The 57,671-nt window shown below is 61.9% G+C and carries 45 protein-coding genes, 2 tRNA genes and 1 riboswitch (1 of these 48 only partly in view); of the genes, 32 read left to right on the top strand and 15 right to left on the bottom strand.

Features of this window, described 5'->3' with window-relative positions:
* Window positions 1–71: 71 nt before the first annotated feature.
* From ACI2KK_RS13065 to ACI2KK_RS13040, 6 genes are all read left to right on the top strand, one after another.
* On the top strand, window positions 72–1,766 hold the full coding sequence (locus ACI2KK_RS13065) for an FAD-dependent monooxygenase (RefSeq protein WP_400620603.1): 1,695 nt from the start codon (window positions 72–74) through the stop codon (window positions 1,764–1,766).
* Window positions 1,767–1,777: 11 nt separating this feature from the next.
* The gene (locus tag ACI2KK_RS13060; RefSeq protein ID WP_400620600.1) at window positions 1,778–1,960 is read left to right on the top strand and encodes a DUF2783 domain-containing protein; all 183 of its coding nucleotides are present in this window, start codon (window positions 1,778–1,780) and stop codon (window positions 1,958–1,960) included.
* Window positions 1,961–2,040: 80 nt separating this feature from the next.
* Window positions 2,041–2,838: a helix-turn-helix transcriptional regulator gene (locus tag ACI2KK_RS13055; protein WP_400620597.1), complete on the top strand. Its 798-nt coding sequence runs from the start codon at window positions 2,041–2,043 to the stop codon at window positions 2,836–2,838.
* A 185-nt stretch (window positions 2,839–3,023) separates the two neighbouring features.
* Window positions 3,024–3,485, top strand: coding sequence for a PaaI family thioesterase (locus ACI2KK_RS13050; protein ID WP_404669205.1), 462 nt, complete (start codon window positions 3,024–3,026; stop codon window positions 3,483–3,485).
* A 44-nt stretch (window positions 3,486–3,529) separates the two neighbouring features.
* The gene (locus tag ACI2KK_RS13045; RefSeq protein ID WP_404669204.1) at window positions 3,530–5,263 is read left to right on the top strand and encodes a long-chain-fatty-acid--CoA ligase; all 1,734 of its coding nucleotides are present in this window, start codon (window positions 3,530–3,532) and stop codon (window positions 5,261–5,263) included.
* On the top strand, window positions 5,260–7,032 hold the full coding sequence (locus ACI2KK_RS13040; protein ID WP_404669203.1) for an acyl-CoA dehydrogenase: 1,773 nt from the start codon (window positions 5,260–5,262) through the stop codon (window positions 7,030–7,032). The genes ACI2KK_RS13045 and ACI2KK_RS13040 overlap by 4 nt, the downstream gene beginning before the upstream one ends.
* A gap of 77 nt (window positions 7,033–7,109) precedes the next feature.
* Here ACI2KK_RS13040 and ACI2KK_RS13035 read toward each other — a convergent pair whose 3' ends face one another.
* From ACI2KK_RS13035 to ACI2KK_RS13025, 3 genes are all read right to left on the bottom strand, one after another.
* Window positions 7,110–8,369 carry an OprD family outer membrane porin gene (locus ACI2KK_RS13035; RefSeq protein WP_400620585.1) on the bottom strand — a complete coding sequence of 420 codons (1,260 nt, stop codon included), beginning with the start codon at window positions 8,367–8,369 and terminating at the stop codon, window positions 7,110–7,112.
* 89 nt (window positions 8,370–8,458) lie between these two features.
* A complete protein-coding gene (mhpT, locus tag ACI2KK_RS13030) occupies window positions 8,459–9,673 on the bottom strand; it encodes a 3-(3-hydroxy-phenyl)propionate transporter MhpT (RefSeq protein ID WP_400620581.1) in 1,215 nt (404 codons plus the stop codon).
* 186 nt (window positions 9,674–9,859) lie between these two features.
* Window positions 9,860–10,333 (bottom strand): MarR family winged helix-turn-helix transcriptional regulator, encoded by a 474-nt coding sequence (locus ACI2KK_RS13025; protein ID WP_400620579.1) that lies wholly within the window; start codon window positions 10,331–10,333, stop codon window positions 9,860–9,862.
* Window positions 10,334–10,467: 134 nt separating this feature from the next.
* Here ACI2KK_RS13025 and ACI2KK_RS13020 point away from each other — a divergent pair, with 134 nt between their 5' ends.
* The 3 genes from ACI2KK_RS13020 to ACI2KK_RS13010 are packed head-to-tail and all read left to right on the top strand — an operon-like array spanning window position 10,468 to window position 15,497.
* Complete coding sequence (locus ACI2KK_RS13020) at window positions 10,468–12,243, top strand: acyl-CoA dehydrogenase (RefSeq protein ID WP_400620576.1); 1,776 nt, start codon at window positions 10,468–10,470, stop codon at window positions 12,241–12,243.
* Window positions 12,244–12,280: 37 nt separating this feature from the next.
* Window positions 12,281–14,308: a 3-hydroxyacyl-CoA dehydrogenase NAD-binding domain-containing protein gene (locus ACI2KK_RS13015; RefSeq protein WP_400620573.1), complete on the top strand. Its 2,028-nt coding sequence runs from the start codon at window positions 12,281–12,283 to the stop codon at window positions 14,306–14,308.
* 10 nt (window positions 14,309–14,318) lie between these two features.
* Window positions 14,319–15,497 carry an acetyl-CoA C-acyltransferase gene (locus tag ACI2KK_RS13010; protein WP_404669202.1) on the top strand — a complete coding sequence of 393 codons (1,179 nt, stop codon included), beginning with the start codon at window positions 14,319–14,321 and terminating at the stop codon, window positions 15,495–15,497.
* 78 nt (window positions 15,498–15,575) lie between these two features.
* Here the strand turns inward: ACI2KK_RS13010 and ACI2KK_RS13005 are convergent, their stop codons facing one another.
* The gene (locus ACI2KK_RS13005; RefSeq protein WP_212628863.1) at window positions 15,576–16,772 is read right to left on the bottom strand and encodes an IS256 family transposase; all 1,197 of its coding nucleotides are present in this window, start codon (window positions 16,770–16,772) and stop codon (window positions 15,576–15,578) included.
* Window positions 16,773–17,704: 932 nt separating this feature from the next.
* Between ACI2KK_RS13005 and ACI2KK_RS13000 the strand changes: the two genes are divergently transcribed.
* From ACI2KK_RS13000 to ACI2KK_RS12965, 8 genes are all read left to right on the top strand, one after another.
* Window positions 17,705–18,433, top strand: a complete 729-nt coding sequence (locus ACI2KK_RS13000) for a molecular chaperone (protein WP_404669201.1) — start codon at window positions 17,705–17,707, stop codon at window positions 18,431–18,433.
* A gap of 400 nt (window positions 18,434–18,833) precedes the next feature.
* Window positions 18,834–19,319 (top strand): CS1 type fimbrial major subunit, encoded by a 486-nt coding sequence (locus tag ACI2KK_RS12995; protein ID WP_404669200.1) that lies wholly within the window; start codon window positions 18,834–18,836, stop codon window positions 19,317–19,319.
* Between the two features lie 148 nt (window positions 19,320–19,467).
* Complete coding sequence (locus ACI2KK_RS12990) at window positions 19,468–21,981, top strand: CS1-pili formation C-terminal domain-containing protein (protein ID WP_404669199.1); 2,514 nt, start codon at window positions 19,468–19,470, stop codon at window positions 21,979–21,981.
* 643 nt (window positions 21,982–22,624) lie between these two features.
* Window positions 22,625–23,278 (top strand): hypothetical protein, encoded by a 654-nt coding sequence (locus tag ACI2KK_RS12985; RefSeq protein WP_404669198.1) that lies wholly within the window; start codon window positions 22,625–22,627, stop codon window positions 23,276–23,278.
* A 134-nt stretch (window positions 23,279–23,412) separates the two neighbouring features.
* On the top strand, window positions 23,413–24,129 hold the full coding sequence (locus ACI2KK_RS12980) for a molecular chaperone (protein ID WP_404669197.1): 717 nt from the start codon (window positions 23,413–23,415) through the stop codon (window positions 24,127–24,129).
* Between the two features lie 135 nt (window positions 24,130–24,264).
* Window positions 24,265–24,326: riboswitch (Fluoride riboswitch) on the top strand.
* A 70-nt stretch (window positions 24,327–24,396) separates the two neighbouring features.
* Window positions 24,397–24,774, top strand: coding sequence for a fluoride efflux transporter CrcB (crcB, locus tag ACI2KK_RS12975; protein WP_404669196.1), 378 nt, complete (start codon window positions 24,397–24,399; stop codon window positions 24,772–24,774).
* A gap of 74 nt (window positions 24,775–24,848) precedes the next feature.
* Entirely contained in the window at window positions 24,849–28,976 is a 4,128-nt protein-coding gene (locus tag ACI2KK_RS12970; RefSeq protein ID WP_404669195.1) for an NEL-type E3 ubiquitin ligase domain-containing protein, read from the top strand.
* Between the two features lie 59 nt (window positions 28,977–29,035).
* Window positions 29,036–33,382 (top strand): NEL-type E3 ubiquitin ligase domain-containing protein, encoded by a 4,347-nt coding sequence (locus ACI2KK_RS12965; protein ID WP_404669194.1) that lies wholly within the window; start codon window positions 29,036–29,038, stop codon window positions 33,380–33,382.
* 213 nt (window positions 33,383–33,595) lie between these two features.
* On the opposite strand, the gene ACI2KK_RS12960 is transcribed toward ACI2KK_RS12965, so the two are convergent.
* The 3 genes from ACI2KK_RS12960 to dkgB all read right to left on the bottom strand — a co-directional run bounded on the left by ACI2KK_RS12960 (window position 33,596) and on the right by dkgB (window position 36,466).
* Window positions 33,596–34,060 (bottom strand): DUF1348 family protein, encoded by a 465-nt coding sequence (locus ACI2KK_RS12960; protein ID WP_404669193.1) that lies wholly within the window; start codon window positions 34,058–34,060, stop codon window positions 33,596–33,598.
* Between the two features lie 216 nt (window positions 34,061–34,276).
* Window positions 34,277–35,458, bottom strand: coding sequence for an MFS transporter (locus tag ACI2KK_RS12955; RefSeq protein ID WP_404669192.1), 1,182 nt, complete (start codon window positions 35,456–35,458; stop codon window positions 34,277–34,279).
* A gap of 204 nt (window positions 35,459–35,662) precedes the next feature.
* Window positions 35,663–36,466, bottom strand: coding sequence for a 2,5-didehydrogluconate reductase DkgB (dkgB, locus tag ACI2KK_RS12950; RefSeq protein ID WP_404669191.1), 804 nt, complete (start codon window positions 36,464–36,466; stop codon window positions 35,663–35,665).
* Between the two features lie 270 nt (window positions 36,467–36,736).
* On the opposite strand from dkgB, the gene ACI2KK_RS12945 reads away from it, so the two are divergent.
* The 6 genes from ACI2KK_RS12945 to ACI2KK_RS12920 all read left to right on the top strand — a co-directional run bounded on the left by ACI2KK_RS12945 (window position 36,737) and on the right by ACI2KK_RS12920 (window position 43,507).
* Entirely contained in the window at window positions 36,737–38,098 is a 1,362-nt protein-coding gene (locus tag ACI2KK_RS12945) for a UDP-glucose dehydrogenase family protein (RefSeq protein WP_404669190.1), read from the top strand.
* 48 nt (window positions 38,099–38,146) lie between these two features.
* Complete coding sequence (gene galU, locus ACI2KK_RS12940) at window positions 38,147–38,986, top strand: UTP--glucose-1-phosphate uridylyltransferase GalU (RefSeq protein ID WP_404669189.1); 840 nt, start codon at window positions 38,147–38,149, stop codon at window positions 38,984–38,986.
* Window positions 38,987–39,233: 247 nt separating this feature from the next.
* Window positions 39,234–40,589: a glutathione-disulfide reductase gene (gene gorA, locus ACI2KK_RS12935; RefSeq protein ID WP_404669188.1), complete on the top strand. Its 1,356-nt coding sequence runs from the start codon at window positions 39,234–39,236 to the stop codon at window positions 40,587–40,589.
* A 313-nt stretch (window positions 40,590–40,902) separates the two neighbouring features.
* Window positions 40,903–41,466 (top strand): alkyl hydroperoxide reductase subunit C, encoded by a 564-nt coding sequence (ahpC, locus tag ACI2KK_RS12930; protein ID WP_004375926.1) that lies wholly within the window; start codon window positions 40,903–40,905, stop codon window positions 41,464–41,466.
* Between the two features lie 125 nt (window positions 41,467–41,591).
* Complete coding sequence (ahpF, locus tag ACI2KK_RS12925) at window positions 41,592–43,154, top strand: alkyl hydroperoxide reductase subunit F (RefSeq protein WP_404669187.1); 1,563 nt, start codon at window positions 41,592–41,594, stop codon at window positions 43,152–43,154.
* Window positions 43,155–43,321: 167 nt separating this feature from the next.
* Window positions 43,322–43,507: a hypothetical protein gene (locus ACI2KK_RS12920; RefSeq protein ID WP_217839320.1), complete on the top strand. Its 186-nt coding sequence runs from the start codon at window positions 43,322–43,324 to the stop codon at window positions 43,505–43,507.
* A 6-nt stretch (window positions 43,508–43,513) separates the two neighbouring features.
* Here ACI2KK_RS12920 and ACI2KK_RS12915 read toward each other — a convergent pair whose 3' ends face one another.
* The 3 genes from ACI2KK_RS12915 to nhaR all read right to left on the bottom strand — a co-directional run bounded on the left by ACI2KK_RS12915 (window position 43,514) and on the right by nhaR (window position 46,668).
* The gene (locus ACI2KK_RS12915; RefSeq protein ID WP_217839319.1) at window positions 43,514–44,161 is read right to left on the bottom strand and encodes a YceH family protein; all 648 of its coding nucleotides are present in this window, start codon (window positions 44,159–44,161) and stop codon (window positions 43,514–43,516) included.
* A gap of 120 nt (window positions 44,162–44,281) precedes the next feature.
* Entirely contained in the window at window positions 44,282–45,493 is a 1,212-nt protein-coding gene (sstT, locus tag ACI2KK_RS12910) for a serine/threonine transporter SstT (protein ID WP_404669186.1), read from the bottom strand.
* A 281-nt stretch (window positions 45,494–45,774) separates the two neighbouring features.
* Window positions 45,775–46,668 (bottom strand): transcriptional activator NhaR, encoded by an 894-nt coding sequence (gene nhaR, locus ACI2KK_RS12905; RefSeq protein WP_404669185.1) that lies wholly within the window; start codon window positions 46,666–46,668, stop codon window positions 45,775–45,777.
* A gap of 130 nt (window positions 46,669–46,798) precedes the next feature.
* On the opposite strand from nhaR, the gene ACI2KK_RS12900 reads away from it, so the two are divergent.
* Both ACI2KK_RS12900 and ACI2KK_RS12895 read left to right on the top strand, forming a co-directional pair.
* Window positions 46,799–47,035 (top strand): hypothetical protein, encoded by a 237-nt coding sequence (locus ACI2KK_RS12900; protein ID WP_217839316.1) that lies wholly within the window; start codon window positions 46,799–46,801, stop codon window positions 47,033–47,035.
* A gap of 19 nt (window positions 47,036–47,054) precedes the next feature.
* Window positions 47,055–47,807, top strand: coding sequence for a TerC family protein (locus ACI2KK_RS12895; protein ID WP_217885586.1), 753 nt, complete (start codon window positions 47,055–47,057; stop codon window positions 47,805–47,807).
* Window positions 47,808–47,911: 104 nt separating this feature from the next.
* Here ACI2KK_RS12895 and ACI2KK_RS12890 read toward each other — a convergent pair whose 3' ends face one another.
* On the bottom strand, window positions 47,912–48,091 hold the full coding sequence (locus tag ACI2KK_RS12890) for a hypothetical protein (protein ID WP_217839314.1): 180 nt from the start codon (window positions 48,089–48,091) through the stop codon (window positions 47,912–47,914).
* Between the two features lie 154 nt (window positions 48,092–48,245).
* Between ACI2KK_RS12890 and ACI2KK_RS12885 the strand changes: the two genes are divergently transcribed.
* Window positions 48,246–48,974, top strand: a complete 729-nt coding sequence (locus ACI2KK_RS12885) for a peptidase C39 family protein (protein WP_404669184.1) — start codon at window positions 48,246–48,248, stop codon at window positions 48,972–48,974.
* A 133-nt stretch (window positions 48,975–49,107) separates the two neighbouring features.
* On the opposite strand, the gene ACI2KK_RS12880 is transcribed toward ACI2KK_RS12885, so the two are convergent.
* Window positions 49,108–50,391, bottom strand: coding sequence for an FAD-binding oxidoreductase (locus ACI2KK_RS12880; protein WP_217839312.1), 1,284 nt, complete (start codon window positions 50,389–50,391; stop codon window positions 49,108–49,110).
* 203 nt (window positions 50,392–50,594) lie between these two features.
* Here ACI2KK_RS12880 and ACI2KK_RS12875 point away from each other — a divergent pair.
* Together ACI2KK_RS12875 and ACI2KK_RS12870 are read left to right on the top strand one after the other, a co-directional pair.
* Window positions 50,595–50,671, top strand: a tRNA-Val gene (locus ACI2KK_RS12875).
* A 239-nt stretch (window positions 50,672–50,910) separates the two neighbouring features.
* A tRNA-Val gene (locus ACI2KK_RS12870) sits at window positions 50,911–50,987 on the top strand.
* Window positions 50,988–51,180: 193 nt separating this feature from the next.
* Here the strand turns inward: ACI2KK_RS12870 and ACI2KK_RS12865 are convergent.
* On the bottom strand, window positions 51,181–53,244 hold the full coding sequence (locus ACI2KK_RS12865) for a hypothetical protein (protein ID WP_404669183.1): 2,064 nt from the start codon (window positions 53,242–53,244) through the stop codon (window positions 51,181–51,183).
* A gap of 155 nt (window positions 53,245–53,399) precedes the next feature.
* On the opposite strand from ACI2KK_RS12865, the gene ACI2KK_RS12860 reads away from it, so the two are divergent.
* Both ACI2KK_RS12860 and ACI2KK_RS12855 read left to right on the top strand, forming a co-directional pair.
* Window positions 53,400–53,969 (top strand): SPOR domain-containing protein, encoded by a 570-nt coding sequence (locus ACI2KK_RS12860; protein ID WP_404669182.1) that lies wholly within the window; start codon window positions 53,400–53,402, stop codon window positions 53,967–53,969.
* Window positions 53,970–54,166: 197 nt separating this feature from the next.
* Complete coding sequence (locus ACI2KK_RS12855; protein WP_217839310.1) at window positions 54,167–54,592, top strand: GTP pyrophosphokinase; 426 nt, start codon at window positions 54,167–54,169, stop codon at window positions 54,590–54,592.
* A 7-nt stretch (window positions 54,593–54,599) separates the two neighbouring features.
* On the opposite strand, the gene ACI2KK_RS12850 is transcribed toward ACI2KK_RS12855, so the two are convergent.
* Both ACI2KK_RS12850 and ACI2KK_RS12845 read right to left on the bottom strand, forming a co-directional pair.
* Window positions 54,600–54,842 carry a DUF1654 domain-containing protein gene (locus ACI2KK_RS12850; RefSeq protein ID WP_217885584.1) on the bottom strand — a complete coding sequence of 81 codons (243 nt, stop codon included), beginning with the start codon at window positions 54,840–54,842 and terminating at the stop codon, window positions 54,600–54,602.
* Between the two features lie 158 nt (window positions 54,843–55,000).
* Window positions 55,001–56,092, bottom strand: a complete 1,092-nt coding sequence (locus ACI2KK_RS12845; protein ID WP_217839308.1) for an asparaginase — start codon at window positions 56,090–56,092, stop codon at window positions 55,001–55,003.
* A gap of 335 nt (window positions 56,093–56,427) precedes the next feature.
* Here ACI2KK_RS12845 and ACI2KK_RS12840 point away from each other — a divergent pair, with 335 nt between their 5' ends.
* Together ACI2KK_RS12840 and ACI2KK_RS12835 are read left to right on the top strand one after the other, a co-directional pair.
* Window positions 56,428–57,372: a sugar ABC transporter substrate-binding protein gene (locus tag ACI2KK_RS12840; RefSeq protein ID WP_404669181.1), complete on the top strand. Its 945-nt coding sequence runs from the start codon at window positions 56,428–56,430 to the stop codon at window positions 57,370–57,372.
* 135 nt (window positions 57,373–57,507) lie between these two features.
* Window positions 57,508–57,671, top strand: partial view of a sugar ABC transporter ATP-binding protein gene (locus tag ACI2KK_RS12835; RefSeq protein ID WP_404669180.1) — the beginning only. 1,384 nt of this gene lie beyond the right edge of the window; 164 of the gene's 1,548 nt are visible here — the first part of the coding sequence; its start codon is at window positions 57,508–57,510; its stop codon lies off the right edge, out of view.

The raw sequence follows: 57,671 nt of genomic DNA, 5'->3' as shown, positions 1-57,671 counted from the left end.
GATGAGCCTCCATTAGAGTTTTTCTGCAGTTTGAACTGCGGCTCAACAACAATAAAAGTGGAGAATCAACGATGCATTGCCCGGATACCACCCCTCGACGTTCGTTGTATTTTGATTACACGGTCTATCCGGCTTATACCGCGGATGTTGGCGTTCCAGCAGCGCGGCGAAGTGCTGTGGTAATCGTGGGGGGCGGCCCCATAGGTCTGGTGCACTCGCTGTATTTGGCCAGCTTCGGTATCGCATCGATTATCGTCGAAGCCGAGCAGCAGGTTTCAGAAGGGAGTCGCGCAATTGTCTTCACCCGACGCTCACTGGAAATTCTCCAGCAGGTGGGTATTGCTCAGCGTGTTACCGAAGCGGGATTGGAGTGGTGCTCTGGTAACTCGTACTATCGCGAACAACGGGTTTTCCGTATGGAGTCGATACGCGATGAGGATGATCGTTTTGCGCCTATGACCAACTTGCAGCAGCCCTGTCTAGAGCAACTCCTCGTCGATGCTGCCACTGAGCATCCCTTGATCGAAATGCGGTGGGGAAACAAAGTCAGCCAAATTCGGCAACAATCAGACCACGCATGCCTGACACTTGAAACACCGGCCGGAAGCTATGAGCTCGAGGCTCAGTGGGTTATTGCCGCCGATGGGGCACGGTCGGCATTGCGTTCACTCCTTGGACTCAAGCTGGAAGGTGCGGCGTACGAGGGGAAGTTTGTGATTGCCGATATCCGTACGCAATTGGACTTGCCTACAGAGCGCCAAGCATTTTTCGATCCGCCCTGGAATCGAGGCAATACCGTGCTGATGCATCGCGAGCCTAAGGATATCTGGCGCATCGATTATCAGCTCCCTTCGCATGAAACAGTAGAGCAAGCTTTGGCACCGGACTCACTGCGCACAAGAATTGATGCCCAATTGCGTTTGATGGGCGTTGAAGATCCACAGTGGGAGCTGGATTGGTCTTCGGTTTATTCTGCAAGGGCACTGACCCTGCCGAGTTACGTCCATAACCGGGTCATCTTCAGTGGCGATGCCGCTCATCTGCTTCCGATCTTTGGTGTACGTGGTGCCAATACCGGGTTTCAGGACAGCAATTGCCTGTGCTGGAAACTAGCAATGGTGATCAAAGGACTAGCATCCAAGAAATTGCTCGACTCGTATGATCAGGAACGTGTCGCTGCTGCATGGGAGATCATCGCCGAGGCGGGCAAGAGCACACGCTTCATGGCCCCCCAGACACCTGGACAGCGTCTACTGAGAGATGCTGTATTGTCACTGTCGCTAAGCCAGGAGTTCGTCAGACCGCTATACCACTGGCGCACGTCCAAACCACATGATTACCGTGACTCGCCACTGAACAGTCAGGCCGATGACGATAGCTTGTTCCGCACAGGCCCTGGCAATGGATCACCATTGCTTAATATCCGCTTTGGTGCTGATGACTATCTGTTCGACCATCTCGGTGCAGGTTTCCATTTGTTGTACTTCACTGACGAGCCCGCCGTTCCCGAGACCGTCATCGCCGAGGTTGAGGCTATTCGCAAAGAGGGAATTCCCATTCAGATCATCGCTATCGGAGTGCAAAGCGGCGTGAAAGGGGCGCAGCTGTCATTACCAGATGCCGAGGGGCGCATCAGGGCGAAGTACGGTATGGGCGCTGGAGGTGGCTATCTAGCACGACCTGACCAACATACCTGTGCCCGATGGCTGGACCTCGGTCGAGCCGATATACATGGGGCTGTGAATTGCGCTTTGGCTAGGCATTGAGGAGGGCGACAATGAGCACGTTGAGCATCTTGGAGCTGGAAACGGTATACGATCACCTTGCAGCCGTCCTGGACCAAGTCCCCGAGGATAAACGCGAGCTTTTTCTCGTAAAGTTGGCTCTGCTCAGTGCTGAAGCACTGGGGGATCCACAACATACTGCCGCGCTTACCGAAACAGCCTTGATCGATCTTTAGGATAATGACTGGTCGCTGTACGCAGGCTTCTTCACATAGCAACTGGCCTGCCTGCAAGGGCTTGAGGGGAGTTCGGCAAGATGGACTATTGGCAACTGAGGCGATTCGAGGCTGGCCTGAACATCAGCAGTGCCCATGCAGCCAAAATGCTTGCTCGTGTGGGGCCGGCCCACGGCCGCTCACTTGCGATGGACCTTTTGAGGCTGGCGGGCAAAAGTGTGGCGCTGGCTCAATGCACAATTTTCACCTACAGCGACGGACGAAACCCAGAGCTACTTTCATTCGCCGACCATGGACGCAATGTCGAGCTTGCCCGAGTTTCGGATATTTACACACAGCGTTTCTTCAGCCGCGACGGTAATCGACAAGCTATGGCGGCGCTCGGTGCCAGTCAGTGCATCATCGTTCAACGCCAATCGATCGAGGACATCGTTGACCCTCGTTATCGCCGCGTCTGCTACGAGCAGCCGAGGATCAGCGAGCGTTTGGCGCTGCTGTCGACCTGCAGTAGCGAGCGATGGTTATCGGTAAATTTCTACCGCGGGCGAGAGCATGGCTCATTGTCTTCCGGGGAAATCGATCATATCGAGGCTTTGGCACCCTTGGCTATGCAAGTCGTACGCCTCCACCATCAAGCACACCTGCAGGTCCAGGAGATGCCCTCCATTCTGGCAGAGCGGGTTGCACGCTTATGCCCAGATCTTACTGCGAGAGACAAACTGTTGCTGCGGCTGATGCTTGGCGGCAGCGATTCGATAGATATCGCGCATCGGATTGGCGTGCAGCCGTCGAGTGCTGCCACGTATATCAAGCGGCTTTATCGCAAAGTCGGTGTGAGCGGTTTGCGAGAATTACTCGCAGTGGCTACCCAGCCCTAGCCTGGCGCCGTCGGCACATTCTAGTAAGCCGATCGCTTCAAAAACAACGTCAACCAAGGTTGACATTATGCTAAAAATTGAACACGCTGCACATTGTCAATCAGTGTTGACAATGTGGCCAGCCGTGGACACGAAAGTCTGCTATGGCATGGCCATCCCTCAGTCCCATTTGGAGCATGTGGTCGATGCAGGAGCCATCACTTAGCCTGGCGGACAACCCAGACAGGCATTTCATCGAGCGGTTCATCGCAGATGGCGCGCGGGACCTGCCGGTACCGGGCAGCCCGCTCGCACGTCAGTTGTACATGCGTCTGCTGCGCGCATCACACGGTGCGGTGGACGCGTCATTTCAGATCGGCATGGATTTTACTCAAGGTGGAGGGGTCATTCAGGGCGGCATCGTAGCGGCGATGCTGGATTTTGGCCTGGCCTTTGCCGCCTTATCAGTTCTCGACACCGGCCGCACTGCGGTGACTACGTCCCTCAATGTCAACTATCTCAGGCCTGCTTCAACGGGGCTTTACCATGTTCACGCAGTTCTGGAAAAGCAGGGTCGTACGCTGATCTACGCCAGCGCCAAGTTGTTGGATGCCAATGAAAGGCCCATCGCCATAGCCAGTTCTCCCATGGCAATCGTGTCGATGTAGTCGTGTCACTGTCTGGACGGCGGTGGCCGTCACTCGGAGAGCCCATGAATAAAAACAATAGTTTTGTCGTTCCGAAATGCCTATCCCCTGTTTCTGAGTTCGGCCAACCGGAAGCGGTCGACGTGCCCTCGCATCACCTGCTGGCGAGTCACGTTTCCCGCCATCCAAGCCTGCCTGTTACCCCTGTTCAAGATGGGCTGGCAATCAATGCCAAACGATATCCGAATAAGCTTGCCATTGAATTCTACGGGCAGGCGATATCATACCGGAGCCTGCAGGAACGGGTCCTGCGGTTGGCGGGATTCCTGGCGGAAAATCTTGCTGTGAAACCGGGTGATCGGGTGTTGGTGGATATGCAGAATAGTCCATCGTTCGTTGTCGCATTCTACGCGGTCCTGGCTGCGGATGCTGTTGTAGTGCCTGTCAATCCAATGAACCTGGAGGCGGAACTGCGATGGTTGATTGAGGATAGCGGAGCCAGAGTCGTGATTGCCGCGCAGGACATTGCCGGGGCATTCAGCGCACTGCTCGAACAAGACGTTTTCGATCATCTAGTGATGGCATGCTACAGCGATGATTTGCCTGTTACCTGCAAAGAATCAATCGCCGACTTCCTCACCGCGCCACGCCAAGAGTCATTTTCGCCAGCGGTCAGCACCTTGGCTCAGGCCTATGAACACCCTCGACTCAAGCGTGAAGCTTCACGCAGAGGTGAGGACCTGGCAATGCTGGTCTACACATCCGGCACGACAGGCCATCCTAAGGGCTGCATGCTCAGTCATCGTGCGGTCAATGCGCAACTAGTAGCGCTTGAGCACTGGAACCATTGGTCGTGTGACGCCGTGGTATTGGCCACTGCGCCGTTCTTCCACGTGACTGGCCTTTGCGGATCCATGTTGCTGCCATTGTCACTGGGTGCATCAATGGTGATCTTGCCCCGCTGGGATCGAAGCGTTGCAATGGACTGGATTGAGTCCCGTGGCATCACGCACTGGACTGCCATACCTACGATGGTCATCGATTTACTGGGCTTGGATGGCATTGAACAGCGCGACTTTTCCTCACTGCAGCTTATCGGAGGGGGCGGAACCGCAATGCCGAATGCGGTTGCGAAGCGCCTTCAGACTCTGACTGGGCTCTCATATCAGGAGGGCTGGGGCATGTCCGAAGTGTGCGGAGCCATTCATCTGAATCCGCCCGGGGCAGTAAAACCTCAATGCCTGGGTATTGCGATGTTCGATGTGGATACCCGAATCATTGACATCGATCGCGGGGCAGAGCTCTTCGACGGCGAACAAGGCGAGATCGTGACGCGTTGCCCAACCCTGTTCAGCGGTTATTGGAACAATCCTCAAGCGACTCTTGAAGCCCTGATTGAGCTCGACGGCCGTCTGTTCCTGCGAACTGGTGATATCGGCGCCTTTGACCGTCAGGGGTATCTGTTCATGGCCGAGCGTCTTAAACGCATGATCAATGTGAGCGGATACAAGGTATGGCCAAGCGAAGTCGAGAATATACTTTATCAACATCCGGCCATCCAGGAAGCGTGCGTAATTGCCGCACGATCATCCGACGGCCGCGAGACGGTGAAGGCGTTGGTAGTGCTTAGATCTTCGGCTCTCGAACCACTGGATGCCGAACGGCTCATGAACTGGTCACGTCAGCAGATGGCGGCCTACAAAATCCCCCGATTGGTAGAGTTCGTCGATTCGTTACCGAAGTCGGCAACTGGCAAAATTCAATGGCGGGCGTTGCAAAACCAGGAGAATCATCAATGACCCATTACGCTCCGCCTTTGGCAGATCTGCGATTTGTCATGGAAAACCTGCTAGATCTGGATCGCTTGTGCGAGCTCGAAGCCTTCGAAGGGTTAGACGCCAGTCTAATGGCCGCCGTGTGCGAGGAGGCCGGAAAGTTTGCGGCCGGAGTATTGGCCCCGTTGAACCAGGCTGCAGATCGAGAGGGAGTGCATTGGAGCCCGAACGGTGTAAAGACCGCCCAGGGCTTTGCTCAGGCTTACAAGCAGTTTATCGAAGCAGGCTGGAACAATGTTGCGGTACCCACCAAGCATGGTGGTCAGGGTTTACCTTGCATTGCAGCCTCGGCGATTAGCGAGATGTTCATGTCCGCCAATAAAGCCTTCGCCATGTGCCCCGGCCTTACCTTGGGTGCTATCGAAGCACTGACGGCTTGTGCCAGTGAAGAATTGCAAACCCGTTATTTGCCCTTCTTGGTCAGTGGTAGATGGAGCGGTACGATGAATCTGACCGAACCACAAGCGGGCTCAGACGTCGGAGCCATTCGGTGTCGAGCGGCACCGGACGGGAAGGGGGCCTATCGTTTGGTCGGCCAAAAGATCTTCATCTCTTGGGGGGACCAGGATCTTACCGATAATATTCTGCACCTTGTACTGGCGCGCCTGCCGGACGCCCCGGCGGGAGTTAAAGGTATTTCGTTGTTCATGGTTCCCAAGTATCTGGTCAACGATGATGGGAGCCTTGGGCCTCGTAACGACGTGCGCTGTGTGTCGGTGGAACACAAGATGGGAATTCATGCCAGCCCTACCTGCATGATGGCCTATGGTGACGAAGGCGGTGCATTTGGGGTGTTGGTAGGTGAGCCCAACCGTGGGCTGGAAGCGATGTTTGTGATGATGAACATGGCCAGGCTCACGGTGGGAATCGAAGCGGTAGGTCTATCTGAACGCGCCTATCAACAGGCTGTAGCCTATGCACGGCAACGTCATCAAGGTAGCGACCTGCATGGCAATCGTAATGTGCCTATCATTCGACACCCCGATGTCCGTCGCATGCTAATGCGAATGAAGGCCCAGACCGAAGCGATGCGAGCTGTTGCATTGGTGATCGCCCAGGCGCAGGACTTGTCCGAGCACCATCCGGATAGGGACGAGCGCAAGAATCAACTGGCTTTCATCGAGTTGATGACGCCCGTGTTCAAGGGGTGGGCGACCGAGACAAGCCTGGAGGTCACCTCGCTGGCAGTGCAGGTCCATGGCGGCATGGGCTTCGTCGAAGAAACCGGTGTTTCTCAACATTACCGAGACGCACGGATCGGTACCATATACGAGGGTACGACGGCGATCCAAGCCAACGACCTGATTATTCGCAAGCTTATGCGCGATGGAACAGGGCAGTTCGAGTTGCTCATCAACACGATGCGCAAGGTTGCTGAAACCTTAGGGGCGGAAGACGTATTGGGTGGACGGCTTTCAGAATCTGTCGCCCATCTCGAGGAGGCCGCACGGCATGTTCGTCAATTGTTCGGTAGTGATCCGGAGCAAGTACTCGCCATCGCCGTTCCTTTCCTGATGCTTTTTGGTCGAGTGGCCGGTGGCTGGCAGTGGGGACGCATGGTAATTGCTGCCAGGCAGAAGGTTCTGTGCAACGAAGATCCAGCGTTCATGCAAGCCAAATTGCAGGTAGGAGAGTTCTATGCCGAACACATCCTGGTGGAAGTTCATGGCTTGGCGCGTACGGTCTTGATGGCGCGCTGCCCGTCTTTGGCGGTGGATGACGTGTTGTTCTAAGCACCACGGGTGTACTGAATATCGTGCATTGAGAGAAAAGCCCGTCACTCGCCTGAGGCGGGCTTTTCTATTCCGGCTTACCAGAGCTTGATAGCGTATTCGATATTCAGTCGCGTCTGATTGATGTCGCGAGAAAATGTGCTGTGGTAGGAAGAGTTGCGGGCAATGAACCCCAGACCGGCCAGTGGGCCGCTCTGAATCACGTAGCCTAATTGGACAAAGCGCTCGCTCTCATGGCCCCTTTCATCTCCTGTCGCTGGCACGAGTATGTTGTTGCCTCGAAGGTAGCGGAACCGGACATTCAGTCCGGGAATGCCGGCAGCAGCGAAGTCATATTGGTAGTTGAATTGCCAGTTGTGTTCGTCACGGTTAACCATATCGCTGACCAGCGCGCCCTCGCTGTGGACGCTCAGCACTGTGCCGGAAATGCCAGGCATGCCAGTAGCGCCTGATACTTCGTAGTAGCCTAGACCCAGGGTATGGCCGCCTACACGCCAGTTGCTCATCAACCCTAGGTATCGGCTGTCAACCTTGCCTGCAAGTGACTGCCCTGAATCCTTGCTGTCGTAGTATCGAATGTCATGTAACAGTTGCCCTACTGGCAGTGCTTGAGTGATTAAGGCACCCAAGTAGTGTTGCTGGTAGATATCGTCAAGCCTCCCCGTGTAGTAACTCAATTTGACTGCCTTGGTTGGCGCATAATCCACGCCTGCGTAATCGAACCTTTCCGACTCGGCGGCTTTGGCGAAACGGCCAAAGGGCGATGCCATTTTCATTTTCTCGAAGCGATCATCATCGCGCCCCATCACGCGGTCGAACCGCGCAGCGGTTAGTGTCCAGTCGCTCCATTCACGCGAGGTGAGTTCGCTGCCTCTAAATACCGGAGAAAAGAGGCGCACCGGCGGCGTAATCAGCACTGGAACCATGGGGGTATGACCGCCAACTCGCAGTTCGGTCTTCGACAATCGTGCCTTCGCCGTAGCGTAGCCTTTGCTATACCCAGACTGGGCTCTCCCTTCATCAGTGCGTTTAAGCAAACCGGTACCGCTGCGGTCTGGCGCTGAGTCTAGTCGCAGCGCTGTCATGCCTGTGATGTCGACCCCTAAGGCAAATGGCGTATCTGTGTAGCCGGAACGGATATCCAGAATGGCGCCTTGTGCCCATTCACGTTGGTGCGATACCGGTTGCCCAGGTGTACGGGTGTTACGGTAGTCCGAGTCGAAAAAGTAATTGCGCAAGCGCAGGTTAGAAGTGCTGTCCGCGATCACATCCGCGCCGGCAGTCGAGGGAATGATGAGCGCACAAAGAGCAGCGACACAGAAGCCGTGAGATTTCATCGGTGGCCTAATTATCTTTTTTATTGGCGAACGAGCCCCCGCGTCGGGTATGCCGACGCGCGAGGCCAATCAGTGACAAACGATGGTGTTCAGGCGGCGGCGGTGGCCGGCTGTGGTTTGCGCAGCATGAATACGGCGAGCAGAGCGGCTACCAGGGTGCAGGGTATGGCGGCAACTATTACGGCACTACTACCGATACCCTGAAGTAGCATGTAGCCCACCAGCAATGGTCCAACCATGGCTCCCAAGCGTCCCGAAGCCACTGCAAATCCCAGCCCGGTGGAGCGTATTTCGCTTGGATACACCAAGGTGGCAAGGGTGTAGAGCACCAGTTGACCACCAATGGTGAAGAATCCAGCTAGACCGCCTGCGACCAACAGCAGTGGAAAGCTTGCCGCCAGGCACAGGGCCAACAAGGAGAGAATCATTCCTGCATACATGAGGCGCACAACGTGTTCGGCTTTCCAGTGATCCAGCAGGCTGCCTAAAATCACCGATCCCGCAGCAGCGCCGAAGCTAAAGGCGGTTTGCACCCAAGTCGCCTGATCATGCTCAAGCCCTTGCTTGATCAGCAGACTGGGTAGCCAGTTGAGCAGAATGTAGACCACCATCAAGGTGAAGAAAAACACCACCCACATCAAAAGTGTGGTCCCTGAGCGGCGCGGGCCGAAAAGCGACTTGATCAACGAGCCAGTGCTGTCCGCCAAGAGCAGCACACGATTGCGTACGAAGGCGGGTGATTCTGGTAGCAGCGCATACAGAGCTGGCACCAACAGCAGTGGGGCGATACCGCCAACGTAGAAAACTGTCCGCCAGTTTCCTCCAATGCTCTCCATTCCCAATACTGTCGCCAGTGCTCCGCCCAAGGGCATACCGCAAAACATCAAGCTGACGGCGCGACCACGGTATCGCTCGCTGGCTGCTTCTGCTGTGAGTGCGATGACTGTCGGCAACGCGGCACCCAAACCGACACCGGTGAGAAGGCGAGCGATGATCAGGGTCGGCAGATTCCAGGCGTAGGCAGTAAACAATGAGCAGGTCCCGAAAATCGTGATAGCCCCTAGCAGCACGGTACGCCGTCCATAGCGGTCTGCGAGTACCCCACCAAACAATGACCCGGGCATCAGTCCCAGGATGCCGGCGCTGAATATTGCACCTAAATCTTGGGGTGATAGCCCAAGGTCCAGGCGCATTCCAGCTGCTGCAATACCTGCCGATTGTAAATCCAGACCTTCAAATAGAGCGATGCAAAAGCACAATGTAATGGTCAGCCGCGAACGGGCAGACGAAGATGGTTTGCTCATGAAACGATCCTGTTTTTGTGGGAGTTGTAAGGATGTTCATTCAGGGCAGATGGCTGCCTCAGGCGCGATCTGTCAACCTGCGGTGACAAATATCGTTGCGCGGAGCATTTTTGTCAACATAGGTTGACGTGATTTGAATGGCAGGGCGACAGCCGTCCCTCGCCTCGGCCACGGCGAGACTGGCGGTTACCAGCCATCGCTGAGGAGTCGTTTGAGCGTGTCCAAGTTCTCTTGCCCGATTCGTTCGGCTAAATCTTTTTCGATTTTTTCGAGATTACGAGTAGCAGCCGCAGACATGGCAAAACCATGTGACGTGAAGCCTACCAACTTCACGCGTTTATCTTCGGGGCTATCCACCAGTTCGACCAGATCCATGCGCACCGCTTCGTTCACCAGCTTGTGAACTGCCTGGCGAGAAATCGCCAGCTGCCTAGCTAGTACCGAGATACCGATGGGTTGGCGTTTCATCAGACCAAATAACCGACTCATCGCAGGCGTGACGTGTTCATAGCCACTGGCCTCGGCCATGTCGTACAGACGTGTTTCGATCCAATCCTGTTTCGCGCTCAGCAACTGGCGCAGAAATACCTTAGGTGTGGAAGGTTCCGCGTGGGGCAGAGGGACGGCGGTTGCGGTCGAGGTTTTCTTGGGTGGCGACACGATTTCTTCTCAAGCGTGGTTGACAGCCAATCTTAGGTAAGTCTAGTCTTTCCGTCAATGTCAACTAAGGTTGACGAAGTGTGGGTTTTGCAGCTCTCGACTATCGCGATTCATTGAACAATAAAAGGTAGAGCATGACGAGATATGTAGCTCCTTTGCGGGACATGCAGTTTGTCATCCATGAGCTTGTTGGGTTACAGCGCACTGCGAGTCTGATGTTGGGCGGCAATCTATGCAGTGATACTGTTGATATGTTGCTCGACGAAGCAGCTCGCTTTTCTCAAGAGGTCATTGCGCCGCTGAATGCCACTGGCGACAGGGATGGGGCTCATTGGGTAGACGGCGATGTGGTCACGCCGCCAGGTTTCAAGCATGCCTATCAGCAGTATGTGGAGAAAGGCTGGAATGCCCTTCGCTGCGACCCACAGTACGGAGGGCACGGCATTTGCCACTTGGCCGCGATTGCGGTAGAGGAGATGCTGGTTTCAGCCAATCTCTCCTTCGCGTTGATCCAGGCCTTGAACATGGGGGCGGTCGAAGCTTTGCAGTTAAGTGCCAGTGCCCGAATCAAAGACCGCTTCCTGGCGGAGTTGGTCGCAGGCAATTGGACCGGAACCATGAACCTTACCGAGCCTCAGGCAGGTTCGGACCTCGGTGCTATCCGGACTCGGGCAGTAGCGGAGGGTGAGCACTTCCGGCTATACGGTCAGAAGACTTTCATCACCTACGGGGATCACGACCTAGCGGAAAACATCTTGCACTTGGTGCTGGCCAGAACGCCTGGCGCACCGGCGGGAACCCGCGGTCTATCGCTGTTTCTGGTGCCCAAGTATTTGGTCAATGACGATGGCAGCCTGGGTGATCGTAATGACGTCAGTTGCATCTCGATAGAGCACAAACTGGGTCTTCATGCTTGTCCGACCGCAACCCTGTCATTCGGAGATGATCGAGGTGCGATCGGTTATCTGATCGGAGACCTGAACGCCGGTCTGAGGTACATGTTCATCATGATGAACTTGTCGCGACTCAATTCGGCCTTGCAGGGACCGGCACTGGGCGAGCGCGCATATCAACAGGCGTTGAACTACGCCCGCACACGTATCCAGGGCAGCAACTCTGTGGGCCAACCGGTCGCAATAATCGAGCACGCGGATATTAAACGCATGCTGTTGATGATGACTGCGCAGAATGAGGCAATGCGGGCGTTGGTCTATTGCGCAGCGGAACGCCTGGACGCCGCTACCCGAAAGCCCCGGGAAGAGGGGAGCGAGCAAGAGTTGCGCCGTGCCGAGCTACTCACCCCAGTCGCTAAAGGCTGGTGTACTGAAGTGGGACAGGAAGTCGTATCACTTGGCATACAGGTGCATGGCGGGATGGGCTACATCGAAGAAACCGGTGCAGCACAGCACCTGCGGGACATGCGCATTGCCAGTATTTACGAAGGCACCACTGGTATCCAGGCCAGCGACCTGCTGTTACGCAAAGTCGTCAGCGATAGTGGGGCGGTTTTGATGACCCTTCTGAACGAAATGCATGAGGCTGTGGACGCGCTAGAGGAGAAGGGCAACCCGACAGGTGGGGCGATCGCGTTTGCCGCGCGTGCTGCTATTTTGCAGTTCGCCCACAGTATCGAACATCTGCTGAGTCAGGAACGCGCCCCTCAATCTGCACTGGCAGTGCCGTTCTTGATGCAATTCGGTTACCTGTGCGGTAGCTGGATGATGGTACGCAGCGCCGCGATATCTTGCGAAAAGATTATGAGAGAAACGGTGCCTGAGCCGTTCTATGCAGCCAAGCTGCGAACTGCCTTGTTCTATATCGAGCACGTCTTGCCGAGGGCATCGGCATATGCCACCACCGTGAGCAGTAGCGCTCGTTGCGTGCTGGATTTCGAGCCTGGCTTGGTTTGAATGCACTGAAAATCCCTACCTAAAGGACCTATTCAGAATGAACGCACCCTATGAGTTGCGAGGCGATGGCGTGGCCGTCATTTGCCTAGACAACCCTCCAGTCAATAGTTTGGCCTTAAAAATTCGCAAAGCTTTGTTCAAAGCGATTAGCGATGCTCAGGAGGACTCCCGAGTAGTAGCGTTGGTGATCTCGGGCAGCGGTGATGGATTCAGCGCTGGTGGTGATCTGGTTGAGTTTGCAGGTAATGAAACCTTCGCTGCCCCAGAGCTATCGAGCATGTTGATCGGTTGCATTGAGACATCGGCCAAGCCGATCGTAGCAGCCATGCATGGTTTTGCACTGGGTGGAGGACTGGAACTGGCTTTGGCCTGTCATGGTCGAGTGGCAGACCCGACATGCAAAGTGGGGTTGCCGGAAACGACTCTCGGCTTGCTTCCAGGCGCGGGCGGTACTCAGCGCTTGCCGCGGGCAGTAGGGTTGGAGCAGGCGACCAATCTGATTATCAATGGCACGGTATTGGCCGCGTCTGCGCTGGCTGAATCATCACTCTTCGATGCGCTCAGCGAAACGACCGTGGAGCGTGCAGCGCAATTGGCATTGCAGTTGGTTGCTCGGGGTGCTCCGTGGCCTCTGCTGCGTCATCAGAGGGTTAACCATTCCAACCCTGAAGGTTTTCTGGCTTTCGCCAGGCAGCAGGCGAAGGCCAGCCGGCATTCCAATTCCGCAATCCCCCTGGCCCTGGACGCCCTGGGTCTGAGCGTAGGGACGGACTTCGATAGCGCCATTGTTCAAGAGCAAGGGCTTTTTCGTAGGCAATTGGCGGATCCGGCATCGCTGGGCATTCGCCACGCATTCCTGGCTGAGCGACTGGCACCAAGATGCGGTGTTGATATGAGCGGCAGTACCCAGGCTATCGATGAAGTTATCGTGATTGGTGCCGGGTTCATGGGAAAGGGTATCGCGACCTGTTTTGTTCGAGCGGGCTACCTCGTCAAGCTCTTTGACAGCGCGCAAGGTACGGCGCAAAAAGCAGTAAGTGAGCTGATGGCTCAGTTGGGCTGTCCGGCAGCGCAATTGACCGCTATCGATAGCTATACAGCAATGGCCTCCGCAGACTTGGTCGTGGAGGCCGCTGCCGAACGATTGGAAGTCAAACAATCCATTTTTGCGGAGCTAGATCGCCACTGCAAAACCGAGGCGATCCTTGCCAGTAACACCTCCAGTCTCGACCTCGACCAAATCGCACGGGCCAGTAATAGACCGGGGCGCGTGTTGGGCTTGCACTTTTTCGGGCCGGCTCAGGTCATGCGGCTTTTGGAAGTGGTGCGAGGTGCAGAAACGGATCAAAGGGTGTTGTCCACCGCATTGGCTGTCGCTAAACGCCTACGCAAAGTGGCAGTAATTGCCAAAGTATGTCGAGGTTTTATTGGCAACCGGCTGTTCGACAGGTATTTGCTGCAGGCATTAGCGCTGGTGAATGAAGGGGTTTCGCCTTATCGCATCGATCAGGCACTGGAACGCTGGGGCATGAAAATGGGGCCCTTCAAAGTAATAGACCTTGTAGGGGTCGATCTTCTGTATGGCGCATGGCAGGGCGTATACGGCCCGCAAGACATTCAACTCCTAGGGCACTTGTGCAAGGCAGACCGCCTGGGGCTGCGTTGTGGCAGGGGTTGGTATCGTCATGAGCGAGGTCGCAAGGCTCAGCCCGACCCTGCGCTCGCCCAGGTGATCACTGCTGCCGATCCGGCCTGCCAGGTAAGCGACGCCCTTATTGTCGACCGCTGCTTGTTGGCACTGGTCAATGAAGGAGCACGCGTGCTTGAAGAAGGCATTGCGCAACGTGCCTCTGACATTGATGTGGTGTTCGTCCTTGGCTATGGATTCCCGGCTGAACGTGGTGGGCCTATGTACTGGGCCAGTACTCAGGGTCTAGCACGTATCGAGCGAACGTTACGGCAATGGGCCAAGGATACTGGAAACGAATTCTGGAGACCGTCCGCCCTGTTGTCCGACTTGGCTCGTGACTTTAAGGATTTCACTCAATCTGCCACACAGCATTAAGGGCCTGATCATGCAACGTGCCGTCATTGTATCCACTGCAAGAACGCCTTTTGCCAAGTCATGGAAGGGCGGCTTCAACATCACTCATGGCGCCGCTCTGGCAGGGCACGTCGTTGCCTCGGCCGTCCAGCGAGCGGGCATTGACCCTGATCTGATTGAGGACGTTGTGCTGGGGTGTGCCAATCCGGAAGGTGCCACCGGAGGTAACCTTGCACGTCAGAGTGCCATTCGTGCAAATCTGCCAGTGACCGTGGCAGGGGTCACGGTCAACCGATTCTGTGCCAGTGGCTTGCAAGCGATCGCTTGGGCAGGCCAGCGCATCATGACCGGTGAGGCCGAAGTGCTGGTCGCCGGGGGCGCGGAGTCCATTTCTTGCGTGCAGAACGAAATGAACCAACACATGGTGCAAGACCCCTGGATTCTCGAACACAAGCCTGAGCTCTATTGGCCCATGGTACGGACTGCAGAAACCGTGGCTCAGCGCTTTAAGATCAGTCGAGAGGCCCAAGATCTATATGGAGTACAGAGCCAAATGCGGGCGTGGGCGGCTCAACAGCAGGGATTGTTCTCGGCCGAGATCGCCCCTATGCGTACACTGGCGGCAGTTATCGACGCCAATGACGGCATGCTGAAAACGCAGGAGGTAAGCGTTGCGCTGGATGAAGGTATCAGGCCTGAGACCCGGCTCGAGGACGTTTCACGCATTCGATCGGCCATCCCAGGCGGTTGCGTCAGCGCTGGAAACGCCAGCCAATTCTCCGATGGTGCCGGTGCATGCGTGATGATGAGTGATCAGCGAGCCGCCACGCTCGGTCTGACTCCACTGGGAATGTTCATCGACTTCGCGGTGATTGGATGCGAGCCAGATGAAATGGGCATCGGCCCCGTTTTTGCTGTTCCACGACTATTGGCAAGGCATGGACTGACAGTCGCTGACGTGGACCTGTGGGAGCTCAATGAAGCCTTTGCAGTGCAGGTGCTGTATTGCAGAGATCGCCTGGGTATCGATGACTCGAAACTGAATGTCAATGGTGGCTCAATTGCATTGGGTCATCCCTACGGGGCAAGTGGAGCGCGAATGATTGGGCACTTGCTCATCGAAGGGAAGCGTCGCGGTGCTCGCTATGCCGTCGCAACTATGTGTATCGGCGGAGGTCAGGGAGCAGCCGCATTGTTCGAGATTACTTAGGCTGTCATCTGACAATCGCCCGATCGTGTCCCGGGAAGTGGTGTAACTCATCATGGCTTTGGCCATTGAGCTTGCCGTTTAGTTGATTACGGCCGACAGCTTGGCCTGTGGATTATCGCTGACGGCCTCAAAGGCCTCTAGCTGCATATACCGCCGTTGCAGGCACCACTCGTCGTTCTGCTCTAGCAGCATCGCCCCTACCAGCCGTGTGATGGCTGGGTCGTTGGGGAAGATGCCCACGACGTCGGTGCGACGCTTGATCTCGGCATTGAGTCGCTCCAGAGGATTGGTGCTGTGCAGTTGCTGTCGGTGCGCCTTGGGAAACGCCATGTGCGCCAGTACTTCATCCTCGCAGCCGTCCATGAGCGTCGCGATCTTGGGGTACTTCTCGCGCAGTTGGTCAGCAACCAGGCGCCACTGCTGGTGGCATTCGGCACGGCTGTCTTGGGCGAAAACCGTGCGCAAAAGCGCCGCCACCATGGTGCGTTGCCCCTTGCCGACATGGGCCATGGCGTTACGCATGAAATGCACGCGGCAGCGCTGCCAGGTCGCGTTGAAGACCTTGGAAACAGCCGCCTTGAGCCCTTCGTGGGCGTCAGAGATGACCAGCTTCACGCCGCGCAGGCCTCGTCGCATGAGGCTTCGCAGGAAGTCCGTCCAGAACGGTTCTGCTTCCGAGGGGCCAACCCGCATGCCCAACACCTCGCGCCCACCATCGGTGTTCACGGCCACGGCGATTATGACCGCGACCGAGACGATTCTCCCTGCCTCCCGCACCTTGACGTACGTAGCGTCGATCCACAGATAGGGCCAATCGCCTTCCAGTGGGCGGTCGAGGAAAGCGTGGACACGTTCATCAATCTCGGCGGCCAGCCGTGACACCTGGCTCTTGGAAATGCCGGTCATGCCCATGGCCTTGACCAGGTCGTCCACCGAACGCGTTGAAACGCCTTGAATGTAGGCTTCCTGGATCACTGCCGCCATGGCCTTCTCTGCAGTACGTCGAGGCTCAAGAAAGCCAGGAAAGTAGCTGCCTTGGCGCAGCTTGGGGATCTTAAGGTCAACGTCACCCGCGCGGGTTTGCCAGAGGCGATCACGGTAGCCGTTGCGGCTGTTTGTCCGGTCTGGGCTTTTGACATCGAAGCCGGCGCCGCACAGGCCTTCGACATCGAACTCCATCATGCGCTGTGCAACGAACTGGATCATTTGCTTGAGCAGATCAGCATCTGCCCCTTTCTCAACCAACTCGGTCAATGCGATAGTGGGCTTGGTCATCGTGGTTTCTCTGGTGAGTGTTTGGTCTTCGCAAACTCAACGTTAGCCAAGAACCACGATGACCATCCTCTTTCGCCCGCAGGGCGCCTTCGGCTGGTTCAGTTACACCACTTCCCGGGACACGATCAATCGCCCTGTTAAGGAAAGCCTAGGATGATGGCACTATGATTGATTTAGAGGTGCGACTACCACGGAGGGGCTACTCGCCAATCTCCATCGGTGTACGTGCGGGCTGCAGTATGGCGCTCTACGAAATGGCTTTCGCACACGACCAGGTCAATAAATGACACGTGCTTTGGCCTGGGACGTAAGGCGCGTTGTCGTCGAAGTCTCATCGAGAACGAAGCAGTTGGCTCACTGGGTCGAACCAGCTCGTTGAGCCGCGACGCGATCACTATGTGCGCGCCCGTTGAAAGCTTGGCAAAATGAGTCCAGAATTAAGGCTATCCCTGTTTCGGGGATGGCTGAAAACGCTGATTTTTCAACGGCTCGCAGGCCCGATGCGAGTCTCGTTTCCCGCTCCAAATTCGATCCTCGGTGCGTCGCCGGGATCAAAAAAAGAGGCCTTAAAGGCCTCTTTTTTTTTGCCTGATTTTTAACCTTTCGCCGGGCCGGGCACCCGCTCGAGCAGGCCGCCGCAGCGCTCCTGTGGCCGCCACTGCACCGGCCGGGCGCCGTCGTTTTCAGCGTGCCGCCATGTGCCAGTGCATTTGGCATGCTGCAGACCCGCATGTCTGCGAGGGGTAGTGGCGCTCTGCCTGGCATGTGCTGACTGCAACGCGGCATCATTTCAGAAAATTCCCACATAGCGTTGCGTTGCTTCCTACAGGCCGACCATCGAAGGCTCGGGATAATTCTCTTCATTCGCACGTTTTTCCATGGTTGCCGGCCTCTCAGGCGCCAATGCTCGTTATTCGAAGAGATGAACCCCTATGAAGAATTTTCTGATTCTTGCGGCGGCATTGCTGCTGCAACCCTGGGTCGCCCATGCGGCGCCGCGTATCAACATCGGCGCATTCAGCGACTTCCTCGATGCGCCCAGCGCGACCCAGGTCAAGCGCATCTACAACTCCGGCACCTCCACCGCCTTCGTCAAGGTCAGTGTCTGGGAGCTGGTGCGCGCTGCCGATGGCAGCTACCAGGAAGTGCCCATGGACAACCAGGCCGTTGCCCAGCGTGGGCTGATCGTCAGCCCGGCACGTTTGATCGTACCGGCCGGCGGCATGCAGGCGGTACGCCTGCTGTATCGTGGCGAGCGCGAGCAGGAGCGCTACTACCGTTTGCGCTTCAACCCGGTGATGCCGCAAAGCGGTGACGGCTTCGCTGTGAGCGAGCGCGACGGCGAGGACTACAAGGCGTCGCTATCGGCAGGGGTACAGGTAATGGCGGGGTACGGCTCGCTGCTGTATGTGCGGCCGCAGCAGCCGCGCTTTGAAGTCGATGTGCAGGAGAAAGCAGGCCAGATCGTGGTGCGCAACACCGGCAACAGTACGGTTCAGCTCGACCGTTTCAGGGTATGCGAAGGCAAGGGCACCGACTGCAAGGCGCCGGTCGTTCACACGATGCTGCCGGGTGCGGTGCGCAGCTTCGAAAAGACCGCGCAGCGCCATTACAGTTTTGACGTGGTCGGCGGTAGCCACAGCAAACGCTACGAGTTCTGAAGCCGGCAAACCGAAACACCGGGGCTGGTACCGTCGAATCGGCGGTACCAGCCCTTTTTTGCGTGTTCGTCAAAGCCCGGGGCTACCCAGGCGGCCTCAGGCCTGTCGCTTGCCCGCTTGCTTGCACCTCCCGCCGTTTTACCTTGACCTCATACTGCCCCTGTTGCGTGCCTGGCCCGGGTACCCTCTGCGGCACTTCAAAAGGCGCTCGTTGGCTGCGTGTGGCGAGGCAATGGATGGTGTAGAAAATTCCTACAGATAGTGCGGGGTAGTCCTACATGAGGTGGGAAATGATTCCCTAATAATGGGCGCACGAAATGGCTCGAACAGGGCGCAGCATGCACTGCGGCTTGCACTGCCAATCGGTAACTCTTCGTGCAACCCCAACAGGAACAGTCCAATGAAATACCTCGTTATCCCCTTCGCCATGCTGGCCGCCGGCAGCGCCTTCGCCAACCAGACCGTCAGCAAGTCGGTGGACGTCTTCGCCAACATCCCGACTGCAGAGTTCTATGTCGAGCAAGACGGCACCTGGATGACCCAGCCGCAAGAGCTGGTGTACAACGCGGTAACCGGCGCGCTGAGGCCGTTCGACGGTCAGCGCATGGTCGCCCGCAGCACCGCGGGTGCCATCCAGGCACGCCTGGACAGCGCCCCCATCATGACCAGCGGTAGCGACAGCATCGGCCTGACCGTAAGCGTGAACAACGTCACCCTGTCCACCGTCAACGCCGAAATCCTCAGTGAGGACGATGCGAAGAACCGCACCTTCATGCCGTTCAAGATCGAGGCGGTGGCTGCCGGTACTAATGGCTACGCTGCAGGCAACTACCAGGGTACAGTCAACATGACCTTCGAAACCCCGGTGCCTACTGTTGGCCCGTGATCCCCTCATCGCGTTGATTTGACAGCAGCCGAGGGGTACGCCCCTCGGCTGCGCAGTCTCTCGTTTTACTCCGCTCAATACCTCCCCTCCGTTTTCAGTCGCCCATGACCTGGCGCGGCCAGGGAGGCTTATTGCTTGAGAAATACTCATGAAATTGCCCAGCCTTCGCAAACCTCTACTTGCCCTGGCGCTTGCCTGCCTTGCAGGCCCGAGCTTCGGCTCGGCGCAAGAGCAGGGCTCGCTCGGCCTGTTGAGCCAGGCCGAAGGCTTGCCGGCGGGGTTTCGTGAGCATTTCTTCGATGTACCCCTGGCGGTACGCATCGAGCTCGATGGCCGCCCGCTGGGCGAAGCGCTGCTGCTGCTGAGCCGCGACGAGCGCGTGCAGTTGCTCGAGTTCACCGATACCAGCATTGGCGATGCCCCTGCGCACACCCTGCAGCGCTGGCAGGACTTCCTCAGCGAGCCGCGCCCGCTGGGCGCCTGCCTGCAGCAGTGCCCGCACGAGTTGCTGGCCATGCACTACAGCCTGGGTAATTCGCAGTTGTCGATTCTGACCCGCAGTGCCGAGCAGGATGGCGCGAGTGCGCGTTTCCATGCCTTACCCGAGGCTGGCAGCCATGGCTTGCTGCTGCGCAACCAGCTCAACCTGGCCGGCAGCGAGCAGGACCTCTACGGCACTTATATTGCCGAAGGGCTGGGCAGTATCGGCCAGTGGACCACCACCGCGCGCGCGCAGTTCGACCGCAGCCGTGGCAACGGCGTCGAAACCGATCGCCACCGGCTCAGCGGCCTGCATGCCGATCGGGTGGTCGAGGACCGTTTCTACCGCCTCGGCTACTTCACCCCCAGCACCCAGGGCCTCAACCTGCAGCCGCGCAGCCTTGGTAGCCGGCCTGCCGGCACCCTGGGGCTGATGTTCGGCACTAGCGACAGCCTGGCGATCAACGATGGCCAGGCCAGCAGCACGCCGATCTATGTCACGCCCAACCGCCCGGCCGTGGTCGAGCTGTACCGCGAGGGGTCGCTGATCTACAGCCAGGCGGTGCAGCCCGGTTTGCAGACCCTCGACACCCGCAGCCTGCCGGGTGGCATCTATGCCGTGGAGGTGCGCCTGATCGAAGACGGCCAGGTCACCTCGAGCAGCGAGGCGTTCATCTACAAGCCGCGCAACTGGGCTAACACCGACCAGCGTTGGCGCTACAACGCCTACCTGGGCCAGAGCGGCGAGCTGCTGAGCAACTGGGACAGCACCCAGGACAAGCAGTTGAGCGCCGGCGTGATCGCCAACTACCTGCTGCACCCGCGTGCGGTGCTGGGGCTTTCTGCCGAGCACATCAACCAGGGCATGCAATACGGCACCTCGCTGGACTGGGACCTGACCGACAAGCTCAAGCTGTACGGCAACCTGTACCACGCCGACCAGCACGGCACCGGCTTCGAGCTGCAAAGTGTGCATCAGTATGCCAGCGGCAGCCTGGTGTTCAGCCACAGCCGCGCCTGGCAGGACGTCACGGCGTACAGTGGGGCCGGGCAAACCCGGCGCGAGACCCGCGAAACCCGCGAGACGCAGCAGACCGCGTTCAGCGTGCAGCAGCGGCTCGACGACAAGAACACCGCCAACCTGCGTGTAAGCCACAACAGCGGCGCGCTGGCCGGTGCGGCGCTCGACCTGTCCTGGGTACGCCGCAGCCTGCTGCTGGGCTCGGACGCGACCTGGCGTTTCTCGGCCTTCGACCGCCCCGGCAATGCCAGCAGCGGCGGCGCGCGCAACCGCGGCGTGGACGTGAGCCTGACCATGGCCCTCGGCGGTGACGGCAGCCGCGTGTACGGCAGCCTGGGCAGCCGTACCGGCCGCGACGGCAGCCGCGAACACAACGCCTCGCTGAGCTACCAGCAGCAGGTCGAGCGCGGCGGCGTGCGCAGCGTCACCGGCACGCTCAACGCCGACAGCTTTGGCGTCGGCCTCGGCGCCAGCGCCGATCTCGACAGCCGCCTGTTGTCGGGTAACGCCTACCTGCAAAGCTCCTCGTACAACGGCGAGCTCAGTGGCGGGCTGAACCTGGACAACACCCTGGCGGTGGGCGGCGGCGCCGTGGCCCTGGCCGGCGGCAGCCTCAGCCACGAGGCCGCGATGGTGGTGGATGTGGAAACCGACTACGCCAACCTCGAGCTGCAAGCCTATGACAACCGCGGCTACGCCAGCGGCCTCAAGCCCGGGCGCAACCTGGTCCCGGTCACGGCCTACCAGGCCGGCAACCTGCAGTTCGACTTCAACGCCAACGACGCCCCGGCCGCGGTGGTGCAGCCGCAAACCGCCGGTTACCACCTGAACAAGGGCGGGGTGGCGTACCAGAAGATCCGCATCATGCGCACGGTGACCGTGGTCGGGCGCCTGCTCGACAGCCGTGGCGAGCCGCTGCGCGGGGCCATGGTGATCAACCATGCCAGCCGCAGCGTCAGCGAGGCGGACGGTTTCTTCGCGGTGGAGATGAGCGAGTCGACGCCAACCCTGGAGGTGCGCCAGCACGGCAACCAGCAATGCTTCCTGCACCTGGACAAGCAGCGCCATGCCCGCGAGGACAATGTGCTGCTGGTCGGCGACCTGACCTGCACCCCGGGCGGCCTGGCAGCCACCGAGCGCAACCAGGCGCCGGGGGTTTGAACCGGTGCCTGCTTTCGCCTTCATTGCACTGGCTGACTATCGTCGAAAGGGTTGGCCAGGTATTCACACAGACACCCAGGGAGACCTGATGATGAACCTCCTGATCATGGCCCGCCGCGCGTTGCTGGGCCTGGGCTTGATCGGCCTGGCGCAGACAGCCTTGGCCTCCAACGTGACGATTACTGCCAAGTACATTCCGTCGTTGACCAATACGCGGTTTGAGAATACGACGCCGTTGGGTGGGTTTTGTGGGCAATGGTCCAGCAGGCCTGAATGTACGGGGAACAACCATTCGGTAGGTTTGGGGATTACATACAACAAAACCACAATAAGAAACGCGCCTGATATCCGCGACCGCTACTGGGTCAGCTTGCCAGGGCCTCGGACGGTTCAGGTGAGTTCGGCCAGTGGTGACGTACATGAGCTGGCATTTTCGATGTCGAAGTTCAGCGCTCGTGTGGGTGGCGGGCAAAATGGTTACTCCACCCCCATGTTTACATCTTTCGTAAGAGGAGGATGTACCTACATTGTAGCCTTGGGCTATGCTGCTCCGTGGGCCACCGGCCTTTGGAATGTCACTAATCCGCAGTCACCTCAGCCCTGCCATTCGACCTCTGATGCCGGGCCTGTCGATGGCACGGCATTGGAGGTCACTGTCAGGGAGTTCTCCGTCGGCTACATCCTGGAAACCCCCGACCCCCTGGCCATGCGTTCGGGCACCTACCGTGGCAGCCTGACCTACAGCGTGGGCGAGAACGGTGAAATTGGGCTGGGCAACAATGTCTCGGCGCTGAACACCTCCACTGTCACCCTGAACTTCGAACTCGAAGTGCTGCACCCCCTCATACTGGAATTCCCGGCCAACTCCGACCAGGTCCGCTTGGAGCCGCGCGGCGGCTGGCTGCGCTGGTTGAGTGGCGGGCCGCCACCAAGCGTGCTCGAGCGCGACCTGCCGTTTCGCATCTGGTCGTCCGGGCCCCTGTCGATCTATGCAGACTGCGAGTACGCGATGGCCAACCGCTGCGGCATTCGCAACACGCGCACCGGCCATACGGTGCCGCTGGACGTGCTGGTGACGCTGCCAGGTGGCATGCAGCAGGGCGGCATGCCGGTGCGCCGCACCCCGGTGCCCAGCGGGCGCGGGCTACCCCTGGTGCTGGAAAGCGTCAACCCGGTGCTCAACCAGCCCGGCGCGCTGCATTTCGCCACCGCCCCCGGGGTGGTGGCCGAGATGGTCAAGAACCCTGGGGATACCTACCGTGGCAATGTCACGGTGGTGTTCGATGCCGAGCTGTAGGGCGCGCCGGCCGGCGCCATTTGACGGCCTGAAGGCCCCGGCTAGCATTGCAGTTGCCGCCAGCCGTTCGGGGCACCTGACACGATGGAGCCTGAGCTTCGCAAGGGGGGCTGACAATGCTTGAGCGCTGGCTTTTGGCTGTACTTCTCCTGTTGCCGGCCTGGCATGCCCAGGCCGCCCCGGAAATCAACATCGGCACCTTCCACGATTACCTGGGGGCCGGGCAGAGCACGCTGCTGAAGAAGGTGCGCAACGTCGGCAGCAGCACCGCCTTCGTCCGGGTCGATGTGGCTGAAATCCGCTACGGCGCCGATGGCGCTGCGCGCGAGGAGCCCCTGGACAACCCGGACAGCGCCGGCCGTGCGCTGGTGGTGACGCCATCACGGCTGATCGTGCCGGCGGCCGGCTCGCAGAACGTTCGCCTGTTGTTTCGCGGCGCCCGCGACGAAGAGCGTTACTTTCGCGTGCGCTTTCTGCCGGTGGTGCCGGAGGACGACAACGACTTTGCCCTGAGCAAGGAGCACGCCGCCGCCTACCGTGAGGCGCTGGCGGCCGGTGTGCACCTGCTCAAGGGCTTCGGTACGGTGCTGCTGGTGCAGCCGCACAACCCACGTTACGCAAGCGTAGTGGATGAGCTGCCCGGTGCGTTTCGGGTGACCAACCGCGGCAATGCCTCGCTGGTGCTGGAGGCGTTCAAGGACTGTGACAGCAAGGGCCTGCAGTGCGCTGACACCAGCATCTACCATGTGCGCCCTGGCCAGGTGCGCGAGTTTCGCAAGGTGGCGGGGCGCACCTACAGTTTTGACTTGCGTGAAGGTGACAAACGCAAGCGCTATGACTTCAAAGGTTGAGGCACGGGTGGCCGGGCGGTACATCGGGTGCTTATCATGCAGGGCGGTTCATGCACATGGCGCTGGTGATAAACGCCCCCCTGCGCCAGATATTTGCATCTGAATATTGCCGAGCCCCCTGGGGCCACGTAGCATCGCTCGCCAGGAGATGGCATTCCTCCTTGAACCGCCTTAGTGCTGATGATGCCTGCGCAACCCCCATCGAGGGCGCGCAGGCGCTTGCCTGTCTCTCCCTGGGGGCCTTTCGGACCTTTGTGGAGCTTGTCGATGTACCTTTCCTTGCTTTCTGTAGTAGTCGGCGGCAGCGCCGGCTGCGTGTTGCGCTGGTTGCTGGGCCTACGCTTGAACAGCCTGTTTGCCGGCATGCCGCTGGGCACCTTGCTGGTCAACCTGATCGGTGGCCTGGTGATTGGCGCGGCGATGGCGTTCTTTCTGCGCTTTCCCAACCTTGACCCGGCCTGGCGCCTGCTGATCACCACCGGCTTTTGCGGTGGTTTGACCACCTTCTCGACCTTTTCTGCCGAGGTGCTGTCGATGCTGATGCACGGGCGTGCCGGCTGGGCCATGGCCACGGTGCTGGCCCATGTGCTTGGCTCGCTGTTGATGACCTTCGCCGGGTTCGCCCTGGTGCGCTGGCTGGGCTGAGCAGCAGTAACTACCACCTGGCCAGGGCCGTGGCCCGCTTGACTGGCGCTCCCGCATACAGACAGGAGCCTGCCATGGCGACCCTCACGGCCTTCCCGCAAACCTCCATCGACCATTTCATCGCCCGGCAACTGCCAGCCTGGCTAGTGGGCGCAAGCGCTGAGCGACGCGCTTCGCTGCAGGCGGCACTGCTTGCCCAACAGCAGGCCCAGGCTGAGCTTGGCCAGGTGCTTGAGGCGGTTACGCCACTGGACGCATTTGCCGCGCCACTGCTGGCAGAGGCGTTACACAAGGCCACCGGGCGCCAGCTCGACGTGCGCCGCAGCCGCTTGCGCAAGGTGGCCGTGCTGCCGCACCCGCCGGCCTACCCGGGCGGCCCCATCACGCGTGTCGAGCGCCTTGTGGCGGACCAGCACCTGCTGGCCGGCGCGCTGCACAACTTCATGCCTGGCGAGGCGTTCTCTGCGCAGAGTGCGCTGTACGATGAACAGGGTGCGCGTATTGCGCTGAGCCCGGCGGGCTTCGTCGAGCTGTGCCGCACGCTGGATCTGGGCGGCCAATACCAGGGCTATCTGCAATCGCTATTGAGGCCGGGTGGCGGCTTCGAGCAGCAATTGGCAAAGGCCTACCGGGCCAATCTTGAGGCGGCCGCGCACCTTGAGCACCTGCGTGGTTCGCTGCGTGACACAGCCTTCCAGCGTGTGGGCCTGCTGTTCGAGAGCGGCGCAAAAAGCGACAAGCGCATCACCTTGCTGCCCCACGACATACGCCTGCTCGGCAAGCCGGTTATCGGTGTGATCACGCTTGAGGTGCTGGTCGACGGCACGCCGGACGGTGTGCTGACATGGATCCCCGACGACCCGCTCAGCCCATTCAACTGGCACCCGTCCTGGCCCGCGCTCTACACCGCATTTGCCGGCCGCCTGGCGGACAAGGGCTACCAGGCGTTCTTCCAGCGCTTTGTGCACGAGCGAGATCGGGTCGACTTGCGTCGCCGGCTGCAGCGCTTGCTGGCAGAGGCGCCAGTTGCGACACCAGTCGAGCTGGACGGGCGGCATGTCGCTGTCGAAGGGGAGCTGTTCGCCCACCTGGCCAAGGCCCATGCCGACAAGCTGCTGGATGACGCCCGGGTGCTGGCGGTACCCACCGATGATGAAGACCGGGCTGCCCGCGACGCGCGGCTGCGCGGCTACTACGAGGCCGGCCAGACCCTGCTCGGCCTGGCCTCGCTGCTGGTGCCGGCGCTGGGCCTGGTGCTGCTGGGGGTGACTGCCGCCCAGGTGGTCGGGGATATCTACGAAGGCTATGCAGACTGGCAGCTGGGTGACCGCGAGGCAGCGCTCGGGCATGCCTTCGATGTTGCCGGGGTGGTTGCCAGTGGGGTGGTAATGGCGGGCGTTGCCGGGGTGGCGGGCAAATGGTTGCCACGTCGGGCCTTTGTCGATGGCTTGACGCCGTGCGTCGGCGAGGCCGGTGCACTCAGGTTGGCCCAGCGCCCGACCCCGGCCGAGTGGCAAGGCGCCGGCCAGTTGCTGCGTGGGTTGGGCGGGGCGTGGTCTGAGGTCGACGATGTGCAGGCGACGCGTGTGCTGCAAAGCACAGGCTACTCGCAGGACCAGGTACGCCGGTTGTTGCAGGAACAGGCCCCGGCGCCTGCCTTGCTGGAAGATGCCCTGGCGCACCTTGAGCTGCGCCAGGCTCAGCCCATGCTCGGGCCAGAGGCCTTGTTGGCCCTGTTGCGGGAACAAGGGCCCGAGCCAGACGCTAGCGTGCAAGTGATGCTGCGCGACTTCCCTGGCTTGACCCGACGCGGTGCCCAGGAGGTCGTCGCCCAGGCCACCGATGTACAGCGCAGCACCTTGCTGGAGCAGCAGCGGGTGCCGCTGGCGCTGGCGGAGCGGGCGCGCTGGCTGCTGCGCGACGGGCGCCTGAACCGCGCCTGTACCGGTTTGTACGATAGCGGGCCGCTCGGTGAAGACAGCGAGCGCCTGGCCCTGGCCATGCTCGAAGGCCTGGCCCCCTGGCCTGAAGGCGCCAGCCTCGAGCTTCGCGAGGGCAGTGCCCAGGGGCGGGTGCTAGCCAGGGCAGGGGACGAACAGGCCGCGCAGGCTCAATGGGTTGTGCGCACTGGCCAGGGGTATGCCTGTGTCGATGGCCAAGGCCAGCGGTTACCGGGTTCGAACACCACCGACAGCCTCGGCCAGGCGCTCGTGCACGGGCTCTCGACCGAGCATCAGGCGCTGCTTGGGCAGCCCACTGCCGACACCCTGGTCGAGGCGCTGGCCGGGCGGGCTGGCGAGCAGCGCGAACAGGCCGCCCGGGCCATTGGCCTGGCACCGGTCGGTGCAGGTATTCGCCCGCCAGTACGGTTGGGCGATGGCCGCCTGGGCTACCCGTTGAGCGGGCGTGGCCAGGGCAGCCAGCAAGCGCTGTTGCGCGGGCTGCGGCAGGTGTATCCGACCCTGGCCGAGGCTCAGCTGGAGGCTTACCTGAATGGCCTGCGCGAACAAGGCGTCGGGCTGTGGGAGCATGTTCGTGGCCTGCAGGCCCAGCTTACCGCCCTGGACGCAGCCTTGAGCCAATGGGGTGGGGAACCCGTCGGCTTCTCCCGCCTGCTCGGCCGGCAACGGGCGCGCAAGATCATTCGCCGCTGCTGGCGGCGCAAGCCTGGCCACCTCGGCGACTTCGAGCATCGTCTTTCGCTGGATGGCACGCGGGTCGGCAGCCTGCCGTCATTGCCTGCCGGCCTGCAGTTCAACCACATCACCGAACTGACCTTGCGCGACATGGCGCTGGAGGCGATCAACCCCGAGTTCTTCCGGCATTTCCCCAACCTGCGGGTACTCAACCTGCGGCACAACCGGCTGAGCCGTTTTCCCGAAGGCCTGGAGCACCTCACCCAGCTGCAGGACTTGCGCCTGGGTGACAACCGTATCGTGCTGGATGGCGCAGGCCAGGGGCGGCTTGACCGGTTGAGTGCCCTGCAGCGCCTTGACCTTGGCTTCAACCCGTTGGGGCAGCGCCCGGACTTCAGCCGCCTGCGCCGCTTGCGCCAGTTCAACCTGCGGGTTTGCGGGTTGACCGAGGTGCCGGCAGATGTGTTGCATCCACCCTTGCTGGAAAGCGCCGACCTGCGCGGCAACCGTATCCAGCACCTCACCCCACCGTTGCTTGCCGAACCCCAGCAGCGCCTGCAACGCCTGGCCTTGCATGACAACCCGCTGGACCAGGACAGCGCCGAGCGCTTGGCCGCAGCCCTGCCGGATGGCCAAGGTGCTGCCAGCCGCGAGCATGTCGAAGACGACAGCACCACCCTCGAGCACTTACTTGGCGCCGTGCTCGACAGGCGCCGTGGCGCAAGAATGGCCAGCTGGCAGAGCCTGCGCCAGGCGCCGGGAGGCGAGGATTTCTTTCGTTTTCTTGGCGACCTCGGTCAGTCGGCGGAGTTTCGCCAGGCACCGGGCGCCTGGCGCGACCGGGTCTGGCAGGTCATCGAATGCTGCGAGCAGAACGAGCAGATCCGCGATGCCGTGTTCCAGCAGGCGGCCGGGCCGGGCAGTTGCGCCGACCGCCTGTTGTTGGTGTTCAGTGCCCTCGAGTCGCGTACCCGGGTGATCCGCCGCACAGCCGGGCTGTCTGGCCTTGCATTGGAGCGCGAATTGCTGCTCGAGGCGCGCGCGGAGTTTCGTCTGGACCAGGTGCAGCGCCTGGCCAGTGAGCATTACCGGCAGGCCGAGCAAGCCTGGCGCGCCGCCCAGGCCGGTGCGCCCGGGCAGTTCAGCCAACCGGACGACGTGGAGGTGTTCCTGGCCTACCGGGTCAACCTGGCTACGCGGCTGGGCTTGCCCGACCAGCCCGCAAGCATGCGTTACGCCCATGCCAGCGGGGTGACCCAGGCCCATGTCGACGCCGCCCGCCGGGCGGTGCTGGCAGCCGAGACGCCGCAGGCGCTGGTGGCCTCGCTGCCGGGGCGTGATTACTGGCAGGCTTACCTGCGCGAGCGGTATGCCGAGCGCTTCGAACGCCTGGACCTTCCCTATCACGCGCAGTTGGATGCGCTGTATGACAGCGCCGCCAACCTTCAGGACCACGCCTACCTGCAGGCTGGCGAGGCCATTGCCCAGGCCCGCACGGCGGCCCAGGCAGGGTTGCTGCGAACCCTCAGCGAAGAGGCCTTCGCCCGGCACGCAAGCCATATGTAGCGCAGCCAGGACGGCGGGTCGTGGTGTGCTGCGGTTTTCCATGACCGAGGCCGCACACCATGACCATCCCCTCCATCGCGCCCGATTCCATCGACGGGTTGATCGCCCACCGTCTGCCCGCCTGGTTGACGAACGCCAGCGACGATCACCGCAGCGCCCTGCACCAGGCGTTGCTCGAGCAGCAACGAGCCCAGCACACGCTGAGCACCTTGCTGGGCGAGGTAACGCCCCTCGATGACTATGCGCGGGACGCGTTGCACAAGGCCCTGCAAGCGGTCGGGCCGGGCCTGGATGTGCGCAACTCGGTGCTCGAACGCAAATGGTGGGAAGTCAGCCCACCGCTTTCGCCGACCGTGAACAACCCCGCCATACGCCGACAGACGCGGCGCAGCCTGCTGGCATGCGCCCTGCACAATTTCGAGGCGGACGAGGCATGCATCGGGCAATGCCGGGTTCTGGATGCCAGCGGCGTGCCGATGACCTTCGTCGATAGCGAAGGTCATCGGCAATCGCTGACCTACGAGCTGTTCACCAAGGTTTGCCGTGAAACGAATATCGGTGGCCGCTACCAGGCTTATCTGCAAGGGCACTTCGCCCCGGACGACCCGGTGAAGCTCGATGCACTGAACCAGCAGCTGGCAGCGGCCCTGCGCGGCAACCTGGAGGCACGTGCGCGCCTGGCCCGCCTCACCGGTGACCTGGACGAGCAGGGTTACCGGCAGTTGCTGGCGTTGGTCGCCACGGGGGCCACGGTGCCCGCAGGTACGGCGGTGCTCAAGCCGTTCACCTTGCGCCTGCTGGGCAAGGCCGTGGTGGGGCCGGTGGTGTTCGAGGTGCGTCAGAGCAACAAGCCGGACGCCCGTGTGCAGGGGTTGATCGCCTGGTTCCCCGGCGACCCTCACTTGGAGCTGGGCCAGCATGCGTCCTGGGAGCGCTTTTACCAGGGGCTGGGCAAGCGTTTTCGCAAGGCCGGCTACGCCGCGTTCTTCGAGCGTTTCATCGGCGAGGCGGACCGGGCAGATTTCAGCCGTGTGCTGGCTGGGCTGCTGGCTGAGCCCGGTGATACCGCGGTCGTGCTGGATGGCCGCAGCGAAGCGATCAGCGGTGACCTGTTCGTGCAGTTGCGCAAGGCCCAGGTCGACAAGATCCTCGGCGATGCACGGGTGCTGGCGGTGCCCACCGCGCAGGTCGACAGCACGGACCGCGAGGCGCGCCTGCAAGGTTACCTCGACCTCGGCCTGGACCTGCTCAACCTGGCCGGGCTGTTTGTGCCGGGCCTCGGCCTGGCGATGCTCGGGGTCGCTGCGCTGCAGCTCACCCATGAGCTGTACGAAGGCTATGAAGACTGGACGCTGGGTGACCGCGAAGGCGCCCTGGGGCATGTGTTCGCCGTTGCCGCCAATGTGGCAGCCATGGCCGCCCTGCATGTGGGGGTGAAGGCGGCGGGCAAGGTGCTTGAGCGTGTCGGCTTTGTGGATGAACTGGTGCCGGTTGAAGCAAAGGGCGGGCAGATGCGCCTGTGCGATCCACGCTTGACGGGGTATCGGTTGCCTGAAGAGCAGGGGGCACTCGATACCCTTGAAGCAGGGCGCTTGCGTGTGCAAGACGGGCGCTATCGGGTCAGCCGTGAGGGCACTGGCGATGTATGGCACATCGAACACCCCGGCCGCCAAGACGCCTACCGCCCGCAGCTGTTGGGCAACGGTGCCGGTGGCTGGCGGCACACACTGGAGAGCCCGCAGCACTGGCAAGGGGCCGGGCAGTTGATGCGCCGCCTGGGGCCTGAGCTGGCCGCGGTTGACGACGCCAGCGCCGTTGCAGTGGCCGAGGCCACAGGCTTTGATGAGGAGCGCCTGCGCCACCTGCACCTGGAACAGGCCCCGGCGCCTGCGCGTTTGCTCGATGCCATTGAACGCCACCGGCTGCATGGCGCATCGCCAAGCCTGGACGCGGCAACTTTCACGCAACAGCTGGCCGCCTTGCAGCCACCCGCGACGGCGGCAGGGCAGCTGTTGCTGCGTGACTTCCCGGGGTTGACGGTGCGCTGTGCCGAGGAGATCGCCAGCCAGGCCAGCAGCGAGCTGCGCAACCGCCTGCTGGCGACCCGCCGGGTGCCGCTGGCATTGGCCGAAAGCGCCCGCTGGGCATTGCGCGACAGCCGCGTGGACCGTGCCCTTGCCGGGCTGCGCCAACACGCGGCGGGTAACCCTGACACCTGCCGGCTCGCCCTGGCCTTGAGCGACGAGTTGGCGCCGTGGGCCGATGCCGTGCGCGTCGAGGTACGTGACGTAAACGCGGACGGTACCCTGCTGGCCTCGCAGGGCGCCGCCAGTGCCACGGATGTGCGCCGCATCGTCAAGGGCAGCGATGGCTACCAGGCGCTGGATGCACAGGGTAAAGCCCTGGCGCTGGCGAAGCCGAACGACAGCCTGGCCCAGGCATTGCTGCTGCACATGGATCTGGCGCAACGCCTGGGCCTGGGGCTGCCAGACCTTACCGGCCAGCAGTGGGCCGATGCACTCATGGCACGTGCGGTGGGGGACCGTGAGGCGGTGGCGCGGCTCATCGGCCTGGTACCGGTCGGGGGCAATATCCGCCCGCCAGTGCGCCTGGGCGACGGACGCCTGGGTTACCCGCTCAGTGGCCGCAGCCAGCACGGGCTGCGTTCGGCCTACCATGTGCTCAAGCGCATCTACCCGACCTTCAGCGACGACCAGGCCCGCCTGTTCGTGCGCGAGCGCATCCAGGAACAGGTCAATATCTGGAGCCACCTGAGCGTGTTGCAGCAGCAGTTGACCACCTTGAAGAGCAGCCTGCAGGCCTGGCAGCACGCCGCCGGGGAGGGCCTGCAGCGCAGCCGGGTGCGGGTGGCCGGGCAGTTGCTTGCCGGTTGGCGGGCGCAGTCGGTGCGCTCGGCAAGCGCCGACGTGCACCTGCGCATCGAGGGTGAGGTGGTGGGGGCTTTGCCGCCTGTCAAGGCGCCGCTGCGGTTCGACAATGTCACCCACCTGACCCTGCGCGGGCTTGGCCTGACCGAACTGGACCCGGACTTCATCGGCCGCTTCAGCCGCCTGCAGCACCTGGACCTGAGCGGCAACCAGCTACGCGAGGTGCCCCCGGCCCTTGGCCAGTTGCCCCAGTTGCGCAGCCTGGTACTGGCCGACAACCAGATCGTGCTCGATACCCAGGGCAACCGCCTGCTGGCCGGCCTGACCCAGTTGCGGCGCCTGAACCTGAGCCGCAATTCCCTGGTGACAGCGCCACGCCTGACGGGCCTGCGTTACCTGCGCCAGGTGAGTTTGCGCGGCACCGGGCTCAGCGAGGTGCCCCAGGGGTTGACCCAGCAGGCCAACCTTGAGTTCGCCGACTTGCGCGATAACCGTATCACCCACTTGAGTTCGGCCTACTACACGCAGCCGGCTCGCCTGTTGGCGCGTATTCACCTGCACGACAATCCGCTGGATGCCGTCAGCGACGCGCGCTGGCGCAGCTTTGAGGGTGGCGCAGAGGACCGTCCGCGCAGCCTGGCAAAGCATGAGGCGTTCGGCGACGCGCGCCGGGATGCCTGGTTGGCGATGCTTGAGGCCGACCAGCGCCTGGGGCGCCGATTGCTATGGAACGCGTTGAGCGAAGAGCCCGGTTCGGAGGACTTTTTTCGGCTGTTGGCCGATCTGCACGATACCGGGGAATACCAACGTCAGCCCAAAGAGCTTGGGCGACGTGTGTGGGAGGTGATCGAGGCCTGCGAGCAGAACACCGAGCTGCGTGAGCGCCTGTTCGAGCTGGCCGGCGAACCGACCTCCTGCAGCGATAGCGTGGCTTTAGTGTTCAGCCAGCTGGAGGTGCAGTCCTGGGTGCACCTGCGCACCGCAGGGCTGAGCGGCCTGGCGGCGGAAGCGGAGCTGATGCGCCTGGGGCGCGCGCTGTTTCGGCTCGATGAGGTGGACCTGGCGGCCACCGAGGATATCCAGGCGCGTCTGGACGACGGGGATGATGTGGACGAGATCGAGGTGCGCCTGGCGTACCGCGTGCGCCTGGCCGCCACCCTCGGCTTGCCGGGGCAGCCGGGGAGCATGCGCTACGGCGGAGTCGCGGAGTTGTCCGGGGCGCGCTTGCTGCGGGTGCGTGGCCAGGTGTTGATGGCCGAACGTGGTGTTCGCCAGGGGCAGTCGCTGGCACAGCGGCCGTTCTGGCAGGCCTATCTTAAACAGGCGTATGCCGAGCGTTTCGAAGCCTGCGACCAGCCTTTTCATGAGCAGCTCGAAGCGCTTGAGGCCAGCGTTGGCAGCCTTGCCGAAGGCGACTACCTGAAAAAAGTCGACGAGATCGGCGCGGCCCGCGAGGCCGCACGCACGGCGCTGATCGCAACGCTCACCGATGAGGCGTTCGTGCGTTATCCGTTGTAGAGGAGGCTACGACCATGAGTCGCGATGGGAGGGCTGCGGTGCGCTGCCTGTACCGGCCTCATCGCCGGCAAGCCGGCTCCTACAGGGTTATCACCGCCGCCAGGCCGACGCGGCCCCTGTAGGAGCTGGCTTGCCAGCGATAGGGCCCTCACGGGCAACATCGCTGGCATATGCATCAGGCCGTTGCAGCCTGCACCAGTAATATCCTGCGAGTCAGAAGCCGAATTCGCTCAACCCGGGGTGATCGTCGGGCCGGCGGCCCAGCGGCCAGCGGAACTTTCGCTCGGCTTCGCTGATGGGCATTTCGTTGATGCTGGCATGGCGCTCGCGCATCAGGCCGTCCTCGGCGAACTCCCAGTTCTCGTTACCATAGGCGCGGTACCACTGGCCGCTGTCGTCGCGGTATTCGTAGGCGTAGCGCACGGCGATGCGGTTGCCGGCAAAGGCCCACAGTTCCTTGATCAGGCGGTAGTCGTGTTCGCGGTTCCACTTGCGCACCAGAAACGCCTGGGCTTCGTCGCGGTTGCGGCAGAAGTCCACGCGGTTGCGCCAGCGGGTATCGAGGGTGTAGGCCAGGGCTACCTTGGCCGGGTCGCGGCTGTTCCAGCCGTCTTCGGCCAGGCGTACTTTCTCGATGGCGGTTTCGCGGGTGAAGGGGGGCAGCGGTGGGCGGGACATGGGCGGGCTCCTCTGGGCTGTGTTGGCCCGGTGAAGCGTAGCCCTGCGGCACGGGAGGGGGAATGCCCCTTGGCGGCACTTGATAGTTTCGCCGGGCGAAATGATGGCCCCCTGTAGGAGCCGGCTTGCCGGCGATGAGGCCGGGCCTGCATCGATGTGCTCGGGCTGCAGGCCCTATCGCCGGCAAGCCGGCTCCTACAGGGGGCGCGAATGCTGCTACAGCGCGCTGCCGACCGCCTGTTTGGCCACCTTGCCACGCCCGCCCAGCCACACCAGCAGCAGCCCGGCCGCCGCCAGCACGCCACCGGCCATCGGCACTGCGCCATAGCCCAGGTCCAGGCTGATCACCGCACCACCCAGCGCCGCGCCCAGGGCATTGCCCAGGTTGAACGCACCGACGTTGATCGACGAGGCCAGCCCAGGCGCTTCGATGGCAGCGGTCATCACCCGCATCTGCAGCGGCGGTACCACGGCGAAGGTGAACATGCCCCACACCAGCAGGGCGATGGCCGCGCCGATATGGCTGCCCAGTACCAGCGGCATCAGCAGCATGATCACCGCCAGCGCGCCGAGGAAGATCCGCGCTGCACCATCCAACGACCAGTCCGCCAGCTTGCCGCCCAGGCTGTTGCCCAGGGTGAAGCCGACCCCGATTAATACCAGGCCCAGGGTGATGAAGGCATCGGAGGCGCCGGTCAGTTCGGCCAGCACCGGGGCAACGTAGGTGTACAGGGTGAACATGGCGCCGGCACCCAGCACCGTGGTGGCCATGGCCAGCAGTACGCTGGGGCGGGCGATTACCGCCAGTTCCTTGCGCACATGGGGCACCTGGCCGCGTTCACCCTTGGGCAGGGCCAGCCACAGCGCGGCGATGGCCAGTAGGCCGAGCACCGCAGTGCCGGCAAACGCCATGCGCCAGCCTACCTGCTGGCCCAGCCAGGTGGCCGCTGGCACGCCGCCGATGTTGGCGATGGTCAGGCCCATGAACATGGTGGCCACGGCGCTGGCCTGTTTGTCTTTGGGCACCACGCTGGCCGCCACCACCGCGCCCAGGCCGAAGAAGGCGCCGTGGTTGAGGCTGGTGATCAGGCGCGAGGCCAGCAGGGTGTAGTAGTCCGGTGCCAGGGCCGAGAGCAGGTTGCCGACGGTAAAGATGCCCATCAGCATCATCAGCGCGGCCCGTTTGCCGAAGCGGCTGAACAGCAAGGTCATGATCGGTGCGCCGACCATCACGCCGATGGCGTAGGCGGTGATCAGCATGCCGGCGCTGGGGATGCTGGCATCGACGCCTTCGGCGATCACCGGCAACAGGCCCATGGGGGTGAATTCGGTGGTGCCGATGCCGAAGGCGCCGATGGCCAGGGCGAACAGGACCCGTTTGGGGGAAAGCGTGCTCATCGGGAACTCCGCGATGCAAATGTCATGAAAGGTGAGGGCGGTCGTGCAACACCGCAGGGCCTTTGTAGGAGCGGCCTTGTGTCGCGAAAGGGCTGCGCAGCAGCCCCGGCGATCTTGCATGGTGCCGATATTCTGGGGCTGCTGCGCAGCCCATTCGCGACACGAGGCCGCTCCTACACAGAGATCGTGGTGCCTTGCGAGAGGTCAGTCCCAGGCCGGCGCCAGGCCGTCCGGGCTGACTTCACGGCCATTGCGCTCCAGCCCCTCGATACGTGCCATGTCCTCGGCATCCAGGCGCAGGCTTTGGGCAAGCAGGTTGCTGGCCAGGTTCTCGCGCTGGGTCGACGACGGAATCACCGCATAACCCAGTTGCAAGGCCCAGGCCAACGCCACCTGGGCGACAGTGGCCTTGTGCTTGGCAGCGATCTCGGCCAAAACCGGGTCCTTGAGCACCTTGCCGTAGGCCAGGGTCATGTACGAGGTCACGGTGATGCCTTGTTCTTGCAGAAATGCCGCCAGCTTGCGGTTTTGCAGGTAGGGGCTGAGCTCGACCTGGTTGGTGGCGATCTCGCCCTTGCCAACCACTTCGATGGCCTGGCGGGTCAGCTCGATGTTGAAGTTGGACACGCCGATCTGGCGGGTCAGGCCGAGTTTTTTCGCCTCTGCCAGCGCGGCCATGTATTCGCGCAACTCGACACCGTTGCCCGGGGCCGGCCAGTGAATCAGCAGCAGGTCGACAGATTCGGTACGCAGCTTGGCCAGGCTTTCGCGCAGGCTGGGGATGAGCTTGTCGGCGGCGTAGTTGTCGACCCAGATCTTGGTGGTGATGAACAGCTCGTTGCGCGGTACGCCGCTTTCGGCGATGGCCTGGCCGACTTCGGCCTCGTTCTTGTAGATCTGCGCGGTGTCGATGACGCGGTAGCCCAGTTCCAGCGCGGCCTTGACCGAGTCGATGACAGCTTGGCCGGTCAGGCGGAAGGTGCCCAGGCCGAAGGGTGGAATGCTCATGGGGAACTCCTGATCAGTGAAGGTGCCGGGACAGTGTGGTCGGTGTTCCAGCGGATGGCCGGCAGTGTGCGGCTTTTGCCTGGCGGGATTAAGACATCGGCAGGCCAAGGTCCTTTGACTTGAAATCAACAATGGCCTTGCGGGCCGTGATCCGACAAGGGGCAATGCCCATATGGGCGTGAGTACCGTCATCTGCCTGCCCCACACCCGTCACCATGCTGCAACGCCAGCCCGCTGCAATGGCCGCAACATCTAGCCAGGAGCGTGGCCATGGAACTGTGTGTGATCGGGGCAGGGTACGTGGGGTTGGTCACGGCGGCCTGTTTTGCCGAAATGGGCAACCGCGTGGTCTGCCTGGAACGCGACCAGGCGCGCCTGGCGCAGTTGCGCGAGGGCCACTGCCCGATCTACGAACCCGGCCTGCAAGCCCTGTTGCAAGAGGGCCTGCACAGTGGCCAGCTGTCGTTCACCGACCAATGGCGCCCGGCCCTGGCCAAGGCCGAGGTGGTGTTCATCGCCGTCGGCACGCCGAGCCTTGAGGACGGGTCGGCCGACCTTCAGCATGTGCTGGCGGTGGCCGACAGCCTGGGCCGCCATCTGCCGCGCGCCTGCCTGGTGGTGAACAAGTCGACGGTGCCGGTGGGCAGCGCCGAGCGCGTTGCCCGGCACATTGCTGCCGGCCTGCGCGAGCGCGGTGCGCGCTTTGCCGTGGAGGTGGCGAGCAACCCCGAGTTTCTCAAGGAGGGCAGTGCCATCGAGGACTTCCTGCGCCCTGACCGGATCATCATCGGCCGCGACAGCGAACAGGCCGGGCAGTGCCTGCAACGGCTGTATGCACCGTTCGTGCGCAACCGCGAGCGCATTCTGCTGATGACCCCGCGTGCCGCCGAGTTCACCAAGTACGCGGCCAATGCTTTTTTGGCCACCAAGATCTCCTTCGTCAACGAACTGGCCGGCCTGTGTGCTCACCTGGGGGTGGACATCGAACAGGTGCGCCATGGCATCGGCAGCGACAAGCGCATCGGCAGCCATTTCATCTACGCAGGCTGCGGCTACGGCGGCTCGTGCTTCCCCAAGGATGTGCGGGCGCTGGTGCATTGCGCCGAGCAGCAGGGCTTCGAGCCGAGCATCCTCAAGGCGGTACAGGCGCGCAATGCCGAGCAGAAGACCCTGTTGTTCCAGGCCTTGCAGCAGCATTTTGGCGGGTTCATGCGTGGGCGCCAGGTGGCGCTGTGGGGGCTGGCGTTCAAGCCGGGCACCGACGATTTGCGCGAAGCGCCCAGCCTGGTGCTGCTCGATGCCTTGCTGGCGGCCGGGGTGCGGGTGCGCGCCTGCGACCCGGCGGCGTGGGCGGGGGTGGCAACACGTTACCCGCAGGCGCTTGCCAGTGGCCAGCTGCAACTGGGCGAGGACCCCTACGCCTGCGTCGAGGGGGCCGACGCACTGGTGCTGGTGACCGAATGGAAGCAGTTCCGCCAGCCCGATTTTCGCCGCGTACGCGGCCTGATGCGCATGCCGGTGCTGTTCGACGGGCGCAATATTTACGATCCGTCGGAACTAACTACACTGGGATATCTCTATCATGGCATCGGCCGGCCGAGGGTGGGGCATTGTAAGGTGACCGCCGCCTGATTAGACTGCGCCGAAATTCGTACGCAAAGCCCTTCGTTAAGGACGTATATGATCAAGAAATGCTTGTTCCCGGCCGCCGGTTACGGCACCCGCTTCCTGCCCGCTACCAAAGCCATGCCCAAGGAAATGCTGCCGGTGGTCAACAAGCCACTGATCCAGTATGGCGTTGAAGAAGCACTGGACGCCGGCCTGAACGAGATCTCCATCGTCACCGGCCGCGGCAAGCGTGCCCTGGAAGACCACTTCGACATCAGCTATGAGCTGGAAACCCAGATCAAGGGCACCGACAAGGAAAAATACCTGGTCGGCATCCGTCGCCTGCTGGACGAGTGCTCGTTCTCCTACACCCGCCAGACCGAAATGAAAGGCCTGGGCCACGCCATCCTCACCGGCCGCCCGCTGATCGGCGACGAGCCGTTCGCCGTGGTGCTGGCTGACGACCTGTGCGTCAACCTCGAAGGTGACGGCGTGCTGGCGCAAATGGTCGCGCTGTACAAGAAGTACCGCTGCTCGATCGTCGCCATCCAGGAAGTCGACCCGCAGGAAACCAACAAGTACGGCGTCATTGCCGGCGAAGAGATCAAGGACGGCATCTTCCGTGTCGACTCCATGGTCGAAAAACCAAAACCTGAAGACGCCCCGTCCAACCTGGCGATCATCGGCCGCTACATCCTCACCCCGGACATCTTCGAAAAGATCGAACAGACCGAGCCGGGCAAGGGTGGCGAGATCCAGATCACCGACGCGCTGATGAAACAGGCTGCCGAAGGCAACGTGATTGCCTACAAGTTCAAGGGCAAGCGTTTTGACTGCGGTGGCGCCGAAGGCTACATCGAGGCGACCAACTTCTGCTTCGAGCACTTCTACAAGGCTGGCAAGGCTTACTGATAAGCACTGACTGGTTTTAAGCCACCTTTCGGGGTAGTGCTTTTGCTGCATTGGGGCTGCTGCGCAGCCCTTCGCGGGTAAACCCGCTCCCACACGGCCTGCGCTGTACCTGTGGGAGCGGGTTTACCCGCGAAGGGTCGCAAAGCGGCCCCAGTGCTTTTTGGCGAAAGGCTATCTGCTGGGGTGGCTTTTTTGTTTGCAGGCGCCAACGGCGCTATGCTGGGCGCCTGCCCAGGAGACTCATTGCATGGCTTACGATTTTGATCTGTTCGTGATTGGCGCCGGTTCCGGCGGTGTTCGCGCGGCGCGCTTCGCCGCAGGCTTTGGCGCCAAGGTGGCGGTGGCCGAAAGCCGCTACCTGGGGGGCACCTGCGTCAACGTCGGCTGCGTACCGAAAAAACTTCTGGTATATGGCGCCCACGTCGCCGATGAACTGGAACAGGCCGCAGGCTTCGGCTGGACTCTCGAAGAGGGCCACTTCGACTGGGGCACGCTGATCGCCAACAAGAACCGCGAGATCGAGCGCCTCAACGGCATCTACCGCAACCTGCTGGTCAACAGCGGCGTGACCCTGCTGCAGGGCCACGCGCGCATCACCGGCGCCAACGAGGTGGAGGTCGAGGGCCAGCGCTACAGCGCAGCGAACATCCTGATCGCCACCGGCGGCTGGCCGCAGGTGCCGGACATCCCCGGCAAGGAGCTGGCGATCACCTCCAACGAGGCGTTCTACCTCAAAGACCTGCCACGCCGGGTGCTGGTGGTCGGTGGTGGTTACATTGCCGTGGAGTTTGCCGGCATCTTCCAGGGCCTGGGCGCCGACACCAGCTTGCTGTACCGCGGCGACCTGTTCCTGCGCGGCTTCGACGGCTCGGTGCGCACCCACCTGAAAGAAGAGCTGGAAAAACGCGGCCTGAACCTTGAGTTCAATGCCGACATCCAGCGCATCGACAAGCTCGCCGACGGCAGCCTCAAGGCCACCCTCAAGGATGGCCGTGAGCTGGTCGCCGACTGCGTGTTCTACGCCACCGGCCGCCGGCCGATGCTGGACAACCTGGGCCTTGAGAACACCGGCGTGGAGCTGGATGAGCGCGGCTACATCCGCGTGGACGAGCAGTACCAGACCACCGCGCCGTCGATTCTGGCCATCGGCGATGTGATCGGCCGCGTGCAACTGACCCCCGTGGCCCTGGCCGAAGGCATGGCCGTGGCCCGACGCCTGTTCAAGCCCGAGCAGTACCGCCCGGTGGACTACCAGAACATCCCCACGGCGGTGTTCAGCCAGCCGCCGATCGGCACTGTTGGCTTGAGCGAAGAGCAGGCGCTGGCCGCCGGGCACAAGGTGCAGATCTTCGAAAGCCGCTTCCGCGCCATGAAACTGACCCTCACCGACATCCAGGAAAAGACCCTGATGAAGCTGGTGGTGGACGCCGACACCGACAAGGTACTGGGCTGCCACATGGTCGGCCCGGATGCCGGCGAGATCGTCCAGGGCCTGGGCATTGCGCTGAAGGCCGGGGCGACCAAGCAGCAGTTCGACGACACCATCGGCGTGCACCCGACTGCCGCCGAAGAGTTCGTGACCATGCGGACTGTGACCCGCTAGCGCCTGGCACCGGCTTCGCCGGTGTTCGCGGCTGAAGCCGCTCCCACAGGGATCGCGTAGCCCTCAAACCTGCGCTGTACCTGTAGGAGCCGGCTTGCCGGCGATGAGGCCGGCACAGGCGAAAAAAGGCCGTTACCCCACAAACAGTTATTCCCCGCGCAATCCTTTGCTCAGCCCAATCCCTTCTATTAATAATCCCGCCTTATAGCCAAAACCAATCAGCAGCATGAGCTTTGCCAATGAGCCTTTATCGGGAGCAGTCGGTAGGATTCACTCCATCAACTGATTCCAACCCCATGAAGGAGCGTCTCTCATGCCAATCATCAACAGCCAGGTCAAACCGTTCAACGCCACCGCCTACCACAAGGGCGAGTTCGTTCAGGTCAGCGAAGCCGACCTGAAAGGCAAGTGGTCCGTCGTGTTCTTCTACCCGGCCGACTTCACCTTCGTCTGCCCGACCGAACTGGGCGACCTGGCCGACAACTACGCCGAGTTCCAGAAGCTGGGCGTCGAGATCTACGGCGTGTCCACCGACACCCACTTCACCCACAAAGCCTGGCACGACACCTCGGACACCATCGGCAAGATCCAGTACCCGCTGATCGGTGACCCGACCCACGTCATCTCGCGTAACTTCGACGTGCTGATCGAAGAAGCCGGCCTGGCCGATCGCGGTACCTTCGTGATCAACCCGGAAGGCCAGATCAAGATCGTCGAACTGAACGACGGTGGTGTAGGCCGCGATGCTGCCGAGCTGCTGCGCAAGGTCAAAGCTGCCCAGTACGTTGCCGCTCACCCAGGCGAAGTGTGCCCGGCCAAGTGGAAAGAAGGCGAAGCCACCCTGGCTCCTTCCCTGGACCTGGTCGGCAAGATCTAAGGTCATGTGTCAATCGCGGGCGGTGAGCAGCCGCCAAAGCTGAAGCACTTACCGCCCCGTAAAAACGCCCGGGCGACCTCGCCTGGGCGTTTTTGTATCCGAGTTTTGAAAAAGGAATCGCCCGTATGTTGGACGCCACGCTTAAATCGCAACTGAAAACCTACCTGGAGCGGGTCACCCAGCCGATCGAGATCGTTGCTTCCCTCGACGACGGCGCGAAGTCCCGCGAATTGCACGACCTGCTGGTGGAAATTGCCGGCCTGTCGAACCTCATTACCTTCAGCGCGGACGGCAGCGACGCCCGTCGCCCTTCGTTCTCGCTGAACCGCCCAGGGGCTGACATCAGCCTGCGCTTTGCCGGCATCCCCATGGGTCACGAATTCACCTCCCTGGTGCTGGCGCTGCTGCAAGTCGGCGGCCACCCGTCCAAGGCCAGTAGTGAGGTGATCGAGCAGATCCAGGCGCTGGAAGGCGAGTTCAGCTTCGAAACCTACTTCTCGCTGTCGTGCCAGAACTGCCCGGACGTGGTCCAGGCGCTGAACCTGATGGCCGTGCTCAACCCCAACGTGCGCCACGTGGCCATTGACGGTGCACTGTTCCAGGACGAAGTGGAAAGCCGCAAGGTCATGGCGGTGCCGAGCATTTACCTGAACGGCGAAGTGTTCGGCCAGGGCCGCATGGGCCTTGAAGAGATTCTCGGCAAGATCGACACCAATGCCGGTGCCCGCCAGGCCGAGAAAATCAATGCCAAGGACGCCTTCGACGTGCTGGTGGTCGGCGGTGGCCCAGCCGGCGCTGCGGCAGCTATCTATGCCGCGCGCAAAGGCATCCGCACCGGGGTTGCCGCCGAGCGTTTCGGCGGCCAGGTGCTCGATACCCTGGCCATCGAGAACTTCATCTCGGTGCAGGAAACCGAAGGGCCGAAGCTGGCCACGGCGCTGGAAGAGCACGTCAAGCAGTACGACGTCGACATCATGAACCTGCAGCGCGGCGAAGCGCTGATCCCGGCCACCGACGGCGGCTTGCACGAAGTGCGCCTGGCCGGCGGTGCCTCGCTCAAGGCCAAGACCGTGATCCTCGCTACCGGCGCCCGCTGGCGCGAAATGAACGTGCCCGGCGAGCAGGAGTACCGTGCCCGCGGCGTGGCCTACTGCCCGCACTGCGACGGCCCGCTGTTCAAGGGCAAGCGCGTGGCAGTGATCGGCGGTGGTAACTCTGGCGTTGAAGCGGCCATCGACCTGGCCGGCATCGTCGCCCAGGTGACCCTGATCGAGTTCGACAGCCAGCTGCGTGCCGACGCCGTGCTGCAACGCAAGCTGCACAGCCTGCCGAACGTCAAGGTGATCACCAGTGCGCTGACCACCGAGGTGGTGGGCAATGGCGAGAAGGTCACCGGTCTGCGCTACAAGGACCGCAGCACCGAGCAGGTCCATGACCTGGCGCTGGAAGGCATCTTCGTGCAGATCGGCCTGCTGCCGAACACCGACTGGCTCAAGGGTACCGTCGAGCTGTCCCCGCGTGGCGAGATCATCGTCGACGCCAAGGGCCAGACCAGCATCCCCGGTGTGTTTGCCGCCGGTGACGTGACCACGGTGCCGTACAAGCAGATCGTCATTGCGGTGGGTGAGGGGGCCAAGGCATCGCTGGCGGCGTTCGACCACCTGATCCGTACTTCGGCGCCGGCGTAACTTTCGCTGGCCTCTTCGCGGGCAAGCCCGCTCCCACAGGTACATCACAGGTTTTGAAAACTGTGACATCCCTGTGGGAGCGGGCTTGCCCGCGAATGCGTTGGAACTGGCGAAACGCAACCTGAAGGGTGTCTATGATTACGGCATCCACTTCGGGAGCCACACCCATGACCCTGATCAGCCGCGAACCCTGGTGGCTCGTGCCACCCAAGCCCGGGCAGAAAGAGCAGGACCTGCACTGGGGCTACCTGGAAATCTACGCCGACGGCCGTACCGTGTTCGTCGACCAGCGCCCCAGCGAGCGGGAGCTGGCCGAACGCAAGAGCTGCCGCAACTTCCCCGACAGCGAGTAACCGGGCTTAGCCTTCCAACTGAGCCAGGCGTGCCTCCAGCGCGGCAACCCGTGCTTCCAGCGCTTCGATACGCTCCTCCGACGCCGCACCGGCGGCCCCGCGTGCGCCCCCTTCGTGCTGGCGCGCGGCCAGAATCGCCTCGATCTCTGCCGGGTCGCCCAGGGCATGGGTGTAGCGGTCTTCGCGCTGGCCGGCCTGGCGCGGCAGGTGCAGGGCCAGGCCGCGGGAAATCAGGCGCTCCAGCTGGTGCTGGATCTGCTCGGTGTCGTCGAAGTCGTGCAGGCGGTTGCTGCGGCTCAGCAGTTCGTTCAGCGTCTGCGGGCCGCGCAGGAACATCAGCCCCATCAGCACCAGTTGCGCCGGCACCAGCTCCAGGCCCTTGTCCACCCGCTGTTCCCAGCGGTCGGCGCGGCTGCCCATCTGCAGGCGGGTCATGTCCTGCCCTTCGAGGGCGCGCAGGGCCTGGCCGACCTGGCCGGGGGATAGGTTCATCACCGGCTCCCGGCTGGTCTTCTGGTTACAGGCCAGCACCAGGGCATTGAGGGTCAGGGGGTAGGTTTCCGGGCTGGTGGCCTGCTTCTCGATCAGCGAACCGAGCACGCGGATCTCGACGCTGCTGAAACGGCCTTCGCCGGTGTTTTCGTGTTCTGACATGGCCCTGTCTCGTTGCGAGGGAAAAGGCCACTAGCCTAGGTAAAGCGCCATCGCGGGGCAAGCCCGCTCCTACAGGTCATGTATGCCCCTGCGGGAGCTGGCTTGCCGGCGACAGCGCCCTCAGGCGCTGCGCGGCTGCATCCCGCCACAGGCCGCTGCGGTAAACAGCACATCGGTAGACGAATTCAGCGCCGTCTCTGCCGAGTCCTGCAGCACGCCGATGATGAAACCGACCGCCACCACCTGCATGGCCACCTCACTGGGGATGCCGAACAGGCTGCAGGCCAACGGGATCAGCAGCAGTGAGCCGCCAGCCACACCCGAGGCACCGCAGGCGCAGATCGACGCCACCACGCTCAGCAGCACGGCGGTGGGGATATCCACGGCAATGCCCAGGGTGTGCACGGCCGCCAGGGTCAGTACGGTGATGGTGATCGACGCACCGGCCATGTTGATGGTCGCTCCCAGCGGGATCGACACCGAGTAGGTGTCTTCATGCAGCCCGAGCTTCTCGGCCAGGGCCAGGTTGACCGGGATGTTGGCCGCCGAGCTGCGGGTGAAGAACGCGGTGATGCCGCTTTCGCGCAGGCACAGCAGGGTCAGCGGGTAGGGGTTGACCCGCGCCTTGCAGAACACGATCAGCGGGTTGACCACCAGTGCCACGAACAGCATGCAGCCGATCAGCACCCCCAGCAGGTGCAGGTAGCCCAGCAGTGCATGCAGCCCGGACTGGGCCAGGGTCGAGGTGACCAGGCCGAAGATCCCCAGCGGGGCGAAGCGGATCACCAGGCGCACCAGTTGCGTCACCGCGTTGGACAGGTCATCGACCATGGTCCGGGTGCTGTCGCTGGCATGGCGCAGGGCCACCCCCAGGCCGATGGACCAGGTCAGCACGCCGATGAAGTTGGCGTTGACCAGCGCGCTGACCGGGTTGTCCACGGCGCTCAGCAGCAGGTTCTGCATCACCTCGGTGATGCCGCCGGGGGCGCTCAGGGAAGCTTCGCTGGCGTTCAGCTCCAGATGCGAGGGGAACAGCATGCTGGCGCCGACGGCCACCACGGCGGCGGCGAAGGTGCTCAGCAGGTACAGGGCGAGGATCGGGCGGATGTGGGTTTGCTGGCCCTGGCGGTGGTTGGCGATCGAGGCCATCACCAGCACGAACACCAGCACCGGCGCCACCGCCTTGAGGGCGCTGACGAAGACTTTGCCGAGGAAGGCCAGTTTCAGAGCGATGGCGGGGGCGAGCTGGGCGAGGGCGATACCGGCCAACAGGCCGATGCAGATCTGCGTCACCAGGCCGGTGCGGCCGATGAGGCGGAGGATGGGGGACATGTGCAGCACAACTCTGTTACGTGAAAGGGCGCGACTTTAGCACATCCGGCGTGGGCGCCAGGCGAACAGCGCGATCCCTGTAGGAGCCGGCTTGCCGGCGATGAGGCCGGCCCAGGTGCTAGCTGGCACCGGCTGCGCCGGTGATCGCCGGCAAGCCGGCTCCTACAGGGATCGCGCAGGCCTGGAGGTTACGCGACCCCTGTAGGAGCGGCCTTGTGCCGCGATGGGGCGCGCAGCGGCCCCAGGATTTCAGCATCATGAAAAATTGCCGGGGGAGCGGCTCACCAGTGAAAGAGCTCCCGACGCGCACCCTCGGTGATCGCCACGATGCCCGGGTGCTTGACCTTGCGCTCCACCGAAATGGCATAGAACGACTCGGTCACCGCCTCGGTCTGGCCGATCAGGCGCACGCCGTATTGCCGGCACACCTCTTCGGCGATCACGCTGGGCGCCACGAAAATGCCGCTGCCCGACTGGCCGAAGGCTTGCATCAACGCGCTGTCGTCGAACTCGCCGACGATGCGCGGCTGTACCTGCTGCTCGGCCAGCCAGCGCAGTAGACGGCTGCGCAGCACGGTTTCCTGGCCGGGTATCAACAGTGGCGCGTCGTCCAGGCAGGCAGGGAAGGGCGCGGCCAGGCGCTCGGCCAATGCCGGGGTGGCGAAGAAGCTCAGCCCGCACTCGCCAAGCTTCTGGCTGTAGCCCTTGATGTCCAGGTGGCTGGGCATGGGGCTGTCGGAGATCACCAGGTCCAGGCGCTGGATCGCCAGGTCCGCCAGCAGGCGTTCGAGCTTGTCCTCGCGGCAGTTGATGCGCAGCACCTCGTCCAGCTCCATGGTTGGCGCCAGCAGGCGATAGACGATCGACTTGGGCACCACGTCGGCCACCCCCACGCGGAACAGGATCTGCTCCTGGGGCCCGGCGCGCAGCATGGCCTCCAGCTCGCCGCCCAGCTGGAACATCTGCTCGGCGTAGCCCAGCGCCTGGCGGCCGGTTTCGGTCAGCTCCAGCTGGCGGCCAACACGTTGGAACAGCTCGATGCCCCAGGTTTGCTCGAACAGGCTGATCTGCCCGCTGATGGTCTGCGGCGTGAGGTTCAGCTGTTCGCTGGCCCGCGCGATGCTGCCGGTGCGGGCCACGGCCCAGAAGTAGTGAAGCTGGCGGTAATTAAGCATGGCGGCTGCCGATTCGGGAAAACCGAAGTATATACGCTGAAAATACGAATTTTCTGGATGTTTCAGCCTCACTAGAATGCCAACCCATCAGGCGCACTGGCGCTGCCCGGAATCGACAAGCGAGGACACCATGCTACAACTCAAATCCATCGGTACCCCTTTGGTGCTGGCCCTGGCGCTGTTTGCCATGAGCGGTTGCGACCAGGCCGAGAAATCTGCCCAGCAGATGCTCGACCAGGCCGCGCAGTCGGCCAAGCAGGCCATCGACAAGACCAACGAAGCCGCCCAGCAAGCCCTGAGCGATGCGGTCGGCAGCGATGGCAAGGCCAAGGCCGAAGACGACAAGAAAGACACCCAGGACATCTGACCGGAAGCAGGACTGAACCATGGAATACTTGCTGGAACTCGCCGCTAGCCCCACCGCCTGGGTTGCCCTGGCCACCCTGGTGGCCATGGAAGTCGTGCTCGGCATCGACAACCTGATCTTCATCTCCATCCTCACCAACAAGCTGCCCGAAGCCTACCGCTCCAAGGCCCGGCGCATCGGTATCAGCATGGCCCTGATCATGCGCCTGGCGCTGCTCAGCACCGTTGCCTGGATCGTCCAGCTGACTGAGCCGGTGCTCGATGTGTTCGGCCATGCCTTCTCGTGGAAGGACATGATCCTCATCGCCGGTGGTTTGTTCCTGCTGTGGAAGGCGACCAAGGAGATCCACGAAAGCGTCGACCCCCATGGTGCCAAAGAGGAGTCCAAGACCGGCAGCGTGGTGACCATCGGCTTCACCGCGGCGATCTTCCAGATCTTGCTGCTGGACATCGTCTTCTCGATCGACAGCATCATCACCGCCGTGGGCATGACCGAGCACCTGCCGATCATGATCATCGCCGTGATCAGCGCCGTGATCGTGATGCTGGTGGCGGCCGACCCGCTGGCCAAGTTCATCAACGACAACCCGACCGTGGTGATGCTGGCCCTGGGCTTCCTGATCATGATCGGCATGACGCTGATCGCCGAAGGTTTCGGTGCCCATGTGCCGAAAGGCTATGTGTATGCGGCCATGGCGTTCTCCACCGCCATCGAGGTGCTCAACATCATGGCTCGCCGGGCGCGTTTGAAGCGTGAGGCGGCCGAAGGCTGATTCAGGCCCGAACCCATCGCGGGGCAAGCCCGCTCCCACGCTATCGGCACGGCCGGCGTGGGAGCGGGCTTGCCCCGCGATGCTTTTATCGATCGGTCAAAAGATCAGTGCGCCCCGGCATGCCGCCGTGCGCGGTGCGCAACCTGTGGCTTGGCCAGTGCCTTGGGGGCCAGGTGGTGCGGGTGGGAATGCCGGCGCACGATGCGCAACACCCCCCAGAGCATGGCGGCAGCGACGCTAAGCCACATACCCACCAACATCAGAATTGCCATTGTCAGGCTCATGTGTGCCTCCATCTCTACGGCGAGCCAGGCTCGCCCTCCAGACACAGCTTTAGTCTAGCTGGCGCCCTGTGACGTTCAATTGACCGAAGGTCTGGTACTTGTGCCGTTTCGTTCCTAGCCCGCACCGGGCTATACCCGCGCGCCCCGGCGCCCTATGATCGGAGCCCAGGGCCGGGCGTCGCCTGCCTGGCATCGGAACAAGCGAGTGCCCATGTTGCAATCACCCTCCAAACACCGTCGTCTATTGGCCGCCTGCCTGGTCGCCGCCACCTTGTGTGGCTGCGCAAGCGCTCCGCCGCCGGCCCCCCGAGGCGAGCCGCAACGCACCGAACTCAGCAGCGTGCCGTTCTACCGTGGCAACGCCAACCACAGCGGGGCCATGGCCCTGGCCGCCGTGCTGTCGCAGCAAGGCGCACCGATCACTCCGGGCTTGCTGGACAAGGCGCTGGGCCTGCCGCAGGGCGCCGAGGCGCTGGACACCGGTATCCCGCGGGTGGCGCGCGAGTACGGCAAGGTGGTCTACCCGCTGGACAAGCAGCTGGACGCCTTGCTCACCCAGGTGGCCGCCGGTTACCCGGTGCTGGTGCGTTATCAGGAAGGTTCGATGTGGTGGAGCGAGCCGCGTTACGCGGTGCTGATCGGCTACGACCGCTACAAGCAGCGGGTGCTGCTGCGCAGTGGCATGCACCGTCGGCAGTTGATGAAGTTCGCGGACTTCGAGTCGGCCTGGGCCAACGAGGGCAGTTGGGCAGTGCTGGTGCAGTCGCCACGCCAGTTGCCGGCACGGGTGGACCGTGCGCGCTGGTTGCAGGCGGCGGATGAACTGGCCCGCTCGGGGCAGGAGATAGCAGCTAAGCAGGCGGTCAACAGCCTGGGTCATTGAAACCTGTGAACCGGGGCTGCTTTGCAGCCCATCGCGGGCAAGCCCGCTCCTACAGGGGATCGCAGTCTCCTGTAGGAGCGGGCTTGCCCGCGATGGGCCGCAAAGCGGCCCTGAAGGCTTACGCGAAAGTCGTTTAGAAGCCCAGACGGTCACGCAGGCTGTAGTACCAGGCGCCGAGGGCGCTGAACGGTACACGCAGCATCTGGCCACCCGGGAACGGGTAGTGCGGCAGGCCGGCGAAGGCGTCGAAACGCTCGGCCTGGCCGCGCAGGGCCTCGGCCAGCACCTTGCCCGCCAGGTGGGTGTAGGTCACGCCGTGGCCCGAGCAACCCTGCGAGTAGTAGATGTTGTCGCCGATGCGACCTACCTGCGGCAGGCGCGACAGGGTCAGCAGGAAATTGCCGGTCCAGGCGAAGTCGATCTTCACGTCCTTGAGCTGCGGGAAGGCCTTGAGCATTTTCGGGCGGATGATCGCTTCGATGTTGGCCGGGTCACGGGCGCCGTACACCACGCCACCGCCGAAGATCAGGCGCTTGTCGCCGGTCAGGCGGTAGTAGTCGAGCAGGTAGTTGCAGTCCTCGACGCAGTAGTCCTGCGGCAGCAGGGTGCGGGCCAGCTCGTCGCTCAGCGGCTCGGTGGTGATCACCTGGGTACCGCACGGCATGGACTTGGCGGCCAGCTCCGGCACCAGGTTGCCCAGGTAGGCGTTGCCGGCGACGATGATGAACTTGGCGCGCACTTTACCCTGCGGGGTGTGCACCACCGGGTTGGCACCGCGCTCGATGCGCACGGCCGGGGTCTGCTCATAGATGATGCCGCCCAGCGACTCGACCGCGGCGGCTTCGCCCAGGGCCAGGTTCAGTGGGTGGATGTGGCCGCCGCTCATGTCGAGCATGCCGCCCACGTAGCTGTCGCAGGCGACCACTTCACGGATGCGCTTCTGGTCCATCAGCTCCAGCTGGGTGTGGCCGAAGCGTTCCCACAGGCGCTTTTGCGATTCCAGGTGGCCCATTTGCTTGCTGGTCAGGGCGGCGAACACGCCACCGTCTTTCAGGTCGCACTGGATATTGTACTTGGCCACGCGCTCGCGGATGATGCGCCCGCCTTCGAAGGCCATCTTGCCCAGCAGTTGGGCTTCTTTAGGGCCGACGGTGCGCTCGATCACGTCGATGTCGCGGCTGTAGCTGTTGACGATCTGGCCGCCGTTACGGCCCGAGGCGCCAAAGCCGACCTTGGCGGCCTCGACGATGCTCACCTTGAAGCCGTTTTCCAGCAGGAACAGCGCGCTGGACAGGCCGGTGTAGCCTGCACCGATGATGCACACATCGGTTTCCACCTCACCCTGCAGCGCCGGACGTGGCGGCACCGGGTTGGCCGAGGCGGCGTAGTAGGACTGGGGGTAGGGGGTGTTGGCCATGCTCGAGAAACCTCGTGTTTTATATTTTTAACGAATGTACCGATGCTATCAATAATAATAAACACCCGCTAGTCGTCCGGTGAAAATCCTTTACGGCCGGCACGACACGCCTCCTTTATACAAACATTTTAAGTTTCAGTAGCTTAGCGCTAAAAAAGTAGTTGACAGGGGTTTTTCAATCGGTAGAATGCGCCCCACACGACAGGCACATAGCTCAGTTGGTTAGAGCACCACCTTGACATGGTGGGGGTCGTTGGTTCGAGTCCAATTGTGCCTACCAAACATCAGAAGGGGCGATCCGCAAGGGTCGCCCTTTTTGCATTCCGGTTTTTATACGGCCCCTGTAGGAGCCGGCTTGCCGGCGATGGCGCCTGGCCTGCAAATGATGTGCTGTGGCTTATGGCTCTATCGCTGGCAAGCCAGCTCCTACAGGGATGGGTGTTTCGCAAAGTTTTTGATTTTTTTGAAAAAAAAGCTTTACAGGGTGAAAGCGCATCACTAATATGCGCCCCACACGACAGGCACATAGCTCAGTTGGTTAGAGCACCACCTTGACATGGTGGGGGTCGTTGGTTCGAGTCCAATTGTGCCTACCAAATATCAGAAGGGGCGATCCGAAAGGGTCGCCCTTTTTGTTTTCTAAAATTTTCCCTTCGCCCGCCTGGGCTTGATTCTGCTCTAATTCCTCGACGCCCCCTGCTTTGAATTGGGCAGCCTGGCGCGCGCGTCGCGACAGGTCATACGCGCTCCGAGGTTCTAAGAGGCCATGCTGGCAGGTGCGGCAAGCTTTCATCGCCTTGCGAGATGCCGCTGTACCAGTACTCCGTCGTCGTAAATGCGAGCAAATGGGAGCAACCACTGTTGAATCGCTTGCCGCTCTTTGGGTGCTAGAAAATCATCGCTGCCTTGCAGGGATTCTTTTATCGCTCGCAATGCATGATCCACCACGTTGGCGTTCGTGACCATTTTTGAGTGATTGATATAGTCATGGATCGACTTGATCAGTTGTTGATGGTCATCTGGCCTGGCAAGGCTGAGCGAGGCTGCGATGTAGCCTGCGTAGCCGCGCCTGTAAATTGCCAGCATTGCTACTGTCCGATAAAGGTCGGCTATGTTTTGCGCCTGGATGGGCAGGTGAGAGTTGTGGCTCGATGCGCTGCTGAAGAAGAAGCTCAGTTGCTCGACAGCTTGTGTCAGGGTTGAGGTCCATTGGTTGTCACGAAGCAGTGGCGGCTCACGAAGATCGCGAATTGTCAGCCGCTCATCCAGCAATTGTGCATATGCTTTTAATCGTTTGCGATGAATCAAGCGCCCCAGGCTAGAGCCGGAGGCGCGTTCCAGTTTCCAGCGTCTGACCTGTGGAAGCAGTTCTTCATTGAGCCACCGTAAGGTTGTTTCGCACGGCCACCAGCCCCTGCTGGACAGTTCGCGGTGCGTCAGGTGGTGGGGTTTCCATAGCAAATTCACCTGATCCCAAGGCGCTGCGTTGTGGTTTGTGTCGATAGCGATCACTGCATGATGGTTGGCATCAAAACGTTCCGTTGCGTGGCTGTGGAAGGGTTTGAGGAAGTTTGGGTGCCCGTCGAACATGTGCCAAGGGCTGTCGCCGTTACTGGAATCGTGAATTTGGGCAAACTCTGTGAGCCATTGCCAGGCGTCGTGGCGCATGGCACCTAACGCAACCTCGTGCGAACTGCCTTGTGCGAGAAATGGGAAGTCAACGGCCGACCAAGCTTGCTCGAGCGCTTGCAGGGCGGTGCGCATCACGTCGGTAAGTAGGTCGGCGACATCGGCAAGCTCCTGCGCGACTCGTTTCTCCAGAAGCAGTCGCCCGTTAAGCAGATCTACGATGTAGCGTTCCTTGTCGTCCGGCATTTGTCCTGCGATGAAGTTGCGGGATGGCAAAGCGACTTGATTGAACAGGAAGCGAGTGAGCAGCCACTGGTGATCAACTGTGAGGGTAACGCCCTGAAGGTCCCGTTGATGGAAGTCGAAGGCTGCTGTAGCACGTGGTGACTCCTCGTCAGGCAGGAAGACGCTTAAGGAGAACCAAGGGCCATGGTACAGCCAGTGACTGCCTTCGTAGCGAATGCTGGTGTAATCATCTAGGGGGCCGGTCAGTGTCCCTGGGGCATTGGCTGTTTGGCGTAGGTGTTCGCTCAACTTGTCGCGCTGCCCGACCAATGCCTTGGCTTGGTGCGCGATGTGGGGGCGGGGGTCAAATACGGATTTGGACACGAGGTCGAAGAAACCCACGCGCTCTTGCCAAAGATTGGCGAATGCCTCGATATGCGCACCAGGAAAGAATTTCGCCAGTAGATCGGGGTGGCGTTGGAACTTTAGTGTCAGGTCATGTCCTGTCCATACTTCGCCTTCAATACCTGCTTTCCTCAGTCGTTGTCGCGCTTCAATCCAATGCTGGCCCATCGGGCCGAGGTCCTGCTGCGCCAGGATCAAGGTAAAGGAGCGGCTCAGTGGTGCCCAGGGGCCGTTGAGGAAATCATTGATAGCATTGTTCAGGCTGCTCGAGGTGAAGTTGCGCCAGGCTTTACATTCGAATACGTGTAGGGCATGGCTGTCATCGCTCGCCTCGGCGAACAGGTCGATACCGCCCTGGAATGTGCCGCTGCGTCCCAGGCGATGGCAGCCGACCAAGGTATGTTCTTTACTTAGGAGCCACCAGCAGAGTTGTTCGAAAGCGTCACCCGGCATGTTGAAGTCCAGCACGTAAGAGGTGCGCGGATAATGTCGTGGATCTGCCGTGACGCCTGCCAGCGCATGCAGGTGAGGTGGCCAGTCCTGCGGGAGTTGCAGGGCCCTGGAATTGTCGGATCCATGGCATGAAACCTTCAATTTACGCTCCTCGTGTCGGCGTCAGCATGATTTCGGCGTGGTCATCATCGTTCAGTGGCGAGCGATCAGGCAACTCACGGCTTGTGACATTGTGCGCGTGGGGTGGGTACGGCTGTCGTGCTAGAATCCGCGCCTTCGAATCTGGAGGTACGCGCGTGCGCAAACTGGCTGTGGTAATGGCGGTGCTGGCCCTGGCAGGCTGTAACAACGAGGTCGAAGGGGTGCACAAGCAGGTGGCCGAACACCTGAACAACCCCAAGACGGCCAAGTTCGCCAACGTGCGTTTCGACACCAATGGCTCCATCTGCGGCCAGGTGCGTGGCAAGGATGACGCCGGGCAGTACGAGGCCTATCGCAGCTATGTGGCCATCAAGCATGACGGCCAGTACGACATCCTCATGGGCGGCGCCGAGAATGACCTGCGCATCCGCGAAATCTGCGGCGGCGCCGACCTGCAGCGCCGCGCCGACGAGTTGGCCGACCAGCCTGCGCCGGAAGGCTGGGATGTCGAGGTGATCCAGGGCCCGAACATGGGCGCCCTGACCGACATGACCGCGCGTTTGATCGAAAAGGGCATCCCGTCCTGGGTCGAGTATCGCGACGGCAAGCCGGTGGTCCTGATGGGGCCGTTCCCGGGCAAGCCTGAGGCCGATGCGCGCCAGGCCGAGGTGATGGCCAAGCTTGGGACCGACTCGATCGTTATCCAGCATGGCGTGAAGCGCTGAGTCCTCCTTTCTGTAGGGGTCGGCTTTCCGGCGATGGCGTCTGGCCTGCAAATAGTTGTACTGGGGCTGTTGGCCTCATCGCCGGCAAGCCGGCTCCTACAAAGGCTGCGCAGTACGCCTGCAGGCCCGGAACAGACAGCGCCGCTTCAATGTCACAGCTATGCTGACAAGGGCGGATGTTGAGTGGGGGAGGCCTCATGGCAACGCTGGAACGGGCCATTGCGGTGGCCACCAGGGCACATGAAGGGCAGGTCGATAAAGGTGGGGCGGCGTACATCCTCCACCCGTTGCGGGTGATGGCGCGGGTGATCACCCCTGAGCAACGCATCGTCGCCGTGCTGCACGATGTGCTGGAAGACACCCAGGTGACGCTCTCGGACCTTGCTCGCGAAGGTTTCCCGCTTAAAATCCTCGCCGCCCTGCTGGCCTTGAGCCGGCGCCAGGGCGAAAGCTACGAAGCCTTCGTCATTCGCCTGGGTGTCGACCCGCTGGCCCGTGAGGTGAAGCTGGCCGACCTTGCCGACAACAGCGACCTCAGCCGCATCGCCCGCCCAGGCCCGGCCGACCTGGCCAGGTTATCCCGCTACCAGCAGGCCAGCGCCTACCTGCAGACCTTGGGCTGATTGGCAGTCAGTCTTCTTTCGGTACTGTCCAGAAAATCTGGATGCCGCCATCGTCGCGGTGGGCGAGGGTGACGTTATCGTTCTCGGCGATTTCATCCAGCAAGGTGGCCCAGTCTTCAGGCGTTTCGTGCGCCAGGCGGAAAATCAGCGCGGCGCGGCTGCGCTGGGCGGTGGGGCTGTTGATGATCTTCTGGATACGCTGACCGAGTTGTTCGTAGCTGCCGGGAGTTGCGACGGGAGTGCTGGCCACAGGATGTTCCTTGTTTGCTGTATGTGCATACAGTATTCAAGTGTAGGCCGTTTCGCAATATCACGTAAGCATCTGAATGAAATCGCGGGGCAAGCCCGCTCCCACGCTATACATGCCGTGGGAGCGGGCTTGCCCCGCGATAGGGCCGTTACAGGGGATCAGTATTCCCAGAAGATCCGCTGCAGCTCCTTGCTGTCCTGGGTCTTGGTCATCGCCACCATGGCCAGAATGCGTGCCTTCTGCGGGTTCAGGTCATGGGCTACTACCCAGTCGTTCTTGTCGTCAGGCTGCTCGGCGTTGCGCAACACGAAGCCACCCTGGTTGACGTGGGACGAGCGAATGATCTGCACGCCGTTCTTGCGCAGCTCCTGCAGCGCCGGCACCACCCGCGACGACACCGAACCGTTGCCGGTACCGGCATGGATCAGCGCCTTGGCGCCGTTCTGTGCCAGCGCCTTGTAGGCGGTGTCGGTCACGTTGCCATAGCCATAGGCGATGTCCACCTGGGGCAGGGCGCTGATGTTCTTGATGTCGAACTCGGAGTTGACCGTGTGGCGCTTGGCCGGCAGGCGGAACCAGTACGACTTGCCCTCGACCACCATGCCCATCGGGCCCCAGGCGCTCTTGAACGCTTCGGTCTTGATGTTCACCGACTTGCTCACGTCGCGGCCCGACTGGATTTCATCGTTCATGGTCACCAGTACGCCCTTGCCGCGCGACTGCTTGTCGCCGGCCACCGCCACGGCGTTGTACAGGTTGAGCATGCCGTCGGCCGACATGGCCGTGCCCGGGCGCATCGAGCCCACCACTACGATCGGTTTGTCGGTTTTCTCTACCAGGTTGAGGAAGTAGGCGGTCTCTTCCAGGGTGTCGGTGCCGTGGGTGATGACGATGCCATCCACGTCCTTGCTGTCGGCAAGCTCGGCCACACGCTTGGCCAGTTTCAGCAGGTCGTCGTTGCTGATGCTTTCCGAGGCGATCTGCATCACTTGCTCGCCGCGCACGTTGGCAATGTCGGCCAGCTCCGGTACCCCGGCAATCAGCTTGTCGACGCCCAGTTTGGCGGCCTGGTAGGTGGCGCTGTTGGCGGCGCTGGCGCCGGCGCCGGCAATGGTGCCGCCAGTGGCCAGAATCACCACGTTGGCGAGTTTCTGTTGTTGTTCGGCCTCTTTGGCGCTGGCCATCGAAGGCAGGGCCAGCAGCAGGGCCAGGGCGGCAGGGGTGAAGGTTTTCAATGCGGTATCGATCATTTCTGCTTCTCTCTTCCAAATGAGATGGTTGCTGTGTGTCGCCAGCTGTTCACGCAGATTTCGTACCAGAGTTACCGTTCGTCGCTTTTCATCTTCAAGTCATTGATATTCATGATGACTATTTTTGACATGTGCGGCTGCTACACATTCCGTGGTTCGGCAACCCGAACAAGCATAGAAAAGCTGTTCGGTTTTTCGGACAAATTGCGGATAATCCGAGGCGCGCCACAAAAAAGGTTTGCGATGTGGATTTGACAAACGCGGGGTCTGTTTCCATAGTGAGTCACCGCAAACGTTTGCATCCGATAAAAAACACAAAATTCGGAGTCAATTCCATGAAACTGCCGTTCTCCGGCCGCCCCTTGGCCATCGCTGTATTGTCATCCCTGATGCTCGTGTCCGCCGCCCACGCCGAAGACAAGCCCAAGGTCGCGCTGGTGATGAAGTCCCTGGCCAACGAGTTCTTCCGCACCATGGAAGACGGCGCCAAGGCCTATCAAAAAGATCACCCCGCCGACTTCGACCTGGTGGCCAACGGCATCAAGGACGAAACCGACACCGGCAACCAGATCCGTATCGTCGAGCAGATGATCGCCACCGGTGCCAAGGCCCTGGTGATCGCCCCGGCAGACTCCAAAGCCCTGGTGCCGGTGATCAAAAAAGCCATGGACGCCGGCATCACCGTGGTCAACATCGACAACCGCCTCGACCCCGAAGTGCTCAAGAGCAAAGGCATCAGCGTACCCTTCGTAGGCCCGGACAACCGCAAGGGCGCGCGCCTGGTGGGTGACTACCTGGCCCAGCAAAAACTTAAAGCCGGCGACCAGGTGGGCATCATCGAAGGTGTGCCGACCACCACCAACGCTCAGCAGCGTACCGCAGGCTTCAAGGACGCCATGCAGGCGGCGCAGATGAAGATCGTCTCGGTGCAGTCGGGCAACTGGGAGATCGACAAGGGCAACGCCGTGGCCGCCTCGATGCTCAACGAATATCCCGAGCTGAAGGCGCTGCTGGCCGGCAACGACAGCATGGCCCTGGGCGCGGTATCCGCCGTGCGCGCCGCTGGCAAGACCGGCCAGGTGCAGGTAGTGGGTTACGACAACATCAACGCCATCAAGCCGATGCTCAAGGATGGCCGCGTGCTCGCCACCCTTGACCAGGCCGCCAGCCAGCAAGCCGTGTATGGCATTCAGGCAGCGCTGAAGATGATCAAGGGCGAGAAGCCCGACGTGGATGCCGACAACGTCATCCAGACGCCGGTACAGCTCATTACCCAGTGACCTGATGCCCCCCCTGTAGGAGCTGGCTTGCCAGCGATCACCGGCAAAGCCGGTGCCATCCACCGCGGTGGCCGCATCGCAGGCAAGCCTGCTCCTACAGGGGCGTGATGAATTGATACGTCGAGAGAGGTGGCCATGTCGGCCCATGAAGTAGTGCTCAGCGTCACCGGCCTGGGCAAGACCTACGCCCAGCCCGTGCTCGGCGATGTCACGCTGGAACTGCGCGGCGGCGAGGTGCTGGCCCTGACCGGCGAGAACGGCGCCGGCAAGTCGACCCTGTCCAAGCTGATCAGCGGCCT

The sequence above is a fragment of the Pseudomonas sp. NPDC089406 genome (assembly GCF_044900265.1).
GTDB lineage: Bacteria > Pseudomonadota > Gammaproteobacteria > Pseudomonadales > Pseudomonadaceae > Aquipseudomonas > Aquipseudomonas fakonensis.
Note: the sequence above shows the minus strand (reverse complement) of the source record. Positions and strands in the feature narration are given on the sequence as shown.

Coding starts and splice junctions, on each gene's coding strand:
- ACI2KK_RS13065 (WP_400620603.1), top strand. CDS start 72: ATGCATTGCCCGGATACCACCCCTCGACGTTCGTTGTATTTTGATTAC.
- ACI2KK_RS13060 (WP_400620600.1), top strand. CDS start 1,778: ATGAGCACGTTGAGCATCTTGGAGCTGGAAACGGTATACGATCACCTT.
- ACI2KK_RS13055 (WP_400620597.1), top strand. CDS start 2,041: ATGGACTATTGGCAACTGAGGCGATTCGAGGCTGGCCTGAACATCAGC.
- ACI2KK_RS13050 (WP_404669205.1), top strand. CDS start 3,024: ATGCAGGAGCCATCACTTAGCCTGGCGGACAACCCAGACAGGCATTTC.
- ACI2KK_RS13045 (WP_404669204.1), top strand. CDS start 3,530: ATGAATAAAAACAATAGTTTTGTCGTTCCGAAATGCCTATCCCCTGTT.
- ACI2KK_RS13040 (WP_404669203.1), top strand. CDS start 5,260: ATGACCCATTACGCTCCGCCTTTGGCAGATCTGCGATTTGTCATGGAA.
- ACI2KK_RS13035 (WP_400620585.1), bottom strand. CDS start 8,369: ATGAAATCTCACGGCTTCTGTGTCGCTGCTCTTTGTGCGCTCATCATT.
- mhpT (WP_400620581.1), bottom strand. CDS start 9,673: ATGAGCAAACCATCTTCGTCTGCCCGTTCGCGGCTGACCATTACATTG.
- ACI2KK_RS13020 (WP_400620576.1), top strand. CDS start 10,468: ATGACGAGATATGTAGCTCCTTTGCGGGACATGCAGTTTGTCATCCAT.
- ACI2KK_RS13015 (WP_400620573.1), top strand. CDS start 12,281: ATGAACGCACCCTATGAGTTGCGAGGCGATGGCGTGGCCGTCATTTGC.
- ACI2KK_RS13010 (WP_404669202.1), top strand. CDS start 14,319: ATGCAACGTGCCGTCATTGTATCCACTGCAAGAACGCCTTTTGCCAAG.
- ACI2KK_RS13005 (WP_212628863.1), bottom strand. CDS start 16,772: ATGACCAAGCCCACTATCGCATTGACCGAGTTGGTTGAGAAAGGGGCA.
- ACI2KK_RS13000 (WP_404669201.1), top strand. CDS start 17,705: ATGAAGAATTTTCTGATTCTTGCGGCGGCATTGCTGCTGCAACCCTGG.
- ACI2KK_RS12995 (WP_404669200.1), top strand. CDS start 18,834: ATGAAATACCTCGTTATCCCCTTCGCCATGCTGGCCGCCGGCAGCGCC.
- ACI2KK_RS12990 (WP_404669199.1), top strand. CDS start 19,468: ATGAAATTGCCCAGCCTTCGCAAACCTCTACTTGCCCTGGCGCTTGCC.
- crcB (WP_404669196.1), top strand. CDS start 24,397: ATGTACCTTTCCTTGCTTTCTGTAGTAGTCGGCGGCAGCGCCGGCTGC.
- ACI2KK_RS12970 (WP_404669195.1), top strand. CDS start 24,849: ATGGCGACCCTCACGGCCTTCCCGCAAACCTCCATCGACCATTTCATC.
- ACI2KK_RS12965 (WP_404669194.1), top strand. CDS start 29,036: ATGACCATCCCCTCCATCGCGCCCGATTCCATCGACGGGTTGATCGCC.
- ACI2KK_RS12960 (WP_404669193.1), bottom strand. CDS start 34,060: ATGTCCCGCCCACCGCTGCCCCCCTTCACCCGCGAAACCGCCATCGAG.
- ACI2KK_RS12955 (WP_404669192.1), bottom strand. CDS start 35,458: ATGAGCACGCTTTCCCCCAAACGGGTCCTGTTCGCCCTGGCCATCGGC.
- dkgB (WP_404669191.1), bottom strand. CDS start 36,466: ATGAGCATTCCACCCTTCGGCCTGGGCACCTTCCGCCTGACCGGCCAA.
- ACI2KK_RS12945 (WP_404669190.1), top strand. CDS start 36,737: ATGGAACTGTGTGTGATCGGGGCAGGGTACGTGGGGTTGGTCACGGCG.
- galU (WP_404669189.1), top strand. CDS start 38,147: ATGATCAAGAAATGCTTGTTCCCGGCCGCCGGTTACGGCACCCGCTTC.
- gorA (WP_404669188.1), top strand. CDS start 39,234: ATGGCTTACGATTTTGATCTGTTCGTGATTGGCGCCGGTTCCGGCGGT.
- ahpC (WP_004375926.1), top strand. CDS start 40,903: ATGCCAATCATCAACAGCCAGGTCAAACCGTTCAACGCCACCGCCTAC.
- ahpF (WP_404669187.1), top strand. CDS start 41,592: ATGTTGGACGCCACGCTTAAATCGCAACTGAAAACCTACCTGGAGCGG.
- ACI2KK_RS12920 (WP_217839320.1), top strand. CDS start 43,322: ATGACCCTGATCAGCCGCGAACCCTGGTGGCTCGTGCCACCCAAGCCC.
- ACI2KK_RS12915 (WP_217839319.1), bottom strand. CDS start 44,161: ATGTCAGAACACGAAAACACCGGCGAAGGCCGTTTCAGCAGCGTCGAG.
- sstT (WP_404669186.1), bottom strand. CDS start 45,493: ATGTCCCCCATCCTCCGCCTCATCGGCCGCACCGGCCTGGTGACGCAG.
- nhaR (WP_404669185.1), bottom strand. CDS start 46,668: ATGCTTAATTACCGCCAGCTTCACTACTTCTGGGCCGTGGCCCGCACC.
- ACI2KK_RS12900 (WP_217839316.1), top strand. CDS start 46,799: ATGCTACAACTCAAATCCATCGGTACCCCTTTGGTGCTGGCCCTGGCG.
- ACI2KK_RS12895 (WP_217885586.1), top strand. CDS start 47,055: ATGGAATACTTGCTGGAACTCGCCGCTAGCCCCACCGCCTGGGTTGCC.
- ACI2KK_RS12890 (WP_217839314.1), bottom strand. CDS start 48,091: ATGAGCCTGACAATGGCAATTCTGATGTTGGTGGGTATGTGGCTTAGC.
- ACI2KK_RS12885 (WP_404669184.1), top strand. CDS start 48,246: ATGATCGGAGCCCAGGGCCGGGCGTCGCCTGCCTGGCATCGGAACAAG.
- ACI2KK_RS12880 (WP_217839312.1), bottom strand. CDS start 50,391: ATGGCCAACACCCCCTACCCCCAGTCCTACTACGCCGCCTCGGCCAAC.
- ACI2KK_RS12855 (WP_217839310.1), top strand. CDS start 54,167: ATGGCAACGCTGGAACGGGCCATTGCGGTGGCCACCAGGGCACATGAA.
- ACI2KK_RS12845 (WP_217839308.1), bottom strand. CDS start 56,092: ATGATCGATACCGCATTGAAAACCTTCACCCCTGCCGCCCTGGCCCTG.
- ACI2KK_RS12840 (WP_404669181.1), top strand. CDS start 56,428: ATGAAACTGCCGTTCTCCGGCCGCCCCTTGGCCATCGCTGTATTGTCA.